Source organism: Pseudoflavonifractor phocaeensis, assembly GCF_038439875.1.
Lineage (GTDB): Bacteria > Bacillota > Clostridia > Oscillospirales > Oscillospiraceae > Vermiculatibacterium.
This window is the reverse complement of the sequence record NZ_JBCDMT010000007.1, coordinates 222,888-263,671: the sequence shown is the minus strand read 5'-3', so window position 1 is coordinate 263,671 and position 40,784 is coordinate 222,888. Positions and strand designations below refer to the sequence as shown.

The 40,784-nt window shown below is 58.9% G+C and carries 42 protein-coding genes and 2 pseudogenes (1 of these 44 only partly in view); 28 read left to right on the top strand and 16 right to left on the bottom strand.

The window, feature by feature from the left end; genetic code table 11:
• From AAEU42_RS14465 to AAEU42_RS14440, 6 genes are all read right to left on the bottom strand, one after another.
• The coding region (locus AAEU42_RS14465; RefSeq protein ID WP_342234264.1) for an electron transfer flavoprotein subunit beta/FixA family protein at positions 1-402 on the bottom strand (402 nt) is incomplete at its 3' end.
• A gap of 15 nt (positions 403-417) precedes the next feature.
• Complete coding sequence (locus AAEU42_RS14460) at positions 418-1,563, bottom strand: acyl-CoA dehydrogenase family protein (protein WP_342234263.1); 1,146 nt, start codon at positions 1,561-1,563, stop codon at positions 418-420.
• A 123-nt stretch (positions 1,564-1,686) separates the two neighbouring features.
• On the bottom strand, positions 1,687-2,466 hold the full coding sequence (locus AAEU42_RS14455; protein WP_342234262.1) for an enoyl-CoA hydratase-related protein: 780 nt from the start codon (positions 2,464-2,466) through the stop codon (positions 1,687-1,689).
• 14 nt (positions 2,467-2,480) lie between these two features.
• Positions 2,481-3,323 (bottom strand): 3-hydroxyacyl-CoA dehydrogenase family protein, encoded by an 843-nt coding sequence (locus AAEU42_RS14450; protein WP_342234271.1) that lies wholly within the window; start codon positions 3,321-3,323, stop codon positions 2,481-2,483.
• A gap of 23 nt (positions 3,324-3,346) precedes the next feature.
• Positions 3,347-4,549, bottom strand: a complete 1,203-nt coding sequence (locus tag AAEU42_RS14445; RefSeq protein WP_342234261.1) for a thiolase family protein — start codon at positions 4,547-4,549, stop codon at positions 3,347-3,349.
• 126 nt (positions 4,550-4,675) lie between these two features.
• The gene (locus AAEU42_RS14440; protein ID WP_342234260.1) at positions 4,676-4,990 is read right to left on the bottom strand and encodes a NifU family protein; all 315 of its coding nucleotides are present in this window, start codon (positions 4,988-4,990) and stop codon (positions 4,676-4,678) included.
• Positions 4,991-5,192: 202 nt separating this feature from the next.
• On the opposite strand from AAEU42_RS14440, the gene AAEU42_RS14435 reads away from it, so the two are divergent.
• From AAEU42_RS14435 to AAEU42_RS14400, 8 genes are all read left to right on the top strand, one after another.
• Positions 5,193-6,584, top strand: coding sequence for a sigma-54 interaction domain-containing protein (locus AAEU42_RS14435; RefSeq protein ID WP_342234259.1), 1,392 nt, complete (start codon positions 5,193-5,195; stop codon positions 6,582-6,584).
• 189 nt (positions 6,585-6,773) lie between these two features.
• Positions 6,774-7,967: a CaiB/BaiF CoA transferase family protein gene (locus AAEU42_RS14430; protein WP_342234258.1), complete on the top strand. Its 1,194-nt coding sequence runs from the start codon at positions 6,774-6,776 to the stop codon at positions 7,965-7,967.
• Between the two features lie 34 nt (positions 7,968-8,001).
• Positions 8,002-9,444 carry a 4-hydroxyphenylacetate 3-hydroxylase family protein gene (locus AAEU42_RS14425; protein WP_342234257.1) on the top strand — a complete coding sequence of 481 codons (1,443 nt, stop codon included), beginning with the start codon at positions 8,002-8,004 and terminating at the stop codon, positions 9,442-9,444.
• A 100-nt stretch (positions 9,445-9,544) separates the two neighbouring features.
• Entirely contained in the window at positions 9,545-9,811 is a 267-nt protein-coding gene (locus AAEU42_RS14420; protein WP_342234256.1) for a hypothetical protein, read from the top strand.
• An 84-nt stretch (positions 9,812-9,895) separates the two neighbouring features.
• A complete protein-coding gene (locus AAEU42_RS14415; protein ID WP_342234255.1) occupies positions 9,896-10,138 on the top strand; it encodes a hypothetical protein in 243 nt (80 codons plus the stop codon).
• Positions 10,135-11,688: a sodium:solute symporter family protein gene (locus tag AAEU42_RS14410; RefSeq protein WP_342234254.1), complete on the top strand. Its 1,554-nt coding sequence runs from the start codon at positions 10,135-10,137 to the stop codon at positions 11,686-11,688. Before AAEU42_RS14415 ends, AAEU42_RS14410 begins: the two co-directional genes overlap by 4 nt.
• Positions 11,689-11,748: 60 nt before the next feature.
• Positions 11,749-12,378, top strand: a complete 630-nt coding sequence (locus tag AAEU42_RS14405) for a hypothetical protein (protein ID WP_342234253.1) — start codon at positions 11,749-11,751, stop codon at positions 12,376-12,378.
• Positions 12,379-12,477: 99 nt separating this feature from the next.
• Positions 12,478-13,014 carry a nitroreductase family protein gene (locus tag AAEU42_RS14400; RefSeq protein ID WP_342234252.1) on the top strand — a complete coding sequence of 179 codons (537 nt, stop codon included), beginning with the start codon at positions 12,478-12,480 and terminating at the stop codon, positions 13,012-13,014.
• Positions 13,015-13,049: 35 nt separating this feature from the next.
• Here AAEU42_RS14400 and AAEU42_RS14395 read toward each other — a convergent pair whose 3' ends face one another.
• The 7 genes from AAEU42_RS14395 to AAEU42_RS14365 form a co-directional block, all read right to left on the bottom strand.
• A complete protein-coding gene (locus AAEU42_RS14395) occupies positions 13,050-13,313 on the bottom strand; it encodes a hypothetical protein (protein ID WP_342234251.1) in 264 nt (87 codons plus the stop codon).
• 12 nt (positions 13,314-13,325) lie between these two features.
• Positions 13,326-13,712: an SHOCT-like domain-containing protein gene (locus AAEU42_RS14390; RefSeq protein WP_342234250.1), complete on the bottom strand. Its 387-nt coding sequence runs from the start codon at positions 13,710-13,712 to the stop codon at positions 13,326-13,328.
• A 25-nt stretch (positions 13,713-13,737) separates the two neighbouring features.
• On the bottom strand, positions 13,738-14,097 hold the full coding sequence (locus AAEU42_RS14385; protein WP_342234249.1) for a DUF2089 domain-containing protein: 360 nt from the start codon (positions 14,095-14,097) through the stop codon (positions 13,738-13,740).
• A 165-nt stretch (positions 14,098-14,262) separates the two neighbouring features.
• Positions 14,263-15,639: an FAD-dependent oxidoreductase gene (locus AAEU42_RS14380; protein ID WP_342234248.1), complete on the bottom strand. Its 1,377-nt coding sequence runs from the start codon at positions 15,637-15,639 to the stop codon at positions 14,263-14,265.
• A complete protein-coding gene (locus tag AAEU42_RS14375) occupies positions 15,636-16,097 on the bottom strand; it encodes an RrF2 family transcriptional regulator (protein ID WP_342234247.1) in 462 nt (153 codons plus the stop codon). The genes AAEU42_RS14380 and AAEU42_RS14375 overlap by 4 nt, the downstream gene beginning before the upstream one ends.
• Positions 16,094-16,525 carry a rhodanese-like domain-containing protein gene (locus tag AAEU42_RS14370; protein ID WP_342234246.1) on the bottom strand — a complete coding sequence of 144 codons (432 nt, stop codon included), beginning with the start codon at positions 16,523-16,525 and terminating at the stop codon, positions 16,094-16,096. The genes AAEU42_RS14375 and AAEU42_RS14370 overlap by 4 nt, the downstream gene beginning before the upstream one ends.
• A 285-nt stretch (positions 16,526-16,810) precedes the next feature.
• Positions 16,811-18,901, bottom strand: a complete 2,091-nt coding sequence (locus AAEU42_RS14365; protein ID WP_342234245.1) for a PTS sugar transporter subunit IIC/EAL domain-containing protein — start codon at positions 18,899-18,901, stop codon at positions 16,811-16,813.
• Positions 18,902-19,702: 801 nt separating this feature from the next.
• On the opposite strand from AAEU42_RS14365, the gene AAEU42_RS14360 reads away from it, so the two are divergent.
• From AAEU42_RS14360 to AAEU42_RS14270, 19 genes and pseudogenes are all read left to right on the top strand, one after another.
• On the top strand, positions 19,703-19,906 hold the full coding sequence (locus AAEU42_RS14360; RefSeq protein ID WP_087235317.1) for a helix-turn-helix domain-containing protein: 204 nt from the start codon (positions 19,703-19,705) through the stop codon (positions 19,904-19,906).
• A 271-nt stretch (positions 19,907-20,177) separates the two neighbouring features.
• Positions 20,178-21,077 (top strand): DUF6017 domain-containing protein, encoded by a 900-nt coding sequence (locus tag AAEU42_RS14355; protein WP_342234244.1) that lies wholly within the window; start codon positions 20,178-20,180, stop codon positions 21,075-21,077.
• A gap of 5 nt (positions 21,078-21,082) precedes the next feature.
• Positions 21,083-21,565, top strand: coding sequence for a PcfB family protein (locus AAEU42_RS14350; RefSeq protein ID WP_342234243.1), 483 nt, complete (start codon positions 21,083-21,085; stop codon positions 21,563-21,565).
• On the top strand, positions 21,562-23,331 hold the full coding sequence (locus AAEU42_RS14345; protein ID WP_342234242.1) for a VirD4-like conjugal transfer protein, CD1115 family: 1,770 nt from the start codon (positions 21,562-21,564) through the stop codon (positions 23,329-23,331). The genes AAEU42_RS14350 and AAEU42_RS14345 overlap by 4 nt, the downstream gene beginning before the upstream one ends.
• A 28-nt stretch (positions 23,332-23,359) precedes the next feature.
• Positions 23,360-23,581, top strand: coding sequence for a Maff2 family mobile element protein (locus AAEU42_RS14340; RefSeq protein ID WP_342234241.1), 222 nt, complete (start codon positions 23,360-23,362; stop codon positions 23,579-23,581).
• 66 nt (positions 23,582-23,647) lie between these two features.
• On the top strand, positions 23,648-24,514 hold the full coding sequence (locus AAEU42_RS14335) for a VirB6/TrbL-like conjugal transfer protein, CD1112 family (protein WP_309442439.1): 867 nt from the start codon (positions 23,648-23,650) through the stop codon (positions 24,512-24,514).
• 66 nt (positions 24,515-24,580) lie between these two features.
• Positions 24,581-25,423, top strand: a complete 843-nt coding sequence (locus AAEU42_RS14330) for a radical SAM protein (protein ID WP_309442440.1) — start codon at positions 24,581-24,583, stop codon at positions 25,421-25,423.
• Positions 25,424-25,428: 5 nt separating this feature from the next.
• Positions 25,429-25,830: a PrgI family protein gene (locus AAEU42_RS14325; RefSeq protein ID WP_342234240.1), complete on the top strand. Its 402-nt coding sequence runs from the start codon at positions 25,429-25,431 to the stop codon at positions 25,828-25,830.
• Positions 25,781-28,204 carry a VirB4-like conjugal transfer ATPase, CD1110 family gene (locus AAEU42_RS14320; RefSeq protein ID WP_342234239.1) on the top strand — a complete coding sequence of 808 codons (2,424 nt, stop codon included), beginning with the start codon at positions 25,781-25,783 and terminating at the stop codon, positions 28,202-28,204. The genes AAEU42_RS14325 and AAEU42_RS14320 overlap by 50 nt, the downstream gene beginning before the upstream one ends.
• A gap of 2 nt (positions 28,205-28,206) precedes the next feature.
• Entirely contained in the window at positions 28,207-28,842 is a 636-nt protein-coding gene (locus tag AAEU42_RS14315) for a hypothetical protein (RefSeq protein ID WP_342234238.1), read from the top strand.
• Positions 28,830-29,846, top strand: coding sequence for a DNA cytosine methyltransferase (locus tag AAEU42_RS14310; protein WP_342234237.1), 1,017 nt, complete (start codon positions 28,830-28,832; stop codon positions 29,844-29,846). The genes AAEU42_RS14315 and AAEU42_RS14310 overlap by 13 nt, the downstream gene beginning before the upstream one ends.
• Entirely contained in the window at positions 29,847-31,745 is a 1,899-nt protein-coding gene (locus AAEU42_RS14305; RefSeq protein WP_342234236.1) for a C40 family peptidase, read from the top strand.
• Positions 31,746-31,768: 23 nt separating this feature from the next.
• Entirely contained in the window at positions 31,769-32,503 is a 735-nt protein-coding gene (locus tag AAEU42_RS14300) for a phosphoadenosine phosphosulfate reductase (RefSeq protein WP_425288226.1), read from the top strand.
• Positions 32,490-32,771, top strand: coding sequence for a DUF4315 family protein (locus tag AAEU42_RS14295; RefSeq protein ID WP_025654212.1), 282 nt, complete (start codon positions 32,490-32,492; stop codon positions 32,769-32,771). The genes AAEU42_RS14300 and AAEU42_RS14295 overlap by 14 nt, the downstream gene beginning before the upstream one ends.
• Positions 32,761-33,252 (top strand): annotated as a pseudogene (locus AAEU42_RS14290) (SH3 domain-containing protein); the annotation flags it as partial. The gene AAEU42_RS14295 and the pseudogene AAEU42_RS14290, both read left to right, overlap by 11 nt.
• Before the next feature lie 111 nt (positions 33,253-33,363).
• Positions 33,364-33,915: pseudogene (locus tag AAEU42_RS14285) on the top strand (DUF4366 domain-containing protein); the annotation flags it as partial.
• Positions 33,912-36,011, top strand: a complete 2,100-nt coding sequence (locus tag AAEU42_RS14280) for a type IA DNA topoisomerase (protein ID WP_342234235.1) — start codon at positions 33,912-33,914, stop codon at positions 36,009-36,011. The pseudogene AAEU42_RS14285 and the gene AAEU42_RS14280, both read left to right, overlap by 4 nt.
• Positions 35,998-36,531, top strand: coding sequence for a hypothetical protein (locus AAEU42_RS14275; RefSeq protein ID WP_342234234.1), 534 nt, complete (start codon positions 35,998-36,000; stop codon positions 36,529-36,531). Before AAEU42_RS14280 ends, AAEU42_RS14275 begins: the two co-directional genes overlap by 14 nt.
• Before the next feature lie 12 nt (positions 36,532-36,543).
• Complete coding sequence (locus tag AAEU42_RS14270; protein ID WP_342234233.1) at positions 36,544-38,397, top strand: antirestriction protein ArdA; 1,854 nt, start codon at positions 36,544-36,546, stop codon at positions 38,395-38,397.
• Between the two features lie 380 nt (positions 38,398-38,777).
• Here AAEU42_RS14270 and AAEU42_RS14265 read toward each other — a convergent pair whose 3' ends face one another.
• Positions 38,778-39,008 carry a helix-turn-helix domain-containing protein gene (locus tag AAEU42_RS14265; RefSeq protein WP_006573024.1) on the bottom strand — a complete coding sequence of 77 codons (231 nt, stop codon included), beginning with the start codon at positions 39,006-39,008 and terminating at the stop codon, positions 38,778-38,780.
• 157 nt (positions 39,009-39,165) lie between these two features.
• Here AAEU42_RS14265 and AAEU42_RS14260 point away from each other — a divergent pair, with 157 nt between their 5' ends.
• Positions 39,166-39,651, top strand: a complete 486-nt coding sequence (locus AAEU42_RS14260) for a hypothetical protein (RefSeq protein WP_204245515.1) — start codon at positions 39,166-39,168, stop codon at positions 39,649-39,651.
• 201 nt (positions 39,652-39,852) lie between these two features.
• On the opposite strand, the gene AAEU42_RS14255 is transcribed toward AAEU42_RS14260, so the two are convergent.
• Together AAEU42_RS14255 and AAEU42_RS14250 are read right to left on the bottom strand one after the other, a co-directional pair.
• On the bottom strand, positions 39,853-40,185 hold the full coding sequence (locus AAEU42_RS14255) for a DUF6050 family protein (protein ID WP_342234232.1): 333 nt from the start codon (positions 40,183-40,185) through the stop codon (positions 39,853-39,855).
• Between the two features lie 92 nt (positions 40,186-40,277).
• Positions 40,278-40,784 carry the end of a relaxase/mobilization nuclease domain-containing protein gene (locus tag AAEU42_RS14250; protein ID WP_342234231.1) on the bottom strand. Its footprint extends 843 nt past the window's final position, so the window shows 507 of its 1,350 coding nt (coding positions 844-1,350); its start codon lies off the right edge, out of view; the stop codon is at positions 40,278-40,280.

The window sequence follows — 40,784 nt, the reverse complement described above, 5'->3', positions numbered from 1 at the left end:
GATCTGGGGGCCCACCTGGGCGGTGTCGCCGTCGATGGCCTGGCGGCCGCAGAAGATGATGTCGTCGGACTCCACGCCAATCTTGTGGATGGCCGCGGCCAAAATCTGAGAGGTGGCGTAAGTATCGGAACCGCCGAACTCACGGGCGGAGACCAGAACGGCCTCGTCACAGCCCATAGCCAGCAGCTCCCGGAGCATCCCCTCCGCGGGCGGGGGGCCCATGGAGACCACCACGACCTTGCAGCCGGTGGCGTCCTTCAGCTCCAGAGCCGCCTCCACGGCGGCCAGGTCGTCATGGTTAGTGATGGTGGCCATGGCGGCACGGTCCATCGTCCCGTCCTCTTTCACCGCCACCACGCCGGACGTATCCGGCACCTGCTTTACACATACAATGCACTTCATAATCAGCAACTCTCCTTATCTCATCATTGCGCCGCCGACGATCATCTTCATGGCCTCGGAGGTGCCCTCATAGATTTCGGTGATTTTGGCGTCCCGCAGCATCTTTTCCACGGGGTACTCCCGGGAATAGCCATAGCCGCCGAAGAGCTGCACGGCGTCCCGGGCAACCTCGTTGCATACGCCGGAGGCGAAGAGCTTGCACATGGCGGCCAGGGGCGCGTAATTTTCGTGGTTGTCCTTGGCCGCGGCGGCGCGCCACACCATCAGCCGGGCGGCGTCCACCTTGGTCTGCATTTCCGCCAGCTTGAACTGGGTGTTCTGGAATTTGGCGATGGCCTTGCCGAACTGCTTGCGCTCCTTGACATAGGCCAGGGCCTCGTCGATGGCGCCCTGGGCGATGCCCACGGACTGGGCGCCGATGCCGATCCGGCCGCCGGCCAGGGCCCCCATGGCGATCTTGTAGCCCAGGCCCTCTTTGCCGATGAGCCGGTCGGCGGGGACCTTCACGTCTATCATGGCTACCTCACAGTTGGAGGCGGCCCGGATGCCCATGCGGGGGATGTCCTTGCTGACGGTCAGCCCCGGCGTGTCCCGGTCCACGATAAAGGCGGACAGTCCCTTGGTGCCGCCCAGGGCGGGGTTGGTCAGGGCGAAAATGATGAAGGTGTCCGCAAAGCCGGAGTTGGTGGTAAACACCTTCTGGCCGTTGAGGATATAGAAATCGCCGTCCTTCACGGCGGTGGAGAGGACGCCGCCGGCGTCGGTGCCTGCGCTGGGCTCGGTGAGGCCGAAGCAGCCCACCTTGGTGCCGTCCACCAGGGGGCGCAGGAAGGCTTGCTTCTGCTCCTCGCTGGCGTGCTCGGAGATGCAGGAGCAGCACAGGGAGGTGTGGACGGAGATGGTGATGCCCACGCTGGCGTCCACACGGGAGATCTCCTCCATGCACAGCGCGTAGGTCAGCACGTCGGCCCCGGCCCCGCCGTAGTCCCGGGAGTAGGGGATGCCCATCATGCCGTACCGCTTCAGCTTTTCCACAAGGGCCATGTCCAACGCCTCGGCCTCGTCCATATCCCGGACCAGGGGCTTGATCTCGTTTTCCGCAAACTCCCGGAACATCTTTTTGGCCAGCTCCTGTTCCTGGGTCAGTTTAAATCCTACCATAAGTGATGATTCCTCCTGTCCTGACAAAATGAAATTGGAATGTTTGGATGCAGAGCCCCCTGAGCGGCGCCGTCTGGGGGGAAACGGCGCCGTCCGGAGGGCTCTAAGTTTTCGTATTACGGTTTATTTCCCGGTAAAGGCGGCCTCCCGTTTTTCCAGGAAGGCGGTCATGCCCTCCACCCGGTCGCCGGCCTGGAAGCTGGTGGTGTAGGCCTCGGCCTCGTAGGCGATGCCGGAGCGCATATCGGTGTCCTCGGCGGTGTTGATCGCGCACTTTGCCATGCGGACGGCCACGGGGGCTTTGGAGAGGATGAGGTTGGCCACCCGCTGGGCCTCGGTCATCAGCTCTTCGGGGGCGACCACCTTCTGCACCAGGCCGATGCGGAGGGCCTCCTGGGCGGAGATGTGTTCGGCGGTCATGATGAGGTATTTGGCCATCCCCTTGCCCACCAGGCGGGGCAGGCGCTGGGTGCCGCCGAAGCCGGGAATGATGCCCAGATTCACCTCCGGCTGGCCGAACTTGGCCTTTTCAGAGGCGATGCGGATGTCGCAGGCCATGGCCAGCTCGCAGCCGCCGCCCAGGGCGAAGCCGTTCACGGCGGCGATGACGGGCTGCCGGATGTTCTCCACGTAGTCCATCAACCGCTGTCCGAACATGGTGAAGTCCCGGCCGTCCAGGACCGCCAGATCCCGCATGGTGCCGATGTCGGCCCCGGCTACAAAGGAACGGCCGCTGCCCGTGAGGATCACGCAGTCTACGGTGGGGTCGCCGTTGATGGCCTGGAAGCAGTCCATCAGCTCGGCGATGACCGTCTCGTTGAGGGCGTTGAGGGCCTCGGGCCGGTTGATGGTCACGTAGGCCAGGCGGCCCTCCGCCCGGTACTCCACATACTGGTATGTCATTTTCCGTCCACCTCTCAATACTTATAAAAGCCTTCGCCGGTCTTTTTGCCCAGCTTGCCCGCCCGGACCATTTTCCGCAGCAGGGGGGCGGGGCGGTACTTGCTGTCGCCGTACTCCCGGTACAGCACCTCCATGACGGCCAGGATCACGTCCAGGCCGATGAGGTCGGTGAGGGCCAGGGGGCCCATGGGGTGGTTGCAGCCGTATTTCATGGCGTTGTCGATGTCCTCCACGGTGCCCACGCCCTCCTCCAGCATGAAGATGGCCTCGTTGAGCATGGGGTCCAGGGCCCGGTTGACGATGAAACCGGCTTTGTCCAGGGCCAGGACGGAGATTTTCCCCATTTTTTCCACCACCGCCATGATGGCGTCAATGGTGTCCTGGCTGGTGGAGTAGCCCTTGATGACCTCCACCAGCTTCATCACGGGGGCGGGGTTGAAGAAATGCATGCCGATGACCTTATCGGCCCGCCCGGTGGCGGAGGCAATCTCGGTCAGGGAGATGGAGGAGGTGTTGGAGGCCAGGATGGTGTCCGGCCCGGCGGCCTTGTCCAGGGCGGCGAAGAGCTCCTTTTTCAGCTCCGCCTTTTCAATGGCGGCCTCCACCACCAGCTCGGCCTGGGCGGCCTGCTCCAGCGTATCCGCCACCGTGATGGCGGCCACGGCGGCGTCGCAGGCCGCCAGGGTCATCCGGCCTTTGTCCACCTGTTTTTCCAGTCCTGCCTGGATGCGGGAGAGGGCTTTGGCGGCTACGCCGGGAAAGGCGTCGTAGAGCAGGACGGAATAACCGGAGACGGCGGCCACCTGGGCGATGCCGGAACCCATCTGACCGGCGCCGATGACGCCGATGGTCTTGATTTCTTTCATATCAGCTCTCCTCCTCAGATGCGCTCGACCAGGGTCGCAATGCCCTGGCCGCCGCCGATGCACAGGCTGACCACGCCGTAGCGGGCGCCGCGGCGCTCCATCTCGGCCATAATGGTCATCACAAGGCGGGCCCCGGTGGCGCCCACGGGGTGGCCCAGGGCGATGGCGCCGCCATTGACGTTGACCTTTTCCGGGTCCAGCCCCAGGTCCTTGATGCAGGCCAGGGCTTGGGCGGCAAAGGCTTCATTGAGCTCCCAAAGGTCGATGTCCTCTTTCTTGAGCCCGGTTTTCTGGAGCAGCTTTTGGACGGCGTAGACGGGGGCATAGCCCATGATGGACGGGTCCACGCCCGCGGAGGCGAACCCACGGATGGCGCACTTGGGGGCCAGATCCAGCTGGCGGGCCTTGGCCAGGCTCATCATGACCACGGCCACACCCTCGTCGTTGCAGGGGGAGGCGTTGCCCGCGGTGACCATGCCGGTGCCGTCGGTGAGGAAGCAGGGCTTCAGTTTTTGGAAGTCCTCCAGCTTGGCGCCGAAGCGGACGGTCTCGTCGGCGTCAAAAATGGTGACGCCCTTCCGGGTCTTCAGCTCCACGGGGATGATGTCGTCCTTGAACTTGCCGGCTTTGATGGCGGCCTCGGCCTTCAGGTGGCTTGCCAGGGCGAACTCGTCCATCTGCTCCCGGGTGATGCCGCACTTCCGGGCCACGTTTTCGGCGGTGATGCCCATGTGGTAGTGCATGAAGGGGTCTACCAGGCCGTCGTAGAGCATCCCGTCCTGAAGGGTGTCGGGGCCCATTTTGCTTCCGAAGCGGTGGTTGATGCTCAGGTAGGGGATCCGGCTCATGGTGTCGCAGCCGCCGGAGATGTAGATGTCGCCCTCTTCCAGCATGATCTGCTGGGCGGTGATGTTGATGGCCTTCAGGCCGGTGCCGCAGTTCTTGTTGACGGTCCAGGCGGGGGTCTCCACGGGGCAGCCCGCGCCCAGAGCCACCTGGCGGGCGGAGTTGGCGCCGATGCCTGCTTGGAAATGGGTGCCGAAAATCACCTCGTCCACCATATCGCCGGTGATATGGGCCCGCTTCATGGCCTCCTTGGCGCACATCGCGCCCAGCTCGGGGCAGTTGATCCCGCTGAGGGCCCCGCCGAATTTGCCGGTGCCGGTACGGGCGCTGCTGACGATAACAGGGGTTCGGCCTTCTTCTAAATGGAACATATCATGCGTCCTCCTGTGTTCTGAATTTTGGGCGGCGGCAAACTGGCCGCCTGCCGGGTTCGGGATAAGCGAATTTGCTGCTGTACAAAACCGCTGCCGATATAACAAGCAAGAATTGTGCCAATTTTAGCGGGGGGCGTGTTTTTGGGAGAGGATCTCCTTTGCCATCGAAATGAGGTCGTCGTCCAGATCCGTATCCGCCACCACGTCCTTTAACTCCGGGAACCGGGCGGTGAGCGGCGCCTTGACGATCTCCTCCGCCGTCAGCCAGGCGGAGGGGCAGCCCCGGCAGCCGCCGGTGAGCTTGAAGCGCAGCACGCCGCCGGAAAATTCCGTAATGGTCAAATCTCCGCCGTGGGCCCGCAGGGCAGGGCGCACCTGCTCATCGATGAGCTGCATCATGCCCTCCGGCAGCTGGGGCGGGCGGCTTTTTTCTCCCATTTTCAGGACCTCCTTTTTCAAATCAATTCAGCTTTTATAATTGCAGATCCTATGCCAACTTTTTTGCCGCGCCCCAATTTTTGAAAAAAGGAGGGGCCTTTACACCCGAAAATAGACGTGCTATGATAAACGAAACGCCTTGTTGAGCTGAATTTCGTATGAAATCACCAAACCCGCGGTCAAAGGAGGTCTTTCGCCCGCCATGGACAATTACTCATCCACAGGGCTGCGTCCGGAGGATTGGGAACGCATCGTCGACATTCTCCCGGACGGGATCTATGTCACAAACGCCAGGGGCCTGACTATCAAGGTGAACGCCGCCTATGAGCATATGACCGGCCTGTCCGCCCGGCAGCTGGTGGGGCGGTATATCGCGGATATCGTCAAAGAGGGGATCCTGTCCAACTCCATCACCCAGCGGGTCATCGACAAGGGCAGCGAGGTGACCGCGGAGCAGACGACGGCCAAGGGAAAACGCCTCGCCCTCCACGGCATCCCGATCTATAAAAGCGGGAGCATCATTCTGGTGGTGACCATCGTAAAGGACATCACCGTCATCAATGAGCTTGGAAAAGAGCTTGACCACAGCAGACAGATCGCCAATCAATACAAAAGCCGCCTGAATGAGCTGGAGGGCAGCCCCAGATTTGTGGCGGAAAGCCCCCAGTTCCAGGCCGCCGTCGCCCTGGCCCACAAAGTCGCCGAGGTGGACTCCACCGTGCTGATCCTGGGGGAATCCGGCACCGGAAAGGAGGTTTTGGCCCGGGAGATCTATCAAAAAAGCTACCGCCGGGACCAGCCCTTTTTGAAGATCAACTGTGGGGCGATCCCGGATAATCTGCTGGAATCGGAGCTCTTTGGATATGACAGCGGCGCCTTTACCGGGGCGAAGAAGGGCGGACACATGGGGCTGTTTGAATCGGCCAGCAAGGGCACCCTTTTTCTGGACGAGATCGGGGATATGCCCCTCCACCTTCAGGTCAAGCTGCTGCGGGTGCTCCAGGAGCACACCGTGACCCGGCTGGGGTCCACCAAGGTGATCCCCATCAACACAAGGGTGATCGCCGCCACCAACCAGGATTTGGAGCAGATGGTCAGAGAGAAGACCTTCCGGGAGGATCTGTATTACCGGCTGAATATCGTGGTTATCAAGTCGCCTCCCCTGCGGGAGAGAAAGGCGGATATTCCGAGCTTGATCAAATTCTTTGTGAAAAAGCTGAACGCCAAATACCATCTGAACAAACAACTCTCCCCGGAATTGATCTCCGCGCTGATGGATTACAACTGGCCCGGCAACGTGCGGGAACTGGAAAATATCGTGGAGCGGGTGTTGGTCACCAGTTCTTCCGACCTGGTCTCCGTTGAGGAGGCGCGTCTGCCGTGGCAGACGGCCGGTCCTGCCGGCGCCCTGGACGTGGCCGCCCCCTTTGAGGAAATATCGCTGAAAGAAGCCTGCGAGCGCCTGGAAAAACGGATGCTGCTGGACGCGGCGCGGCGCTATAAGACGACGTATCAGATCGCTGAGGCCCTTCAAATCAGCCAGCCCTCCGTCTCCCGCAAACTCAAAAAGTACCGCTGTGAGCTGCCGCAATAACAGTTGATTCAAATTTAAATCAATTATTCAAAAATAAATCAAAAAGTCCGCCTTGTGATTCAAAATCAAATCATAAGGCGGACTTTTTGTCTGATATCCCGATTTTAAACTTGGCACGCGGCTTGCACTTGTGAATAGTGCTGTACAAAACACGAGGTTAAATTCCAAATTGGCAAAGGAGTTGATCAGATGGGAGCGCCAGAAGCACTTCAAGGGCTCAAGGTGCTGGATTTTACCAGAGTCTATTCTGGTCCATACTGCACCATGCTGCTGGCGGATCTGGGTGCTGAGGTGATCAAGATTGAGGCCGTGGGAAAAGGGGACGACACCCGGGCCTTTCACCCCATCAAGAACGGCCAGAGCGGCTACTTTTCTTATTTGAACCGCAACAAAAAGAGCATTACCTTGAACCTGAAGTCGGAAGCGGGCAAGCAGATCGTTATGGAGCTGGCCCGGTGGGCGGACGTGGTGGTGGAAAACTTTTCCGCTGGCACCATAAAAAAATTGGGACTAGGCTATAAAGAGCTGGCCGAGGTCAATCCAGGCCTGATCTATGCCTCTATCTCAGGCTTTGGCCAGAGCGGCCCATACAGCAAAAAGGCTGCCTACGACGCCATCGCCCAGGCAATGGGCGGGATCACCTATTTGACCGGTTATCCCGACGGGGAGCCGGTGAAGGTGGGCCCGGCCATCTCGGATGCCGCCACCGGCGTCCACACCGCGGTGGCCATCCTCGCCGCCCTGCATTACCGGGAGCGGTCGGGGAAGGGCCAGTACATCGACATGGCCATGATGGATACCGTATTTTCCATGCTGGAAAACTCCGTGCCTATTTTGACGATGACCGGTCAAAACCCCAGCCGGATCGGCAATTCCAACCCGGGCTCCGCGCCCTATAACATGTATCACACGGCGGACGGCGGGGTATTCATCTCCACCGCCAATGACTCCCTGTTTACCAGGCTCACCACCGTGATGGGACAGCCCGAGCTGATCCAGGACCCCAGATTCAGCAGCAATCCCCTACGCAAGCAAAACGAGAAGGAGATAGACGCCATTGTGGAGCGGTGGACCCTCCAGCACACCTCCAAGGAAGTGGAGGTCATGCTGGACGAGGTCGGAGTCCCGGTGGCCTCCGCCAAATCGGTGGCGGAGCTGGTGGAGGACCCCCAGCTTTTGATGCGGGACATGGTCGTGGAGCAGGAGGTCCCTGGCGTGGGCACGGTCAAGTTCCCCGGCGATCCTCTCAAGCTCCAGGATACGCCCCCCATCATGGCCCGCCGGGCCCCGGAGCTGGGGGAGCATACCGAGGAGGTCCTGCGGAGCATCCTGCACCTGGGCGAGGAAGAGATCCGGCGGTTGAAAGAGAACCAGATCGTTTAAATATTCGTGATTTATTTTTAGGAGGAATGTCACCATGATGAATGGACAGCAGTACAAGGACAGCTTGAGGAAACTCCATCCCATTGTATATTGCAACGGCAGAAAGATCGAGAGCGTCGTGGACGATCCCATGACCGCCCCCCACGTGAACTCTGCCGCCCTGACCTACGAACTGGCCTTCGACCCCGAGTACGAAGACCTGATGACCGCTACGTCCCATTTTACCGGTAAGAAGATCAACCGCTTCACCCACGTGCACCAGAGCACCGAGGACCTGGTGAAAAAGGTCAAGATGATGCGCATGATCGGGCAGAAGACCGGCACCTGTTTCCAGCGCTGCGTGGGCTTCGACGCCCTGAACGCCTCTTACATCACCACCTACAAGATCGACAAGAAGTACGGCACGGATTACCATGAGCGGCTGAAGAAGTATATGCAGTATGTCCAGGAGACCGACATCATGGTGGCCGGGTCCATGACCGACCCCAAGGGCGACCGCAGCAAGAAGCCCAGCCAGCAGGCCGACCCGGACCTCTTTGTCCACGTTGTGGAGCGGCGGGAGGACGGCATCGTGGTCCGGGGGGCCAAGGCCCACCAGACGGGGATGGTCAATTCCCATGAGATGCTGATCCTGCCCACCACCAACCTGGGGCCCGAGGACAAGGACTATGCCGTGGCCGCCGCCATCCCCGTGGACGCGCCGGGGGTCATCCACATTTTCGGCCGCCAGACCAACGAAAACCGCCGGCTGGAAGGGGACATCGACTGCGGCAACGCCGAGTACGCCATCGTGGGCGGCGAGACCCTCACCGTGCTCAACGACGTGTTCGTGCCCTGGGACCGGGTGTTCATGTGCGGCGAGTACGATCTGGCCCAGGAGTTTGTGGAGACCTTCGCCTCCTACCACCGGCAGAACTACGGCGGCTGTAAGGTGGGCGTGGCCGACGTCATCATCGGCGCCGCGGCCTCCATGGCCGAGTACAACGGCTGCCCCAAGGCCTCCCACATCAAGGACAAACTGGTGGAGATGGTCCACCTGGCCGAGTCCATGCACTGCTGCTCCATTGCCTGCTCCGCCATGGGGCACAAGACCGAGGCCGGCAGCTATTACGTGGACACTCTGCTGGCCAACACCGTGAAGCTCAACTGCACCAAGACCATGTACGAGATTTCCCGCCTGGCCCACGACATCGCCGGCGGCTTTATCGCCACCCTGCCCTATGAGGCCGACTACCGCTCCGAGGTCTGCCACGGTTACATCGACAAGTATTTTGCCGGCGACGCCCGCTTCCCAACCGAGGACCGCATCCGTATGGCCCGCCTTCTGGAGAACATGACCGGCGGCACCGCCCTGGCGGAGTCGATGCACGGCGCCGGTTCCCCCCAGGCCATGCGCGTCATGATCCAGCGCGAGACCAACTGGGAGCAGAAAAAGAATTTCGCCAAGAGACTGGCCAAGATCAAGACCGGCGATTAATACTGCTGTCCCATTCGGCAGTTGTCCCTTTTGGGTCCCGCCCTCCCTTCTCCCACACCACCTGGGGAGGGCGGGACAATCCCTTTGTTTGGAGCTGTTTATGCTGATTGGATTGAAGTACTGCGGCGGCTGTAACCCCAACTATGAACGCCGCCGCCTGGTGGAACGGGCGCGGAAGGAATATCCGGACGTCTGCTTTGAGCCATATGATGTGGACAAGGTATATGACGTCGTGCTCGTTATCTGCGGCTGCCTGGAAGAGTGCTTTACATTCACGTGCGAAAACAGTGTCCATGGAACGCTCTGTGTCCGATCCCCCGAAGAGTACCAGCGTATCCAGGAATTCATCAGCAGCGTGAGCCCGTGATCACATCGGAAGCCCCCCAACCTCTCACCAAGCGATTCCCCTGAGGCAGAACCACCGAGCTAAGAGAAAAAGGAGGTACGAAGCGTGAATACCAAGCTGTTTGTATGTTTAAATGTCCTGTATTTCATTTTTGACTATGTCTGTATCCCTCTCATTAACCCCGACGGCGTCATATTCGGGTTTATCCCCTTCCAGATGTTCCTGTATGCCATCATGGGTGTTGTCTCCGCCGTGTTGTGGGGTACGTATTTTACCCAGTTCTTCAAGAAGCAGGAGCGCTATGATGAGGACGGCAATATTGTGGTGAAAGGAGGAAAAACGAAATGAACAGCAACATTCTGATCGTTGTTGGGCTGGTCGTCTACGTTGTGATCCTCCTGTGGGACGGCATCCGCCGTCTGTTTAAAAACAACAATGCCGAGACCTATTATACCGCCAACCGCGGCATTGGTAACCTGGCGCTGCTGGCCACCGTCGCCATGTCGATTTTCAGCGGACTATCCTATTACGGATATCCCTCTTCCATCTATAAGTTCGGCGTTGGCTACCTCTCCGGCAATGGCGGCTATATTACCGCCCTGATGTTTTGTACGATTGGTTATCGTCTGTGGATCCAGGGCAAGGAATACGGATTCAAATCCCCCGCCGAATATCTACGCAACCGCTACTACTCCGAGGGTTACGGCTTCTTTGTGGCGGCGCTGCTCTTTGTGTTCATCATCCCCTATATTGCGACCCAGGTCATCTCCATCGGCACCGGCATGGAGGTTTCCACTGCCGGTATGATCAGCTACGGCGTGGCCGTGGGTGTGGCCTGCGTGGTCATCGCGGCCCATACGCTGTGCGGCGGAATGAGCTCTGTGGCCTGGATGGATACGTTCCATTTCTTCCTGGGCTACGGCGCCCTGGCGCTGGTCATCTTCTTTGTGACGACCAGCAACTTTGAGGGCGGCCTTATCAAGGGCCTGCAGCAGGCCTATGAGATCACCAAGGCCGGCGCGCACTCCGCCGTTCTCTCCAATCCCGGACCTACCGGCACCTATACTGTGGTCGGGAATATCAACAACGCTCTGGCCGGAGCCATTGCCAACCTCTTCTGGCCGCACATCTTCGTGCGCTGCTTTATGGCCAAGAACAAGAAGAATTTCCAGGTCATGGCCTGCGCGCTGCCCATTTTCTATGCCCTGTGCTTCTTCATGCTGGCCGTGGTCGGCGCCATCCTGGCTCCCGCGCTGCTGGGACCCGACGTTGTCAACACCGATACCGTCATGCCCCTGCTGTCCACCCAGTTTGCCCCCAAGTTTGTGACCTTTATCTCCATCCTGTGCCTGTGTGCCTTTGCGATCTCTACCACGGACTCCTTCCTGCTGATCGGCGGCCAGCTGGCGGCTGAGGACATCTTTGTCCACTGGAAGTACCTCAAGGGCGAGAAGATCGAAGACAAGAAGTCCGTCCGTTTGGGCCAGGTCGCGATCCTGTTCCTGATGTTCGCGATGCTCTTCATTGTATTTACGAGGCCTGCAAGCATTACGGACAATGCCTATAAGCTGTCGTCGCCCTTCTTCGGTATGATCATGCCCGCTACTATCCTGGGCCTGTATTGGCCCCGGGCGTCCAAAGAAGGAGCCTGGGCCGGTACCGTGTCGGGCCTGCTGGTCGTGGTGGTTTTCACCTTCTTTGTCAAGCCTCCGCTGGGCATTTCCGCGTTCCTGTGGGGCCTGATCGTCAACTTCATTGTTATGATCGGGGTCAGCCTCAGCACCAAGGTGCCCGAGGAAATCGTCGAAAAATACATCTCCAACGTCAGCAATATCATTACCACCGGCAACAGCTGCTATGATATCGTGGACAGCACTGTGGCCAAGGTCATCAAATAAAAAGGAACGGCTTGACAATCTAGAAAGGAGCTCAGCAGTTTTATGGAGGACACATGTCTGTTGGACATCTTTGGGATCCAAATCAAATACCACCCTGGCTGGCGGATCATTCCGGATAGTTCTTATAGCCTGAACTACGACAGCGGGCTGTTTCGATTCGAAGAAAATGTGGTGGAGAAACGCTCACGTGTCTCCCTTGGACTGCGCTGGGAATGCTCGCAAACAGATAATGAGACCTTTCTGAATGAATTCAGCCAAAATATTGAGGCAGAGTACCACAAGGCGCTCAAAGGCAAAAGCCGCCAGTTTGAGCTGCTGCGGGACGAGATCATTGAAAACGGCCAGGGGGTCCGGATGTGTGTGATCGAGACGCAGTATAAGGCGACACAAGCCCTTGTGAACAACCCCAAAAAAATGCAGCGTCTCCGGGTCTGCAATGTGGCGTTCTACTGTGAGATGACCCACCGTATGGTCATCTGCAGCCTGGTCACCACTCCGCAGTATATGGAAGAAAACCGGGAGTTGTTGGAATCGCTGCTCTTCTCTCTTCAGACCAGAGCGGTCTACTCCCCCGAGATCGAAGCCCAGCGCATGGAAAAGCGCGCTCAACTCCGGGCAGAGGCAAAGAAGAAAAATCAGTCTCCGCTCGCGGCTCTGAACGGCCTGTTCAAGCGCAAAGCCGTCGGCTAAAGAGGCCCGGTCCGCAGGAGAGGCCCCATACATTCCAAGCGGGTACCCGGCATCGCAGCCGGGTACCCGCTTGTATTGATTAAAAAAGGAGATAGTGACATGATAGAAACCATGCTGAACCGCCGCAGTGTGCGCCGCTTTTCCGACAGGCCGGTGGAGGAGGAAAAACTTCAGCTGCTCCTCCGTGCCGCCATGCAGGCTCCCTCCGCGAAAAACGCACAGCCGTGGGAGTTCCTGGTGGTAAAGGATAAGGAGGTCCTGGAGGCGCTGGCCAAGGCTCAACCCTATGCCATGGCAATCAAAAATGCTCCGCTGGGCATTGTGACCCTCTGCAACAAGGCGCGCTATACCGATGACCTGGACGCCTTTTGGCAGGAGGACCTCTCCGCCGTGACCCAAACCATCCTTTTGGCGGCCGCCGAACTGGGGCTGGGGACTACCTGGCTGGCGCTGGCTCCGCTGGAGGAACGCATCGAGTATGTCCAGAAGTTGTTTTCCCTGCCGGAAGCGGTTATCCCCTTTGCGATGCTCCCTGTGGGGTACCCCATGCAGCAGCGTGACGCGGCTTCCCGGTTTGACGCAAGCCGGGTCCATGGCGTCCGCGGGTTTGAGGTGGAGGGGGCGTTCCAGCGCTGACGCGCTGTGGACGCCCCCAATCAGCGTACTGTATTTTATAATGTGATGGATACAAACGTGCCGTCCGAGGCCTCCACGTGGACCACCTCCAGCCCCTTGTTTTCCCGCAGGACATCCAGGCACTCTCCCAGGATCATGCCGATGGTCTCCTTGGTGATGAGGCTGGCGTAAGGCTCCGGGGTGCCGCTCCGAACCTCCTCAAAGACCCGGTCCGGGACCCACCGCAGGGCGAACCCGGCCATGGAGACCGGCAGGGGCATGGAAAAGCGGAAGTCCGCCGTCCTGACCTTTACTTTCATCCCGTCCGCGCCTTAGGGATCCACAAAGACGCGCACCGTGGTGCCGTCGGCGCTCTCCACGTTGACGAAATCCCCCTCGATCTCCTCGTCCAGGCACTCGGAGATGGCGTCCATCATACTGGAGAGGTCCACGCCCTCCAGCTCTTTCTCGGGGATGGGGAGCTTGCCTGTGGCTTTCAGAATCTTTTTGATGGCGCCCACGGGAAACTGGACCTTGACCTTGTCCCCGTCGACGCTGTCCACAATGACGCGGAACATCTTTTTGTCGTAGCTGGTCCGGGCCGGAACGGCCTGTTGCCCAGGCAGGTCCGGGTTCATGGCGGCCATGAGCTCGGCCCCCTGCTCGGCCGTAATGGTCCCCTCCTCCACCATTTTGAGGATCCTCAATTTCTCGTCCATGATCGATCACCTTTCATCTCATATATTATTTCAGCTGCGCGATGGCCTGCTCGGCCGTGATCTCCCCGTTTTCCAGAGCCCTGAGGATCTCCTCCTTTTTGGCCGACTGCTGGTCCGGCCCCGTTTCATACCCCAGCTTTTTGATGACCGCGTCCAGCTTGGAACGGACGGTGGGATAGGAGATCCCCAGTTCCTTCTCCACTTCTTTGATGTTTCCCCGGCAGCGGATGAATGTCTCCGTAAAATAAAGCTCCTCATCGGAGAGATAGTCAAATTTGCTCAGGCTGAAGTTGTTTTCGATCACGGTGTCGCAGGCGTCGCACTTCAGCCTTGCCACGGTCAGTTCCCGGCTGCACACCGGGCAGCGGCTGATGACCTTTTTCATCTCATCACGTCCTTTCTGCTAAGGACAATATAATACTATATATCAAAAATGTCAATAAATAAATTAATATTATTAATTTAAACCTTAATAATTTTGATTTTCAAATAAAATGGAAAAGGACCGACACAGCCATTCTCGACTGTGCCGGTCCTTTTTTCCAAAATATTACCCGTGAACGGCCCCGAAGAGGTCGTTGAGGGCTTCGGTCATGGTGGGGTGGGTGTAGATGCTGTCCCGCAGGACGGTATAGGGCACCTTGGCGTCCATGGCAAGCTTGATGAGGTTGATGGTCTCGTAGGACTCCTCGCAGAAGAGGTGGGCGCCCAGGATGAGGCCGGTGTCGGCGTCGATGACCGCCTTCAAAAGCCCGGTGGGCTTCTGGAGCACGTTGGCCTTGGGGATGGCGGCGGCGGCCAGCCTGGCGATTTTCACGCTGTAACCCTTGTCCCGTGCCTCCTGCTCGGTGAGGCCCACCCGGGAGAAGGGAGGGTCCAGGAACACGCTGTACGGCACCTGCCCCCGGTTGGCGGTGGTGCGGCTGCCGTCGCCCAGGACGGCGGATTTGACGATGCGGAAGTCGTCCAGGGAGATGTAGGTGAACTGGAGGCCCCCCGCCACGTCGCCCATGGCCCAGATATTGGGGGCGGTGGTCCGCAGGTGTTCGTCAGTCTTGACGGCCCCCCGGTCGGTGAGCTCCACCCCGGCGGCTCCCAGGTTGAGCCCCGCCACGTTGGGCCGGCGTCCGGTGGCCACCAGCAGGGCCTCCGCCTCCAGCACCCGCCGCCCATCGGCGTTTTCAATGGTGATTTCGGCGTGATCCCCTACATCCTCCACCCCCAGGGTCTTGGTGGAGCGCAGCACCTCCACGCCCCGGGCGGCCAGGCTCTCCAGCACGGCCCCCGCCACCTCCTGGTCCTCCCGGGGGAGAAAGACGGCCCCATCCTGGAGCACGGTGACCTGGCTTCCGAAGTTGGCGTACATGGAGGCAAACTCCATGCCGATATACCCGCCCCCGATAATGACCAGCCGCCGGGGCAGGTCCCTGCGATCCAAAAGGCTCTCGCTCAGATAGACGTACCGGCTCTCCTTGAGGCCGGGGATGGGGGGCACGAAGGGCCGGGCGCCGGTGTTGATAAAGACCTGCCCGGCCTCGATCTCCTCCCGGCTGCCGTCGGCCATGGCCACGGCCACGTGGCGGGCGTCCAGGAAGGAGCCGTCGCCGGTCAGAACGGTGACGTTGGGGTGGTCGGCCAGCTTGTGGTAGTTCTTTCCCCGGAGGGCCCCGGTGAGCCGGTCCTTCTCAAAAATGGCGGCGGCGTACCGCTCCGCCTTCTCGGCGAAGGAGCCGCCCATGGCGGCGGAGAGGGCGGCGGAGTGGACCAGGGACTTGGTGGGGATACAGGCCACGTTGATACAGGTGCCCCCGTACATCTTGTCGGAGCGCTCCACCATAATGACGCTCCTGCCGGCTTCCGCCAGCGCTCCAGCCAGGGTCTTGCCCCCTTTGCCGAAACCAATGACGACTGCGTCCGCTTTTTTCATACTGGGTTCCTTTCTGCGGCCTCTTGGGCCGGCTTGTCCGGTGCGGGGCGGAAGATCCGCTCTTCCAGGTCCCGGATGGTGATCTGTCCCAACGTGTTTTTGCACTGCTGATCCAACCGCCCATAGATCTCGTCCATCAGTCCCGCCATGCCGGAGGCCACCAGGCAGGTCATATTGGGGTCCCCGCTCTTCCAGGCGGTGGAGACGAAGCAGGCGTCCATGGCGAGGCTCACCTCCTTGAGGGTGATGCCCCCGGCGGGTCTCGCAATGGCGTAGCCCCCGTGGGGGCGGCCCTCCCTGGTGGAGACCAGCCCGGCCTTCCCAAGGGCGGCCAGGACCTTCCGCACCCGGGCGGGATTGGTGCAGATGTTCTCCGCCAGGGCCTCGCTGGAGAGAGTCTGGGCCTTGTGGCTCAAATACACAAGGGCGTGGACGGCGATGTTGAAGTCACTGTTCATCCCGCATCACTCCCCGTCACGGTGTCGTAGGACCAGTCCACGATGCCTCCCATGTCGTAGACATTTTCATAGCCCAGCTCTATCAGCTTGTCGGAGGCCTGCTTGCTTCTGACCCCCGTGCGGCAGTAGACGAGCAGTGTGGCGTCCAGCTGGGGGAGGGCCTCGGGCTGCTGAGTACCGATATCCTCGTTGGGGATCAGGATGGCGCCGGGGATGTGGCCGGCCTCGTATTCGTCACTCCGCCGCACGTCCACGATGGTGACATCCCCGTCCTCCATCATCTCCTTGGCCTCCTCGGCGGTGATCTTGTGGTAGGCGGTCTCCTCGGGGCTCTCTTCGGCGGAGGGGGCGGGCTGCGTCCCGCCCGCCGCGCAGGCGGACAGCAGCAGGACCAGGCCCAGGGCGAGCAGGGGAGCGTTTCGTTTCATGGCGGGGCTCCTTTCCGGCCGGATCAAAGATCAAACCGCTTTCTATACTGTAACTATAATATTTACAGTATAATTTGTCAAGGGATTTTGCAAAAAAGGCCAAATCTTTATGAAAGATCCAGAGGCGGTTTATAAAGGCGGCAGACTATTTCGAAAAAGTGCCCCTCGACACGGCCTGGGTCCAGGCAGGGATTTTCCGCCGCAGCGCGGCAAAAAAGGCCGTCCGGCCGGGAATTCCGGACGGACGGCCTCTTGATCCTGCGAGGGTTTTGGAAATGTGCTCTGTCAGACGGGGAGGGAGGCCGGGAGTTCCTTCCCGCAGGCGAGGAGCTCCTCCCGGGGGATGGCCGGGCTGTACAGGTACCCTTGGAAAACGGTGCAGCCCAGGGCCAGCAGGGCGTCCCGCACCTCTCCGGTCTCCACGCATTCCGCAATGACCTGGAAATCCAAACCCTGTCCCAGGGCGACGATGGAGCCGATGATCTCCCGGGAGCGGCTGTTCTCCAGCACCTGGCACACCAGGCTTCCGTCCAGCTTCACATAGTGGAAGTGGTTGTTGCGCAGATAGTTCAGGGAGGTCTTTCCCATGCTGAAATCGTCGATGGCCAGCGTGATGCCGCAGGAGCCGAAGCGCTCGATATTGGCGGTGATGTGGGGCAGGTTGACCAGGGAGGTCTCTTCCGTCACCTCCAGAACCAGGCTGCGGCACACGTCGTTTTCCTCCGCCAGGCGGATGATCCGTTCCGTCAGCGCCGGGTCGTTGAGCTGCTCGGCCACAATGTTGGCCGATATGTGGATGTCCTGGCCCAGACCTTGGCGGAGAACCGGGATATCCCGGCAGACCGTGGTGAGGACGCGCCAGGTCAATTCCTGATAACAGCCGTCCTCCTGGGCCAGCTCGATGACCACGGGGGGATAGACCGCCGAGTCCCCGTACCGCCAGCGCAGCAAGGCCTCGGCCCCCGTCACCCGGCCCTGGGCGTCCACCTGGGGCTGGTAGTGGATGGGCAGGCTGCCGCGCTCCACGTCGGCCCGCAGCTGGCCGGCAAGGGCCTTGGCGATCACGCCCAGGCTGTCGGTGCGCTCCAGGTAGCGGGGCTGTTCCCCGGTCTCCTGACAGCGGCGGAAGTCCTGGGTCAGCTCATCAATCAAATAGAGCTCCCGGCTCTCCTTCAACCGCTCCGACAGCATGACAAAGGGGATGTAGATCAACGTCCCCAGGACCACGGACACCAGCTGCACCACAGTGCCGTGCCAGGAGCCGGTGGCCAGATACCCGCTGAAGAATACGGGGGTGGTCCAGTTCACCGCCTGCTGGGCGGCGGGCATCCAGCCGATCAGAACGGCCCCGTAGGACAGGAGCATGGAGAAGATGGGGGTCAGGATAAAGGGGATGGCCAGAATGGGGTTGAGTACGATGGGAAGGCCGAAAACCAGGATCTCGTTGATGTTGAAAAGGGTCAGGGGGACGGCGGAATAGGCCAGCCTGCGGTCGTTTTTCTGGCGGGAGACCAGCAGCAGGGCCAGCAGCAGGCACATGGTGGCGCCGCTGCCCCCCAGAACGGCGAAGTTGTCCAGAAAGGATTTGGTGATGACGCCGCCGGCGGTCCCCTCGGCGGTAAAAACGGTCTGCGCCACCGGGTCCAGAGCGTTGCCGCCGTGAATGCCGAAGGCCCAGAGAAGGTCCAAAAGGAGCAGGAACATCACCCCGTTGCCCGGCTCGCCGTTCAGGCCGCCGAAGGCGCGGAACAGGAGCCCGCTGATGAGATCATTGAGGTTTCCCACGTGGAACAGCTTTTGAAGGAGCAGGTTCCCCAGGGTGAACACCGTCACACAGACCACCACCGGGAGAATGGCGGACATGGAGCTGCGGAAGTGGATGTCGTTGCCCGCGGCATAGGAGCGGTAGCGGCGGTACATTCCCAGATCCAGAAGAAAAAAGAGGCGGGTGGCCAGGATGGAGCAGACCATGGCGGTAAAGACCCCGATGGTCCCGAAGCAGGACAGGGTCAAAGAGCCGCCCGCCCCGCCGAAGGAGGCGATAAAGCAGGCGCAGGCGGTGACCATGGCCGTCATCCGCAGGGTGAGGTTTTGACCGGCCAGGCTGTCGGAGTAAAAATAGCTGATGGCCAGGACCAGGTAGAGGGACAAAAAATCTGTGGTGGCCCCCACGATGAAGCCCAGCAGGGATAAAAGAGCGCCGCCCGCGAAGGAGGCGAGGAACTCCTGATAGAGAGGGACGGGGAAATTGCTCAGCAGCAAGGCGAAAGACCCGGTCAGCACCACGGGGATCACCAGCAGGAATCCCTTTTTGATGGCGCTGAGCACCAGGTTGTTTTCCATGGCGTAGATTATTTTTCGGATGCGGACGAACAAGACCTCACCCCCATGACGGCTACTATTGTAACATATTCTTTCGGTGGGGGGAAGAGTAGAGAGGGGTGTATATGGGACCCCAAAGCGTATAAAATGTAAAAAAGAGCGGTATTTTGTGAAAATATGTAAAAACAGTGTGACTATTTTCCTTCGCAGACCGGTCTGAGCGGCTTGCGGAGACGAAGGGCTGCGGAACCTGTTGGGCAAAAATTACCCAGAATGATGGGCGGTGGCTTGATAGGCCATCATAAAAACTGATTTTCACCCCTTTGAGATGAAATGTGCGATACATGGTCCCAATAAAAACAGCTCTGCTTTTGATAAAAAAGCAGAGCTGTTTTTGAGCTGCCATTACTGGGCAAAATCGATATCCGGCCTTCGTTCCGCCCGCAGGCGGCGTCCTCTTCGGGGCGGAGCCCAGCGAAGCGGATCCGCCCCGAAAGCGAAGAAACACCCCGTCCGGCTAAGAATCCTCGCCGTCAGGCGAGGATTCTTGCCAAAAGGGGTGTTTCTGAGCTGGCACGCCTGAGGGGATTCGAACCTCCGACCTACCGCTTAGGAGTATGGCGTGCCGCTTGGTACATCGTCCGTTTCATAATTTGCCTTGTTGTTTTATCCGAAATTGTATTGCCTGGTTACTGGTCAATCTGCATAAAAATTCCTGTGATGCCGCCTCGTGACGGGGCGTTCAGAAAGTCAAATTAGCAAATTCTTAGCAGGAATGGTGTCTAACAGGGCCTTTCCCATCAGGGAAACCGGGCAGGTATGGGCAAAATGCCGACAAGAAACAGGAGGCAGATTATGAGTGCATCGGGCGGAAAGCAGACGCCGAAAAACAGAACCTACACCGTGGAGGACATAGCCGCTATTCTCGGCATTGGAAAATCCTCTGCCTATAAGCTCGCAAACTCCGGCGAGTTTCAGACGATCCGGATCGGAAACATGATCCGCATTTCCAGAAAATCTTTTGAGGATTGGCTGGGGATGGAGGAGAACGAGGAGTAAGTCCCCAAAATTTAAGGGAACAACTGAATACAGACCGGCCATCTGCCGGGGAACGCCATAGGTTACACAAACCTGTGGCGTTTTTTTATGCCCTGCCAAGGGTGCATGAAACTGTATGAATACGGGTGGAAAATCCCCTGTTTTTTCGCCTGTGGGCGGCGAAAGTGAAACCGCCCATATTCTTTCCCTCATGGGAGGCGGGGTGGTGATACAGGGGCGAAAATCCGCCGAAACGAACACTTTTCAAAACCGAAGGAAGGAGGTATCCAACATGGCGGTATTCCGCATTGAGAAAACCCGTGATTATACGGTGATGTCCAACCACCACCTGCGGGACAAGTCGCTCTCGCTGAAAGCGAAGGGCCTTCTCTCCCTCATGCTCTCCTTGCCGGAGGAATGGGACTATACCACCAAGGGGCTGGCTCGGATCTGCAAAGATGGCGTTGACAGCATCTGCGCCGGGGTGCGGGAGCTGGAGGAACACGGCTATGTGATCCGCCAGCGGGTCCGCAACCCCAACGGCCAGCTCGGCGCCATCGAGTACACCATCCTGGAGCAGCCCAGACCGCCGGAACCAAAACCGCAAAAACCTGAACGGGAAAATCCAGTCTTGGATAATCCTGAACAGGCTTCCCCTGTCTTGGAAGAACCTGAACAGGGAAACCCCGCACAATTAAATACTAATAGATCAAGTAAAGAAAAATCAAAAAAAGATCTATCAAGTACGGAAGGATCAAATCCTGTCCAATCAATCCCCCAAACCCCCAGGGGCTCGGACCGGAAAGGACGGGACCGGATGCGGGAACGGGAAAGCTATCGGGAATTGATTTTGGAGAACATCGAGTATGACTGCCTCATCCAGAACCACCGCCTTGACCGTGACCGCCTGGACGAGCTGGTGGAGCTCATGGTGGACACGGTGTGCTCCAACCGGGAGATGATCCGTATCGCCGGGGACGACTACCCGGCGGAGGTGGTCAAGTCCCGGTTCCTGAAGCTGGACAGCTCCCACATCGAGTATGTGCTGGACCGGATGCGGGAGAACACCACCTATGTCCGCAATATCAAAAAATACCTGCTGGCCGCCCTGTATAACGCCCCGGCCACCATCGGCAGCTATTACACTTCCCTGGTGAGCCACGATATGTACGGCGGCGGAGATCGGAGGTGATGTGCGTGCAGGAAGAAATCACCCAGGGCGCGGTCTCCCTCTCGGTGGAGACCGGCAAGATGACGGCGGACCTGCTCCAAAAGGCCGTGAAGAAGGTGCTGGAGGAGATGCAGAAGAAGCCCTCCCAGCGCAGCTTACACCAGGGAAAACAGACCCTGCACCAGCTCAAACAGCATGGGGCCTCCCTGACCAACATCGAGATCACGGAGCAGAACATCAAGGCGTTTTCCGTGGTGGCGAAAAAGTATGACATCGACTATGCCCTGAAGAAGGACCCCACCACGGAGCCCCCGCATTACTATGTGTTTTTCAAGGCGAAGGATAAGGACCAGCTCCAGCCGGCCTTCAAGGAGTTCACCGCCATGACCCTGGATCGGGAGAAGCACCCCACCATCCGGGAGCGGCTGGCCCAGGCTCAGGAACAGTCCAAGACCAAACACCGGGAACGGGAGAAGGTCAAGACCAAGGACCGGGAGGTGACGCGATGACCGATAAGCTGAAAAAGCAGCTCATCCTCAACCTTCCGTATCTCATCTTTGTGTATCTCTTTGACAAGCTCTGCCAGGGCGTGCGGCTGGCTCCTGGGGCTGACGCCTCGGAGAAGCTGCTCCATATCGGGCAGGGCTTTTCAGCGGCCTTCGCAAGTCTGGCACCCAGTTTCCATCTGCTGGACCTGTGTGTGGGTGCCGCCGGCGCGGTGCTGATTCGGCTGGTGGTCTACTCCAAGGGCAAAAACGCCAAGAAATACCGCCGCGGCATCGAGTACGGGAGTGCCCGTTGGGGCACACCTGCCGACATCGCTCCCTACATGGATAAGGACTTCTCCCAAAATGTTCTCCTTACCCAAACGGAGCGGATCACCATGTCAAGCCGCCCAAAGGAGCCCAAGTACGCCCGGAACAAAAATATCCTGGTCATCGGCGGTTCCGGCAGCGGCAAGACGCGGTTCTTCGTCAAGCCCAACCTGCTCCAATGCCATTCCTCGTATGTGGTCACGGACCCGAAGGGCACCATCTTACAGGAAGTCGGCGCCCTGCTGGAGCGCAGGCAATATCGTATCAAAAGTCTGAACCTCATCAATTTCAAAAAATCCATGAAATATAATCCCCTGGCGTATATCCGCAGCGAAAAGGACATTTTGAAACTGGTGAACGCCCTCATTCTCAACACCAAGGGAGAGGGTGAAAAGAGTTCCGAAGATTTTTGGGTCAAGGCCGAGCGGTTATACTATTCTGCCCTCATCGGCTACATTTGGTATGAGGCGGAGCCGGAGGAGCGCAACTTCATCACCCTGCTGGACCTTATCAACGCATCGGAGGCCAGAGAGGATGACGAGGAGTTTCAGTCCCCGGTGGATCTGCTGTTTGCCAAGCTGGAAAAGGAGCAGCCAGATCATTTCGCCGTGAAGCAATACCGCAAATTCAAGATGGCTGCCGGCAAGACCCTGAAATCCATCCTCATTAGCTGCGGCGCCCGCCTCTCTCCCTTTGACATTCAGGAACTACGGGACCTTATGGCGGAGGACGAACTGGAACTGGACACCCTGGGAGACCGGAAATCGGCGCTGTTCGTCATTCTCTCCGACACGGACAGCACCTTCAATTTTGTGGCGGCGCTCATGTACTCCCAGCTTTTCAACCTTCTGTGCGACAAGGCGGACGACTTCTACGGCGGCCGCCTGCCGGTCCATGTGCGGTGCCTCCTGGACGAGTTCGCCAACATCGGGCAGATACCAAACTTCGATAAGCTGATCGCCACCATCCGGAGCCGGGAGATCTCGGCTTCTATTATTTTGCAGTCACAAAGTCAGTTAAAGACCATCTACAAGGACGCTGCGGACACCATTGTGGGTAACTGCGACAGCACCTTGTTTTTGGGAGGCAAGGAGAAATCCACCCTGAAAGAAATCTCGGAGCTGCTGGGCAAGGAGACCATCGACAGCTTCAATCAATCCGAGAACCGGGGCAGCCAGGTCTCCCACGGCCTCAACTATCAGAAATTGGGAAAGGAGCTGATGACACAAGACGAACTGGCGGTAATGGACGGAGGCAAATGTATTTTCATGCTGCGGGGCGTGCGCCCGTTCCTTTCGGACAAGTACGACCTGACCAAACATCCCGACTACAGATATACTGCCGACGCCGACAAGAAGTACCTCTTTGATATGGAACGGTACATGAAACGCAGACCGGCCATCGTAAAGCCGGACGAGCCTTTCGAGATGTACGAATTGACAGCCGCAGACCTACAATAACGATTCTACAACGAAAGGAAATGTGAATATGAGCTTTTTTACCAGTGCTATCGACGTTTTGCAGACTCTGGTCATCGCCCTGGGCGGCGGCCTGTGCGTGTGGGGCGGCATCAACCTTCTGGAAGGTTACGGCCAGGACAACCCCGCTTCCAAGAGCCAGGGCATCAAGCAGCTGATGGCCGGCGGCGGTGTCGCCCTCATCGGTATGATGTTGATCCCCCTGCTGGCCGATCTGCTGTCCACTACCTGATGTCCGCCAACAAACCCCACGGGAGGCCTCGGCACACGGGGCCTCCCGGAAAGGAGGTGATCCCCGTTGATTTTTGACGCAATACAGGAGTGGTTCCAAGAACTGCTCATTGACGGTATCATATCCAACCTGACCGGGATGTTTGATACCCTGAACACAAAGGTGGGCGAGATCGCCGGGGAGGTCGGCATGACGCCCGCCGCCTGGAACAGCGGCATCTTCAATATGATCCGCAGCCTTTCGGAAACGGTCATCGTCCCCATCGCCGGCATCATCCTCACCTTTGTCATGTGCTACGAGTTGATCCAGCTCATCGTCGAGAAGAACAATCTACATGACTTCGACACATGGATCTTCTTCAAGTGGATTTTTAAGTCTTTCTGTGCGGTGCTGATTGTCACGAACACCTGGAACATTGTCATGGCGGTGTTCGATGTGGCGCAGAATGTGGTCAACCAGTCGGCAGGCGTCATCATCTCGGATGCTGGCATCGACATATCCAGCGTGACCGCTGATCTGGAAACCCAGCTTGCAGACTGGAGCATCGGCGCCCTGCTGGGGCTGTGGTTCCAGAGCATCTTCGTGGGACTGTGTACGCAGATACTTTCCATCTGCATCTTCCTGGTCATTTACGGCAGAATTATTGAGGTGTATTTGGTCACTTCGATAGGTCCCATCCCATTTGCCACGATGGTCAACCGGGAATGGGGAAACACGGGGCAGAACTATCTCCGCTCCCTGCTGGCCCTGGGCTTCCAGGCGTTCCTCATTATGATCTGTGTGGGCATCTATGCGGTGCTGGTGGAAGGCATTTCGCTCAGCGGCGACAACATTTCCGGCGCTATTTGGGGGTGCATGGGGTACACGGTACTCCTGTGCTTCACCCTCTTTAAGACCGGCAGCCTCGCAAAATCCCTGTTCGGGGCGCACTAAGGGGGTGGCTGATTGAAGGTTGGATTGATCGATGTGGATTCTCACAACTTTCCAAATCTCTGTCTGATGAAACTCTCCGAATACCATACCCGGCGGGGCGACCGGGTGGAGTGGTGGAGCCCCAAGGGGCATTACGACCTGGTCTATAAAAGCCGGGTGTTCACGGATACCTATTCCAGGGACAACATCACCGTGACCAATGCGGACCAGGTCATCCAGGGCGGCACCGGCTACGGGCCGGGCGGGAAAGACCTTCCGTATGAGATTGAGCACATCCGGCCGGACTACTTTCTCTATCCGCGGTTTTTAGGAACAGCCTACGGATTTTTGAGCCGAGGCTGTCCGAGAAACTGCGGATTTTGCATTGTCAGCGGTAAAGAAGGGCGCAGGAGCGTCAAGGTCGCTGACCTCTTTGAATTTTGGCGCGGCGAGGATGAGATCAAACTGCTGGACCCCAATCTGCTGGCCTGCCCGGACCATGAGGCGCTGCTGCAGCAGCTTGCCGACAGCCGGGCGCTGGTGGATTTCACTCAGGGGCTGGACATCCGACTGACCAGCCCGGACAACATTTTCCTGCTGAACAAGGTGCGAACCAAGGCGGTACATTTTGCCTGGGATAACCCGGAGGAGGATTTGACGGAGTATTTCCGCCGCTTTGTGGAGCATACCGCCATCCGAAGCGACCGAAACCGGCGTGTCTATGTGCTGACCAACTATGGAAGCACCCATGAGCAAGACCTTTACCGGGTGAACACCTTGCGGGCTTTGGGGTATGACCCCTATGTAATGATCTATGAGCGCCCCACCGCCCCTAAGATTACCCGCCATCTTCAGCGGTGGGTGAACAATAAACGAATTTTCCATGCGGTAAAAGATTTCAAAGACTATATTCCCACAAGAAGGAGTTGATGTGATTGGCCTATGTAACGATCCCGAAGGACCTGAGCAAGGTGCAGAGCAAGGTCCTGTTCGGGCTGACCAAGCGGCAGGTGATTTGTTTCGGAACGGCGGCGCTGATTGGCGTGCCGCTTTTCTTCTTAGCCAAGGGCGCGCTGGGCACCACCACGGCGGCCCTGTGTATGATCCTGGTCATGCTGCCCTTCTTCCTGTTTGCTATGTACGAGCGGAACGGGCAGCCCCTGGAGGTGTTCCTTGGGCACCTCATTCAGAACAAGTTTATCCGTCCAAAGGTGCGGATCTACCAAACCAACAACCTGTACTCCGCGCTTGTGCGGCAGCACGAATTGGAACAGGAGGTGAGAGCGATTGCAGGTAAAAACCGCAAGACCCGGAAAAACGGCAAAGCCCAGACGTAAACTGACCCGCAATGAGCGCAGGCAGATCGAGGCGGTGATCCGGCAGGCAAAGGGCGATGGGAAAACCCATACGGTGCAGGACAGCATCCCTTTCCGCAATATGTTCCCGGACGGCCTGTGTCGGCTGGATGGCGGTGCCTTCTCCAAAACCATCGCCTATGAGGATGTGAATTACCGTCTGGCAGGGCCGGAGGATCAGCGGAGCATCTTTGAAAGCCTCTGCGACTTCTATAACGGCTATGACCCCACCATTGGGGTGCAAATGACACTCAGCAGCCGGTATGTGGAGCATGGACTGGAGGAGGACCTGTTCGGCATCCGTCCCCAGGGCGACGACCTGGACCCCATCCGTGAGGACGCAGCCGGGATACTCCGTTTCCAGTATGAGCGGGGCAGCAACGGATATGTGAAAACAAAGTATGTCACCCTGACCATCGAGGCGGAGAACCTGGCGGCGGCGCGGGCGCGGTTTGCCCGTATCGAGACCGACACCCTCAACCGCTTCAAGGTCATGGGGGCCGCCGCGCATGTGCTGGACGGGAAGGAGCGGCTGGAGCTGCTTCACGGCATCCTTCACCCGGAGGGCGGAAGGTTCGCTTTCGATTGGGACTGGCTGGCGCCCAGCGGCCTTTCGGTCAAGGACTTCATCGCCCCGTCCTCCTTCCATTTCGGAGAAACCCGTACCTTCCGCATCGGCGAGATGTACGGCGCAGTCAGCTTTTTGCAGATCACCGCCCCGGAGATCCACGACCGCATTTTGGCGGAGTTTATGGAGACCGAGGGCAACATCCTGGTGACCATGCACATCCGAGGCATCAACCAGAACGAGGCCATAAAAATGGTCAAGCGGAAGATCACCGACTTGGACGCCATGAAGATCGCGGAGCAGAAACGGGCGGTTCGCAGCGGGTATGACATGGACATCCTCCCCAGCGACCTTGCCACCTACGGCGGCGCGGCCAAGACCATCCTCCAGGACCTGCAAAGCCGGAACGAGCGAATGTTCAATCTGACCTTCCTGGTCATGCACATGGCGGCAACCAAGCAGAAGCTGGAGATCGCCGTATCCCAGGCGGCCAGCGTCGCCCAGACCTACAACTGTCTCCTCACCCGGCTGGACTTCCAACAAGAGGATGGGCTGATGAGCAGCCTTCCCCTGGGCCTGAACCGTATCAAGATTGAACGCAGCCTCACCACATCAGCCCTGGCGGTGTTCGTTCCCTTCGTCACCCAGGAATTGTTCATGGGCGGCGAGTCCATGTATTACGGCCTGAACGCCCTCTCCAATAACATGATCCTGCTGGACCGCAAGCAGTCCCGGTGTCCCAACGGCCTGGTGTTTGGTACGCCGGGCAGCGGCAAATCCATGAGCTGCAAGCGGGAGATCACCTTCATCATCCTGACCACCAAAGATAATGTCATCATCTGCGACCCGGAGGACGAGTATTCGCCCCTGGTGAAGCGGCTGGGCGGTCAGGTGATCCGGCTGTCCCCGTCCAGCACCGACTATGTGAACCCCCTGGACATCAATCTCAACTACTCGGACGAGGAGAACCCGCTGGCGCTGAAATCTGACTTTGTTCTGTCCTTCTGCGAGCTCATCATGGGCAGCAAGACCGGGTTGGAGGCCATCGAGAAAACCGTCATCGACCGGGCTGTGCAGAAGATCTATCAGCCCTATTTTGCCGACCCCAGACCGGAGAATATGCCCATTCTGGGCGATTTGATGGAGGCGCTTCTGGCACAAGGCATCCCGGAGGCCGACCGGGTGGCCCAGGCGCTGGACCTGTATGTGAACGGTTCGCTGAACTTCTTTAACCACCGCACCACCGTGGACATCCGCAACCGCCTTGTCTGCTTTGACATCAAGGGCCTGGGCAAGAACCTGAAAAAGCCCGGTATGCTCATTGTCCAGGACGCGGTGTGGAACACCGTCACCATCAACCGGGCCATCGGTCGGTCTACCTGGTATTTCGTGGACGAGTTCCACCTTCTGCTGAAGGAGGAACAGACTGCGGCGTACAGCGCCGAGATTTGGAAACGGTTCAGAAAGTGGGGCGGCGTGCCGACCGGGGCGACGCAGAACCCCAAAGATCTGCTTTCCTCCCCGGAGATTGAGAACATTCTGGAAAACAGCGATTTCATCTATATGCTCAACCAGGCCGCCGGCGACCGGAAGATCCTGGCGGAGCGGCTGAACATCTCCCCGGAGCAGCTTGCCTATGTGACCAACTCCGACCCCGGCCATGGGCTGCTGTTCTTCAACAATGTCATCCTGCCCTTTGCGGATGACTTCCCTAAGAACACGGAGCTTTACAAGCTGCTCACCACCAAGCCCAGCGAGGTGGAGCACGCGGCGGAAACGGAGGCGTGAATATGAAAAACAAACTGTATGTCATCAACGGCAAGACCTATCTCTCCCACATCAACGATGAGGTCCACCTGTATGGGCTCCTCCACCAGCTCGCTTTTCTGGCTGGCCGCATCAAGGACGAGGAAGATGTGTTCCATGTGCTGGACACGGCGAAGCGGTACGGTGAGATCGCCGAGGAGAAGTTCCAGAGCTGGGGCATCCCCGGCCGCTATCTGGTGTTCGGCGACCCCAAGGATTTGAAGGGGCTCATGGACAAGGAGCTGGACGAGGTGGAGGTGGTTCCGGAGGAGGAGCCGAAGCCCAAGAAATATCGGGATGAGTACATCATCCCCGGCAGCGGTTTCCGTATGCTGGTGGGCGACATCTACAACCTGATCGTTCTCTATCACTCCCTGGCCCGCTGCCTGTCGGAGGCGGAGACGGAGAAGGATTTTCTCCGCTTGAAAAAGCGGGCCGGCAATTACGAGAAAGAGATGAAGCGGATCTACCGCAGCCTGGGCCTCCCAGAGGGCAGCGGCATCGCGCATGATACCCTGGAGGAGGCCATCATCAAGCGTCATAACCTGATTCCGCTGGAGGAAGTGGAGGACGATTCCCAGGATGACGGCCTTGAAGGGGATGAGGTATGGAGCGTCTGACCCATGTAAGCCTGTTCTCCGGCATCGGCGGTCTGGACCTGGCGGCGGAGGCAGCCGGATTCGAGACCGTCTGCCAATGTGAATGGGCGGACTACCCCTATTCTATCCTGGAGCGGCACTGGCCGGATGTGCCGAAGTTCCGGGACATTACCACATTTACGAAGGAGGCGTTTTTTGAGAAAACAGGACTTGAAACAGTCACCATCATTTCCGGCGGCTTCCCCTGTCAGCCCTTTTCCACCGCAGGAAAGCGGCGTGGCTTTGCGGATGAACGCTACCTGTGGCCGGAAATGTGCCGCGTTATTGCCGAACTGCGGCCCCGTTGGGTGCTTGGGGAAAATGTTGCTGGCTTCATCAATATGGGGCTCGACAAAACGATTTTTGACCTGGCAAAAGCGGGATACGCTGTTCTCCCATTCGTATTTCCGGCTTGCGGCGTCGGCGCATGGCATGAGCGCCAGCGAACTTTTATCGTCGCGGCTGATGTTTCCCACGCCCCTTGCCTCCGACAAATCCACCTGCCGGGACGCTGCCAACCTGGATGTGTTCCTGTCGGACAACGGGATATTCCGCAAGCGGAACAAGGACGGGACGATCTGGAGCCTGTCCCTGTCGGCGGCGGTATTCTACTTGACGCCGGCGGCGTCGGAGGGCTACCGCTCCACCCTGAAACCGGCGGCCTTCCGGGGCAAATCCCCATCCTCCAACCTGTCAGCCCAGGTGATCCACCAGGAACAGCCCCTGTCGGAGAAGGCGGCGCTGAACCCCGATTGGGTGGAATGGCTCATGGGCTTCCCGCAGGGATGGACGGACGTATCCTCTGGGCCAGCGAGCCGGAGGGCGTCCCCCGCATAACCGAGGATACGAAGGATCGGGCGCTGCGGCTGAAAACCCTGGGGAACGCAGTCTGCCCGCCCCAGGCCTATCCCATTTTTCACTACATTTCCCTGATAGAGACCGGGGCGTGCGCCAGCATCTGCCCCTACGGAGGAGGTGACGGATAAATGCAGGAATGGAAAGCCTCCGAAAAGGAGGCGCAGAAGATGACCCGTGATGGGGCCATCTCGGTGAACCTGGTGACTGGCGAGGCAACCCATATTTCAGACCGTCCCCCGGAGCAGGATTATTCTTCTGCGGATGAAACGGCGGGGGCATTGAACCGGGCGGCGGACGAGGTGGTGGGACACCGGGAACGCCGGCAGACAAAAAAGGCGCGGCGAAAGCGGCGAGACACCTTTCGGGAGGGTGAGGAGGCCAGGGACCGCCCTTCCTCCCGTTTGCAGTTTTCCGAGACAGACCAGGCGGCGCCGGAACTGAAAAAGGCCATCCGTAAGTCGGACAAGGCGGCGGATCGGCTGGACGCGGCGAAAGCTGCTGTCCCCGTAAAGCCTCCCGGCAAGGAGCATGGCAGCCCATTGTCCCGGCCGGTGCAGGAAATACGGTCCACCCTCCACGGCGAAGTGAGCAAGGTGGAGGGCGATAACTCCGGCGTTCAGGCCGGCCACCTGGGAGAACGGCAGATTGAGAAGGCCGTGGGCTATGGCAAGCGGCGTTTCCATCAGGCGCGTGCGGACCGGAAAATGAAACCCTGGCGGGATGTGAAGCAGGCGGAGCAGGCAGCGGTGAAAGCCAATGCCGATTTCTACTGGCGGAAGTCCGTCATGGAAAATCCCCAGCTTGCGTCCAGCAACCCCATCTCCCGCCTGTGGCAGAAAAAGCGACTGCAAAAGCAGTATGCTGCCGCACATCGGGCAGGGACCGGCGCGGCCCAGGCTGCGGGAAAGGCATCCCAGACCGCCGCTTCCGCAGCGAAGAAAGGCGGCGGGACCATCGCCCAGAAGCTGGGCGGGCTTGTGACGAAGAACAAACACACCCTTCTCATTGTGGGAGGGATCGGCTTGATCCTCATGCTCATCATGGGGCTGATGCAGTCCTGCACTTCCATGTTCGGGGGCGGGACTTCCGGCCTGGTGGCGTCCTCCTATCTCTCCGAGGATGCGGACCTGACCGGGGCCGAGGCCGCCTATTGCGGGATGGAGGCGGAGCTTCAAGAATACCTGGACACCTACGAGGCCACCCATGACTATGACGAATATCACTTTGACCTGGACGAGATCGAGCATGACCCTTATGTGCTGCTGTCCATCCTGTCGGCGCTCCATGAAGGGGTGTTTACCCTGGACGAGGTGCAAGGCGACCTGGAAATGCTCTTTGACAAGCAGTACATCCTCACCGAAACTGTGATCACCGAAACAAGGTATCGGACGGAAACCCGGACAGATAGCGAGGGCAACGAGTACGAAGTGGAGGTGCCATACACCTGGTATATCTGCACCGTCACGCTGGAAAACTTTGACCTCTCTCATGTGCCGGTCTACATCATGGGCGAGGATCAGCTTTCCATGTATGCCGTGTATATGTCCACCCTGGGCAACCGGCCGGATCTGTTTCCGTCCTCCGGGTATGTGAACAAGTACATCGAGAACCCGCCTACGGCCTGGGACATCCCCGCCGAGTACCTGACGGATGAACGGTTTGCCACCCTCATCACCGAGGCGGAGAAATACCTGGGATACCCCTATGTGTGGGGCGGGAGCAGCCCGGAGACATCGTTTGACTGTTCCGGCTTCGTCAGCTATGTGCTGACCAGCACCGGGCTTTGTAACACCGGGCGGCTGGGCGCCCAGGGGCTCTACAATATCTCCACGCCGGTATCCGACCCCCAGCCCGGTGATTTGGTGTTCTTTGTGGGCACCTATGACACCAGCGGTATCTCCCATGTGGGTATTTATGTGGGCGACGGGATGATGCTGCATTGCGGAGACCCGATTTCCTACACCAATTTGAATACAAGTTACTGGCAGTCTCACTTTTATGCCTACGGCCGGCCGCCGTACAACTGATGGGAGGTGAAACACACATCAATATGGTTTCCTATGGGGGCGGTGTCAACAGCACCGCCCTTTTAGTCGGTCTGCACCAGCACCGTATCCCGGTAGACCTGATCCTCTTTGCGGATACCGGGGCGGAGCATCCCCACACCTATGCCTACCTGGACATCATGGACCGCTGGCTGAAGGACCACGGGATGCCGCCCATCACCAGAGTGTATAAGACCACGCGGGACGGAAAGCGGCTGACCTTGGAACAGGAGTGCTTGCAGAGCGGCACCCTGCCTTCTATGGCCTATGGCTTCAAGCGGTGTTCCCTGAAACACAAGATCGGGCCGCAGGAAAAGTTTTGCAACCATTATCCGCCCTGCCGGAAGGTGTGGGCGGCGGGCAAACGGGTGGTCAAGTTCATCGGCTACGACGCCGGCGAAGGCTACCGCAGCGACAAGGTGCTGCTGGGGGATCTGGCCGACCCCAAGTACAGCAAGTGGTATCCCCTGATGGAATGGGGATGGGACCGGGCGGCTTGTCAGCGGGCCATTGATGATGCGGGGCTGCCCCAGCCGGGCAAGTCCTCTTGTTTCTTCTGCCCCAGCATGAGGGCGGAGGAGATCATCTATCTGCGTGACCACCACCCGGACCTGTTCCAGCGGGCCATCGCGCTGGAGGACAACGCCCGCCCCAATTTGAAAACGGTCCAGGGCCTGGGCCGCAACTACTCATGGAAAGAACGGTTTGGAAAGGAGAATTGCACACATGGCAACTGTTGAGAAAATCCGCCGAGACATCGAAAAGACCAAGGAGAAGATCTCCGAACAGCAGAAGCGCCTCCGCTCTCTGGAGGCGCAGCTTGTGGAGGAGGAGAACCTGGAGATCGTCCGCATGGTCAAGGCGGTAAAGATGGACAACCGGGAGCTGACGGCCTTCCTGAAGGCTTACGCCAGCGGCCTCATCACCCTGCCGGAGGGCATGATGGAGGCGGAGGCGTCGGCTGACCCCGGCGAGAACGAGATGGAGGACGCCGAGTATGAAGAATAACACGATCATCCGCCTGTTTACGGCGGCTCTGGCCGTGGTGCTCTGTGCCACGGCTTTTGCGGTCCCCGCCTTTGCCGGCGGCGGGGAGGGTGAACCTTACTACACCGAAACGGAGGCAGGCCTCACGGAGGATGACGGGACCCCGGAAATCACGGTTTCCGATGATGAAGATACTGCCGGCGGCGATAATGCGGAGGCCGGCGGTGACACCCTGGACCAGCTCACCGAACTGTTGAGCAGCCTGGGAACCGTGACCGTCACCGAGGATGGCATCCTGTTCACTCCCAACCTGGAGGGGCTGGAGCCCCTGCGCACCGGCACCGTGACCACCTGCGGCGGCAATCTGAATGTCCGCACCGGCGCAGGGCTGGACAATGACGCCTTCACCCAGCTTCCCAACGGGGCTCAGGTGGAGGTCATCGGCACCGAGGGCGAATGGGTCAAGGTGCTTCTGCCGGAGCGGGAGGGCTATGTTCATTCCGATTACCTGACCATCACGGATACGGGCAGTTTTTCCCTCTCCCTGGATGGGGCGGACCTCTCCGCTTTGCTGGAACTGCTCCCCTCCGGCCTCTCCGATGGAGGAGCCGCCCTCACCCCGGATGGGAACCTCTCCCTGATCGACGACCTGGGCGGGGCTTCCTCCGGCAAACAGTTCATCACCGTGGAGACCAAGGGCGGCAATGTGTTCTATCTCATCATCGACCGGGACGACGAGGGGGTGCAGACCGTCCACTTCCTGAACCAGGTGGACGAAGCCGACCTCCTGGCCCTGATGGAGGATGGCGAAGTCCAGGAGACCCCGGCGGTCTGCACCTGTACGGAGAAATGCCAAGCCGGTGCGGTGAATACCGCCTGTCCGGTTTGTGCGGTGAATATGAGCGAGTGTGCCGGGAAAGCGCCGGAGGAGGAACCGGAGCCTGAACCGGAGCCGGAGAAGGAGTCCGGCAGCGGCGGCGCCCTGGTATTGATCCTGCTGCTGGCGGTGTTGGGCGGCGGCGGAGCCTTCGCCTATATCAAGTTCATCAAGCCCAAGCAGGGCGCAAAGGTCAGCGCCGACCCGGACGACTATGATTTTGAGGATGAGGAGGAATATATCAACGAGGATGCCCCTGAACCGGAAGAAACGGAGGAAACGAAATGAAGCTGATGATCTGTGAGAAACCGAGTGTTGCGAAAGCCGTTGCGTCGGCCCTGGGTGTCACATCCAGGGCCGATGGCTGTTTTGAAGGAAATGGGCTCATCGTTTCCTGGTGTGTGGGACACCTGATGTCCCCGATGGACGCAGCCGGGTATGACCCCGCCTATAAGAAGTGGAAGTATGACGACCTTCCCATCCTGCCGGTGCCCTTCCATTATGTGCTGGCGAAGGGCAAAGAGGACGCCTTCCAGAATTTGAAGCGCCTCATGGAGCGCCCGGATGTGACGGAGCTGGTCAATGCCTGCGACGCCGGGCGGGAGGGCGAACTGATCTTCCGGCTGGTCTATGAGGCTGCCGGATGCTCCAAGCCCTTCTCCCGCCTCTGGATTTCTTCGATGGAGGACGCGGCGATCCGGGAGGGCTTTGCCGACCTGCGCCCCGGCGGGGCCTATGATCCCCTGTATCAGTCGGCGCTCTGCCGCCAAAAGGCGGACTGGCTCATTGGTATCAACGCCACCAGGTTGTTTTCAGTATTGTACCATCGCACCCTGAATGTGGGGCGGGTGCAGACGCCCACCCTTGCCATGCTGGTGGACCGGGACAGCAGGATCACCCTGTTCCGCAAGGAGAAATACCATCATGTGCGGCTGGCGCTGGATGGGGCCGAGGCGGTGTCCGAGAAGATTACTGCCCCGGAGGAGGCGGAGACCCTGCGGGCGGCCTGTGCCGGCGCATCGGCATCCTGCACCTCCGTCACCCATGAGAAGAAGAAAGAGGCGCCGCCCAAGCTCTACGACCTGACCACCTTGCAGCGGGAGGCAAACCGGGTGTTCGGTTACACGGCCAAGCAGACCCTGGACTACGCACAATCGCTGTACGAGAAGAAGCTGCTGACCTATCCCCGGACGGACAGCCGGTATCTGACGGTTGATATGGCGGAGACCGCCTCTGTGGTCCTGCATCTGGCGGCGCGGGTGCCGCCCTTCGATGCTTGCCCGGACTTCTTCCCTGATGTTGCGGCGCTGGTGAATGATGGGAAGGTATCCGACCACCACGCCATCATCCCTACGCTGGAGCTGGAGAAAGCCGACCTGTCCGAACTGACCGTGGGCGAACGGAACACCTTGCTGCTGGTGTGCCGGGAGCTGCTGTGTGCGGCGGCGGAACCCTATGTGTATGAAGCGGTCACGGCCACTTTTGATTGTGGTGGACACACCTTCACCGCCAAGGGGCGGCGCATCCTCTCCGAGGGCTGGCGTGAGATCGACCGCATTTTCCGCACCTCCCTGAAGGAGCAGCCGGAGGACGAGGCGGAGCCCATCGCCCTGCCGGATTTCACCGAAGGCCAGACCTTTGACCAGGTGGATGCCTCTGTCACCGAACACTTCACCGCCCCGCCCAAGGCGTACACGGAGGACACCCTTCTGGCGGCGATGGAGACCGCCGGAAAAGAGGATATGCCGGAGGACGCCGAGCGCAAGGGCCTGGGCACCCCGGCGACCAGGGCGGCCATCCTGGAAAAGCTGGTGGCGGCCGGATTTGTGGAGCGCAGAGGCAAAAGCCTGATTCCCACCAAAGCGGGGATCAACCTGGTTACAGTCCTGCCGGACACCTTGACCTCTCCTATGCTCACGGCGGAGTGGGAACAGAAACTGACCGCCATCGCCAGGGGCGAGGGCGACCCCGCCGCTTTCATGGCGGGGATCTCTGAAATGACGCGGGAGCTGGTAAAAACCTATTCCCATATCTCCGAGGAAGGTCAGAAACTGTTCGCCCCGGAGCGGGAGACCGTGGGCCTCTGCCCCCGTTGCGGCAAACCGGTCTACGAGGGCAAAAAGAATTTTTACTGCTCCGACCGCTCCTGCCGCTTCGTGCTGTGGAAGGATGACCGCTTCTGGACCTCCCGCAAAAAGGAGCTGACCCGGAAGATGGCTGCCGACCTGCTGAAGAAGGGCCGCACCTCCGTCAGGGGGATGTGGTCTGAAAAGAAGGGTGCCGCTTATGACGCGGTGGTGGTGCTGGATGATACCAGCGAAAAGTATGTCCGTTTTAAGATGGAGTTTCCCAAGCGAAAGGAGGGTGTGAATGGCAAAAAGTAAATCGGATATTTCGATGAACGATCTGAAAGCAATGCTCCCCCAGGAGGGGGAACCTGCGGAGCAGGAGGCAACGCTTCGAGCTCTGTCCTCCCTCTCCCAGGAGGATAGGGATCTCCTGGCCGCTGTGCAGGAGTCTCCCTTCCGCCTGACTACTTTGGAGCAGTTCCGAGAGTTTCCCGCCAACACGGAGTATTTCATCCTGGAGCACAACATCAGCAAAGTGGAGGATGTGGGCTGGCGCTATCTGGCGCAGCATTTGGACATCCTTCTGCCCCCGGAGCTGCTGGACGCCATTGATCCCGTTCCCTTCGGCAACCATGCCATGCGGGAAGAACAGGGGTGCTTTACGAGCCGAGGCTATCTCACTCTCTCCGGCGATGAGTGGGAGCATGAGCGCCCCAAGGAGAAGCAGACGGAGAAAAAGCCCTCCATCAAGGAGCGGCTGGAGCAGAGCCGGAAAGAGTGTGCGGGTCAAAGCAAGGCGCAGCCCCATCGGGAAAAGTCTGCGCCGGAACTGTGAGGAGGTGTCGCTATGCCCCATTATGACTATGACAAAGATTATCCCTTTGCCGCCTTCATCACCAACCTGGGCAAGTACAACGAGGGCGCCCTTGTGGGTGAATGGGTGAAGTTTCCCACCACGGCGGAGGAACTGAAAAAGGTCTTTGAGCGCATCGGGATCGGCGCGAAGGACGACTTCGGGCAGACCTATGAGGAATGGTTCATCACGGACTACGACTGCTATGTGGACGGTCTCTATGACCTGCTGGGCGAGTATGCCAACCTGGACGAACTGAACTACCTGGCCTCCAAGCTGGACGATATGAGCCAGGATGAATATGAGCGTTTCCAGGCTGCTATGGAGATTGGCGACCACACGGGCAGCATCCAGGAGCTTATCAACCTGACGGAGAACCTGGACTGCTACGATGTTTACCCCGACATCCACGACCACGACGATCTGGGCCGGTATTACATCGAGGAACTGGACGCCATGCAGGTGCCGGAGCATTTACGCAACTACATCGACTATGAGGCCTACGGCCGGGACATCGCTCTGGAGGAAAGCGGTCAGTTCACCGACCTGGGTTATGTGCGGGACACCGGGGACAGCTTCCATGAGTATTACGATGGCGAGCGCGGCAGCATCCCGGAGGAATACCGGGTAATGACCTTCCAGGATGACATCCCCGAAGAAGAAATTTCGGAATGGGCCATGGACCTTGCCTACGACATGGACGAGTTTTTCCGGCAGCACGACCCGCAGTATGCCACCGAGCACCCGGAGGAACACGCGGCGAAGGAAGAAATCTACGAAAATCTGATGGCCGGGCGCATCTCTGCGCTGGACGAGAAGCTGGCCGCCCTGGGGCAGACCCAGGAGGACTATCTTCCTTCGGAGATCGAGAAGTTCAAGGACGCCACCGGCTATGAGGAATTTCTGGATGTAGACCCCCAGGCGATCCGGGAGGCCATCGAAAACCCGGATCAGTCCCATGTGGACGAGATGCTGGCCTTTGCGGAACAGGCAAACCGGGAGTATGAGGCGGAGTTGTATGGGCAGCAAGCGGCGCCTACCCCGGACGACCGGGAGACCGGCGAGACGGTGCGGACCCCCAGGGGCACCTTCCATGTGACGGATATGAGCCGTGAACAAATGGAGGCGGCCGGATACGGTTTCCACCACGAGTCCGAGGACGGGAAGTATCTCATCATGGCCAACGGCAGCCGTGCCTTTGCCATCCCCAGCGGGAACGCCCCCGAACATACCGCGCCGGAAAAGCTGACCGTCCTGGTGGTGGAGCCCATGAAGGAGCCCTATGTGAAGGAGATCGACCCCGGCCTCCATGCGCTGCAAGCGGAGGTGGGCGGCGACATTGCCGCCTCCTATCCCTTTGACGATCCGGTGGGACTGGTCCTGAACGATGAAGGCAAGCTCATCGGTCTGGACCTGAACCGTTCCCTCCGGGACGACCATGGGGAGATTTACGACATCGTGGCGGGCACCTTCTTGGTGGTGGGCCTCGGCGAGGAGTCCTTCACCTCTCTGCCCCCGGAACTGGCGCAGAAGTACACGGAGCACTTCAAGCAGCCGGAGCAGTTCATCAACCTGAACGGCCAGATTGTCGCCCTGCCGGTGGAGCCGGAGAACCCTCTCCGCACCGCTGAAATGACCCTGGAGGATGACTACGGCATGATCGACGGGATCATCAACAACGGCCGCCGTGGGGAGGAACTGGAGAAAGCCCAGGCCGAGGCCCGCAGAACCACGCCGGAGAAAAAGCCCTCTATTCGGGAACGGCTGGAGGACGCAAAGCGGGAGTGCGGCGAGCGCAAGCCCCCGGACAAGGCTCATCAGAAGAAGCCCCCGGAGCATGACTTATGAGCCGAAGCAAGAAATGGCGTCTGGAATGGGCGTTCTTCCTGGGCGAGAACGGCAGGCGCCAGTATAACAAGCTCTGCAAGGGCTGTGTCCATCCCTGCAAACAGAGTTTCCGGGCGGTGGTGGTGTCCTGTCCGCACTATCTTTCCCTCCGTTCCAAAAAGTGCGGGAATTAGGGTTCAAAACAGGCTAAGAAACAGCCTGTGGCGGCTTTTCCGTGTAGGGGCAGTATGATTTCCCATGCGGGGCGGCAGGGCGTTTCTGCATAGGAAAAACGCCGGATTTTCACCTTTTGACAAGCAAAATGGGAGCGTCAACATCGGATGCAGTTATCCGAGGTTGGCGCTCCCGTTCTTTTTTTATTCTGGCTGTGTCGCAGTCGATCAGTCATCCTCTAACAGCTTGGAGGGCGGGATTTTCAGCACTTGGGCGATCTTGAACAGTGTTTCAAGAGATACGCCACGGATCGTACCCGTCCCTTCTACCTGACCAACGAAGTTGACACTTTTCCCGATCCTCTCCGCAAGGACCTCCTGTGTCAGCCCCGCCTTTTTCCTGTAATATGCGATCTTCAAGCCCAGAGTGATATAGCGTTCTGGAAACTCCGTCTGCATAATATCACCTCCTGATATTATGCTACCAACAAAGCAGGTAAATTATAATTGAAACCAATTAGAGGATTATTTACTTTAAGTCAATGTATGTATATAATGAGAAGTGGATTATTTACTTTGTTGGAGGAACTGGCTTGAAAATGGCGAAGATAGAACCGTGAACATATTTACTGTTAGTTTTTTTGGACACCGGATCATCCCGGAGTTTCGTGAGGCGGAGGATCGTGTGGAGGCGCTGGTTCATGCGCTGCTTTTGGAAAAGGAGTATGTGGAGTTCCTGGTCGGACGGGACGGAGATTTTGACCAGATCGTTTCCTCCGCTGTCAAACGCCAGCAGCGGCTTGTCCGGGATGACAACAGTTCCTTGGCCTGGATACTGCCATATCCCACGGCGGAGCTGCGCAACAATATGGAAAACTTTGAAGCCTATTATGATGAAATCGAAATATGCAGTAGCGCGGCCAGTAGCCACCCGAAAGGTGCTTTTCAAATTCGCAACCGGCAGATGGTGAAGCGAAGCGACCTCGTTGTATTCTATGTGGATCATACAGGCGGCGGAGCTTATCAGACCATGCGCTATGCGCAGAAAGAAAAAAAGAATATACTAAATCTTGCTGAAGAAGGATACGGAGAAAAAGAATGAGCGCCATCATCATTTCGGTGATGGCGCTCATTTTCAGTAGCAGCAGTAGACGCTGTGGTAATGTGTGTAAACGGTCAAAGGGGCGAAGCTGTGGGAAACGATGTTTGCGGCCCGATGGGAAAGCCGGCGGCTTTTCCATCGGGCCGTGAATATCTGTTTTCCATCGGCGGAGCGGCCGTTTTCCACATTTCCATAGTGCGGTTATCCCACGATCAGGCGGTAGATGGTGAGGGGCACATACCATGCCGCCACCAGCAGGCGCCACACCAGGACGAAGCCCCCGATGAGGCCGCCGATCACGAAGTTCAGCACGAACAGCGCGGCGGCGCCGCCCAGGGAGCCCCCGCCCGGCACGATCCACACGCACATCCGATGGATGCCGAAGGGCAGGCCGCAGAGTATCCAGAGCCAGAGAAGATCCAGCTCCCCATCCCTCATGCAGGCGGATTTGAAAATGCAGTACAGCAGCCCGGCGATGGCAACGGGCAAAACTGCCTTTTTGAAAAAATCTTTGATGGCCTCGGTCCTCGTCATGTGCGCCACCTCCATTCATATCTCCATTATACAGGCAAAATCCAAACAAGCCCAGGGGCTTTTGAAAAGTCTGGAAAAGCGCACAACCGACCTTATTCCAGTTCGTTGCTCCGCTGCCTCTGCGGTTCCGCCTCTCTCGGCTTTTCCAGCAGGGCCTCCACATTCTGGCGAAGGGTGTCATACTCCCGTTCCTCCCGTTGAGCTTTTCGATATTCCGATTGTAGGGCGATCCTTCTGGCGGTGAGTTCATCCATTTCGGCCCGGAGCCGTTGGGCGGCGGGCAGGGGTACAGCGTCCAGGCGTTTCAGTTCCCTTGCCGCCGCCTCGAACAGGATGATCTCACTCTCATGCCCCCGGAGGAATTTCTCCTTGTCCTTGGACTGGCGGTATTGGTCATACAGGGGGCGGAGCTGGCGATAGGTGGCAGCGTGTTTCATGGTGAGGGTCAGCCGCTCCATTTCCTTTTCGGCGGTTCGGAGATCCGCCTTTACCCTGGCGGTGGCGGCCGCCGCTCCGTCGCACCGCTCGGACAGTTCCTCCAAACTTCCAATGCCATGCTCCGTCAGGAAGTTCAGCGTTTCCGCAGCCCGCTTCAGGTT

Coding starts and splice junctions, on each gene's coding strand:
- AAEU42_RS14440 (WP_342234260.1), bottom strand. CDS start 4,990: ATGGGAGAAAAAAGCCGCCCGCCCCAGCTGCCGGAGGGCATGATGCAG.
- AAEU42_RS14295 (WP_025654212.1), top strand. CDS start 32,490: ATGGCAACTGTTGAGAAAATCCGCCGAGACATCGAAAAGACCAAGGAG.
- AAEU42_RS14340 (WP_342234241.1), top strand. CDS start 23,360: ATGAGCTTTTTTACCAGTGCTATCGACGTTTTGCAGACTCTGGTCATC.
- AAEU42_RS14265 (WP_006573024.1), bottom strand. CDS start 39,008: ATGCAGACGGAGTTTCCAGAACGCTATATCACTCTGGGCTTGAAGATC.
- AAEU42_RS14280 (WP_342234235.1), top strand. CDS start 33,912: ATGAAGCTGATGATCTGTGAGAAACCGAGTGTTGCGAAAGCCGTTGCG.
- AAEU42_RS14455 (WP_342234262.1), bottom strand. CDS start 2,466: ATGACATACCAGTATGTGGAGTACCGGGCGGAGGGCCGCCTGGCCTAC.
- AAEU42_RS14370 (WP_342234246.1), bottom strand. CDS start 16,525: ATGAAACGAAACGCTCCCCTGCTCGCCCTGGGCCTGGTCCTGCTGCTG.
- AAEU42_RS14385 (WP_342234249.1), bottom strand. CDS start 14,097: ATGAAAAAGGTCATCAGCCGCTGCCCGGTGTGCAGCCGGGAACTGACC.
- AAEU42_RS14330 (WP_309442440.1), top strand. CDS start 24,581: ATGAAACTCTCCGAATACCATACCCGGCGGGGCGACCGGGTGGAGTGG.
- AAEU42_RS14425 (WP_342234257.1), top strand. CDS start 8,002: ATGATGAATGGACAGCAGTACAAGGACAGCTTGAGGAAACTCCATCCC.
- AAEU42_RS14355 (WP_342234244.1), top strand. CDS start 20,178: ATGGCGGTATTCCGCATTGAGAAAACCCGTGATTATACGGTGATGTCC.
- AAEU42_RS14395 (WP_342234251.1), bottom strand. CDS start 13,313: ATGAAAGTAAAGGTCAGGACGGCGGACTTCCGCTTTTCCATGCCCCTG.
- AAEU42_RS14300 (WP_425288226.1), top strand. CDS start 31,769: ATGGTTTCCTATGGGGGCGGTGTCAACAGCACCGCCCTTTTAGTCGGT.
- AAEU42_RS14305 (WP_342234236.1), top strand. CDS start 29,847: ATGCAGGAATGGAAAGCCTCCGAAAAGGAGGCGCAGAAGATGACCCGT.
- AAEU42_RS14400 (WP_342234252.1), top strand. CDS start 12,478: ATGATAGAAACCATGCTGAACCGCCGCAGTGTGCGCCGCTTTTCCGAC.
- AAEU42_RS14310 (WP_342234237.1), top strand. CDS start 28,830: ATGGAGCGTCTGACCCATGTAAGCCTGTTCTCCGGCATCGGCGGTCTG.
- AAEU42_RS14390 (WP_342234250.1), bottom strand. CDS start 13,712: ATGGACGAGAAATTGAGGATCCTCAAAATGGTGGAGGAGGGGACCATT.
- AAEU42_RS14435 (WP_342234259.1), top strand. CDS start 5,193: ATGGACAATTACTCATCCACAGGGCTGCGTCCGGAGGATTGGGAACGC.
- AAEU42_RS14430 (WP_342234258.1), top strand. CDS start 6,774: ATGGGAGCGCCAGAAGCACTTCAAGGGCTCAAGGTGCTGGATTTTACC.
- AAEU42_RS14445 (WP_342234261.1), bottom strand. CDS start 4,549: ATGTTCCATTTAGAAGAAGGCCGAACCCCTGTTATCGTCAGCAGCGCC.
- AAEU42_RS14380 (WP_342234248.1), bottom strand. CDS start 15,639: ATGAAAAAAGCGGACGCAGTCGTCATTGGTTTCGGCAAAGGGGGCAAG.
- AAEU42_RS14270 (WP_342234233.1), top strand. CDS start 36,544: ATGCCCCATTATGACTATGACAAAGATTATCCCTTTGCCGCCTTCATC.
- AAEU42_RS14275 (WP_342234234.1), top strand. CDS start 35,998: ATGGCAAAAAGTAAATCGGATATTTCGATGAACGATCTGAAAGCAATG.
- AAEU42_RS14360 (WP_087235317.1), top strand. CDS start 19,703: ATGAGTGCATCGGGCGGAAAGCAGACGCCGAAAAACAGAACCTACACC.
- AAEU42_RS14410 (WP_342234254.1), top strand. CDS start 10,135: ATGAACAGCAACATTCTGATCGTTGTTGGGCTGGTCGTCTACGTTGTG.
- AAEU42_RS14315 (WP_342234238.1), top strand. CDS start 28,207: ATGAAAAACAAACTGTATGTCATCAACGGCAAGACCTATCTCTCCCAC.
- AAEU42_RS14345 (WP_342234242.1), top strand. CDS start 21,562: ATGACCGATAAGCTGAAAAAGCAGCTCATCCTCAACCTTCCGTATCTC.
- AAEU42_RS14420 (WP_342234256.1), top strand. CDS start 9,545: ATGCTGATTGGATTGAAGTACTGCGGCGGCTGTAACCCCAACTATGAA.
- AAEU42_RS14460 (WP_342234263.1), bottom strand. CDS start 1,563: ATGGTAGGATTTAAACTGACCCAGGAACAGGAGCTGGCCAAAAAGATG.
- AAEU42_RS14255 (WP_342234232.1), bottom strand. CDS start 40,185: ATGACGAGGACCGAGGCCATCAAAGATTTTTTCAAAAAGGCAGTTTTG.
- AAEU42_RS14375 (WP_342234247.1), bottom strand. CDS start 16,097: ATGAACAGTGACTTCAACATCGCCGTCCACGCCCTTGTGTATTTGAGC.